At 70.6% G+C, this 57,495-nt stretch carries 46 protein-coding genes and 1 tRNA gene (1 of these 47 only partly in view); 26 read left to right on the top strand and 21 right to left on the bottom strand.

Annotated features, from left to right (window positions below; genetic code table 11):
- A protein-coding gene (locus GF068_RS34915; protein ID WP_153823864.1) for a metallophosphoesterase family protein crosses the window boundary here: on the bottom strand, window positions 1-474 show its 5' portion. Its footprint begins 360 nt before the window's first position; 474 of the gene's 834 nt are visible here — the first part of the coding sequence; it begins with the start codon at window positions 472-474; its stop codon lies beyond the left edge, outside the window.
- A gap of 105 nt (window positions 475-579) precedes the next feature.
- On the opposite strand from GF068_RS34915, the gene GF068_RS34910 reads away from it, so the two are divergent.
- Entirely contained in the window at window positions 580-2,232 is a 1,653-nt protein-coding gene (locus tag GF068_RS34910) for a DUF2961 domain-containing protein (RefSeq protein WP_153823863.1), read from the top strand.
- Between the two features lie 10 nt (window positions 2,233-2,242).
- Here GF068_RS34910 and GF068_RS34905 read toward each other — a convergent pair whose 3' ends face one another.
- Window positions 2,243-3,283 carry a Ca2+-dependent phosphoinositide-specific phospholipase C gene (locus GF068_RS34905; RefSeq protein ID WP_170319857.1) on the bottom strand — a complete coding sequence of 347 codons (1,041 nt, stop codon included), beginning with the start codon at window positions 3,281-3,283 and terminating at the stop codon, window positions 2,243-2,245.
- Window positions 3,284-3,448: 165 nt separating this feature from the next.
- The gene (gene proC, locus GF068_RS34900) at window positions 3,449-4,303 is read right to left on the bottom strand and encodes a pyrroline-5-carboxylate reductase (RefSeq protein ID WP_240807868.1); all 855 of its coding nucleotides are present in this window, start codon (window positions 4,301-4,303) and stop codon (window positions 3,449-3,451) included.
- Window positions 4,304-4,527: 224 nt separating this feature from the next.
- On the opposite strand from proC, the gene GF068_RS34895 reads away from it, so the two are divergent.
- Both GF068_RS34895 and GF068_RS34890 read left to right on the top strand, forming a co-directional pair.
- Window positions 4,528-6,036, top strand: a complete 1,509-nt coding sequence (locus GF068_RS34895; RefSeq protein ID WP_240807867.1) for a Do family serine endopeptidase — start codon at window positions 4,528-4,530, stop codon at window positions 6,034-6,036.
- 49 nt (window positions 6,037-6,085) lie between these two features.
- On the top strand, window positions 6,086-7,570 hold the full coding sequence (locus GF068_RS34890; RefSeq protein ID WP_153823861.1) for a 2OG-Fe(II) oxygenase: 1,485 nt from the start codon (window positions 6,086-6,088) through the stop codon (window positions 7,568-7,570).
- Here GF068_RS34890 and GF068_RS34885 read toward each other — a convergent pair.
- Window positions 7,567-8,040 (bottom strand): hypothetical protein, encoded by a 474-nt coding sequence (locus tag GF068_RS34885; RefSeq protein WP_153823860.1) that lies wholly within the window; start codon window positions 8,038-8,040, stop codon window positions 7,567-7,569. The genes GF068_RS34890 and GF068_RS34885 overlap by 4 nt on opposite strands.
- Window positions 8,041-8,175: 135 nt before the next feature.
- Here GF068_RS34885 and GF068_RS34880 point away from each other — a divergent pair, with 135 nt between their 5' ends.
- The 4 genes from GF068_RS34880 to GF068_RS34870 all read left to right on the top strand — a co-directional run bounded on the left by GF068_RS34880 (window position 8,176) and on the right by GF068_RS34870 (window position 13,922).
- Window positions 8,176-9,183, top strand: a complete 1,008-nt coding sequence (locus GF068_RS34880; protein ID WP_338046695.1) for a DMT family transporter — start codon at window positions 8,176-8,178, stop codon at window positions 9,181-9,183.
- Entirely contained in the window at window positions 9,180-10,349 is a 1,170-nt protein-coding gene (locus GF068_RS34875) for a 6-phosphofructokinase (RefSeq protein ID WP_206079616.1), read from the top strand. The genes GF068_RS34880 and GF068_RS34875 overlap by 4 nt, the downstream gene beginning before the upstream one ends.
- Window positions 10,346-11,272, top strand: coding sequence for a hypothetical protein (locus GF068_RS43880; protein ID WP_170319856.1), 927 nt, complete (start codon window positions 10,346-10,348; stop codon window positions 11,270-11,272). The genes GF068_RS34875 and GF068_RS43880 overlap by 4 nt, the downstream gene beginning before the upstream one ends.
- A 76-nt stretch (window positions 11,273-11,348) precedes the next feature.
- A complete protein-coding gene (locus GF068_RS34870) occupies window positions 11,349-13,922 on the top strand; it encodes a response regulator (RefSeq protein ID WP_170319855.1) in 2,574 nt (857 codons plus the stop codon).
- A gap of 14 nt (window positions 13,923-13,936) precedes the next feature.
- Here the strand turns inward: GF068_RS34870 and GF068_RS34865 are convergent, their stop codons facing one another.
- Together GF068_RS34865 and GF068_RS34860 are read right to left on the bottom strand one after the other, a co-directional pair.
- Entirely contained in the window at window positions 13,937-14,383 is a 447-nt protein-coding gene (locus GF068_RS34865) for a cytidine deaminase (RefSeq protein ID WP_206079615.1), read from the bottom strand.
- Window positions 14,380-15,243 carry a purine-nucleoside phosphorylase gene (locus GF068_RS34860; protein WP_153823858.1) on the bottom strand — a complete coding sequence of 288 codons (864 nt, stop codon included), beginning with the start codon at window positions 15,241-15,243 and terminating at the stop codon, window positions 14,380-14,382. Before GF068_RS34860 ends, GF068_RS34865 begins: the two co-directional genes overlap by 4 nt.
- A gap of 192 nt (window positions 15,244-15,435) precedes the next feature.
- Here GF068_RS34860 and GF068_RS34855 point away from each other — a divergent pair, with 192 nt between their 5' ends.
- From GF068_RS34855 to GF068_RS34845, 3 genes are all read left to right on the top strand, one after another.
- Window positions 15,436-15,816 (top strand): hypothetical protein, encoded by a 381-nt coding sequence (locus GF068_RS34855; protein WP_153823857.1) that lies wholly within the window; start codon window positions 15,436-15,438, stop codon window positions 15,814-15,816.
- Between the two features lie 341 nt (window positions 15,817-16,157).
- Window positions 16,158-16,811 carry an RNA polymerase sigma factor gene (locus GF068_RS34850; protein ID WP_338046694.1) on the top strand — a complete coding sequence of 218 codons (654 nt, stop codon included), beginning with the start codon at window positions 16,158-16,160 and terminating at the stop codon, window positions 16,809-16,811.
- Window positions 16,808-18,037 carry a FecR domain-containing protein gene (locus GF068_RS34845; protein WP_153823856.1) on the top strand — a complete coding sequence of 410 codons (1,230 nt, stop codon included), beginning with the start codon at window positions 16,808-16,810 and terminating at the stop codon, window positions 18,035-18,037. Before GF068_RS34850 ends, GF068_RS34845 begins: the two co-directional genes overlap by 4 nt.
- Window positions 18,038-18,130: 93 nt before the next feature.
- Here GF068_RS34845 and GF068_RS34840 read toward each other — a convergent pair whose 3' ends face one another.
- Window positions 18,131-18,451 (bottom strand): PilZ domain-containing protein, encoded by a 321-nt coding sequence (locus GF068_RS34840; RefSeq protein ID WP_153823855.1) that lies wholly within the window; start codon window positions 18,449-18,451, stop codon window positions 18,131-18,133.
- A 60-nt stretch (window positions 18,452-18,511) separates the two neighbouring features.
- Between GF068_RS34840 and GF068_RS34835 the strand changes: the two genes are divergently transcribed.
- From GF068_RS34835 to GF068_RS34820, 4 genes are all read left to right on the top strand, one after another.
- Window positions 18,512-19,414 carry a SirB1 family protein gene (locus GF068_RS34835; protein WP_153823854.1) on the top strand — a complete coding sequence of 301 codons (903 nt, stop codon included), beginning with the start codon at window positions 18,512-18,514 and terminating at the stop codon, window positions 19,412-19,414.
- Window positions 19,415-19,508: 94 nt separating this feature from the next.
- A complete protein-coding gene (locus GF068_RS34830) occupies window positions 19,509-20,465 on the top strand; it encodes a nucleotidyltransferase family protein (RefSeq protein ID WP_240807881.1) in 957 nt (318 codons plus the stop codon).
- Between the two features lie 180 nt (window positions 20,466-20,645).
- Window positions 20,646-22,949 carry a hypothetical protein gene (locus tag GF068_RS34825; protein WP_206079613.1) on the top strand — a complete coding sequence of 768 codons (2,304 nt, stop codon included), beginning with the start codon at window positions 20,646-20,648 and terminating at the stop codon, window positions 22,947-22,949.
- 102 nt (window positions 22,950-23,051) lie between these two features.
- Window positions 23,052-24,014, top strand: coding sequence for an alpha/beta fold hydrolase (locus tag GF068_RS34820; protein ID WP_153823853.1), 963 nt, complete (start codon window positions 23,052-23,054; stop codon window positions 24,012-24,014).
- A gap of 5 nt (window positions 24,015-24,019) precedes the next feature.
- On the opposite strand, the gene GF068_RS34815 is transcribed toward GF068_RS34820, so the two are convergent.
- The 3 genes from GF068_RS34815 to GF068_RS34805 form a co-directional block, all read right to left on the bottom strand.
- On the bottom strand, window positions 24,020-25,582 hold the full coding sequence (locus tag GF068_RS34815) for a GMC family oxidoreductase N-terminal domain-containing protein (protein WP_153823852.1): 1,563 nt from the start codon (window positions 25,580-25,582) through the stop codon (window positions 24,020-24,022).
- On the bottom strand, window positions 25,579-26,094 hold the full coding sequence (locus tag GF068_RS34810; RefSeq protein WP_153823851.1) for a hypothetical protein: 516 nt from the start codon (window positions 26,092-26,094) through the stop codon (window positions 25,579-25,581). Before GF068_RS34810 ends, GF068_RS34815 begins: the two co-directional genes overlap by 4 nt.
- 134 nt (window positions 26,095-26,228) lie before the next feature.
- Entirely contained in the window at window positions 26,229-26,696 is a 468-nt protein-coding gene (locus GF068_RS34805) for a hypothetical protein (protein WP_153823850.1), read from the bottom strand.
- Between the two features lie 395 nt (window positions 26,697-27,091).
- Between GF068_RS34805 and GF068_RS34800 the strand changes: the two genes are divergently transcribed.
- From GF068_RS34800 to GF068_RS34785, 4 genes are all read left to right on the top strand, one after another.
- Window positions 27,092-27,778, top strand: coding sequence for a response regulator transcription factor (locus GF068_RS34800; RefSeq protein WP_153823849.1), 687 nt, complete (start codon window positions 27,092-27,094; stop codon window positions 27,776-27,778).
- Entirely contained in the window at window positions 27,775-29,061 is a 1,287-nt protein-coding gene (locus tag GF068_RS34795) for a HAMP domain-containing sensor histidine kinase (RefSeq protein WP_338046693.1), read from the top strand. The genes GF068_RS34800 and GF068_RS34795 overlap by 4 nt, the downstream gene beginning before the upstream one ends.
- A 23-nt stretch (window positions 29,062-29,084) precedes the next feature.
- Complete coding sequence (locus tag GF068_RS34790) at window positions 29,085-30,227, top strand: dipeptide epimerase (RefSeq protein ID WP_153823848.1); 1,143 nt, start codon at window positions 29,085-29,087, stop codon at window positions 30,225-30,227.
- 149 nt (window positions 30,228-30,376) lie between these two features.
- Window positions 30,377-31,072 carry a hypothetical protein gene (locus GF068_RS34785; RefSeq protein WP_153823847.1) on the top strand — a complete coding sequence of 232 codons (696 nt, stop codon included), beginning with the start codon at window positions 30,377-30,379 and terminating at the stop codon, window positions 31,070-31,072.
- A gap of 46 nt (window positions 31,073-31,118) precedes the next feature.
- On the opposite strand, the gene GF068_RS34780 is transcribed toward GF068_RS34785, so the two are convergent.
- The 9 genes from GF068_RS34780 to GF068_RS43875 all read right to left on the bottom strand — a co-directional run bounded on the left by GF068_RS34780 (window position 31,119) and on the right by GF068_RS43875 (window position 41,876).
- Entirely contained in the window at window positions 31,119-31,511 is a 393-nt protein-coding gene (locus GF068_RS34780; protein ID WP_153823968.1) for a nuclear transport factor 2 family protein, read from the bottom strand.
- Window positions 31,512-31,540: 29 nt separating this feature from the next.
- Complete coding sequence (locus GF068_RS34775; protein ID WP_153823846.1) at window positions 31,541-32,497, bottom strand: aldo/keto reductase; 957 nt, start codon at window positions 32,495-32,497, stop codon at window positions 31,541-31,543.
- 56 nt (window positions 32,498-32,553) lie between these two features.
- Window positions 32,554-33,612, bottom strand: a complete 1,059-nt coding sequence (locus GF068_RS34770) for a type III polyketide synthase (protein WP_153823845.1) — start codon at window positions 33,610-33,612, stop codon at window positions 32,554-32,556.
- A gap of 722 nt (window positions 33,613-34,334) precedes the next feature.
- The gene (locus tag GF068_RS34765; protein ID WP_153823844.1) at window positions 34,335-35,039 is read right to left on the bottom strand and encodes a dienelactone hydrolase family protein; all 705 of its coding nucleotides are present in this window, start codon (window positions 35,037-35,039) and stop codon (window positions 34,335-34,337) included.
- A 30-nt stretch (window positions 35,040-35,069) separates the two neighbouring features.
- Window positions 35,070-37,445 (bottom strand): MMPL family transporter, encoded by a 2,376-nt coding sequence (locus tag GF068_RS34760; RefSeq protein WP_153823843.1) that lies wholly within the window; start codon window positions 37,443-37,445, stop codon window positions 35,070-35,072.
- Window positions 37,446-37,498: 53 nt separating this feature from the next.
- Window positions 37,499-38,185 carry a tetratricopeptide repeat protein gene (locus tag GF068_RS34755; protein WP_153823842.1) on the bottom strand — a complete coding sequence of 229 codons (687 nt, stop codon included), beginning with the start codon at window positions 38,183-38,185 and terminating at the stop codon, window positions 37,499-37,501.
- A gap of 62 nt (window positions 38,186-38,247) precedes the next feature.
- Window positions 38,248-39,075: a PhnD/SsuA/transferrin family substrate-binding protein gene (locus GF068_RS34750; RefSeq protein ID WP_153823841.1), complete on the bottom strand. Its 828-nt coding sequence runs from the start codon at window positions 39,073-39,075 to the stop codon at window positions 38,248-38,250.
- Window positions 39,076-39,213: 138 nt separating this feature from the next.
- Window positions 39,214-41,499: an amylo-alpha-1,6-glucosidase gene (locus GF068_RS34745; RefSeq protein WP_153823840.1), complete on the bottom strand. Its 2,286-nt coding sequence runs from the start codon at window positions 41,497-41,499 to the stop codon at window positions 39,214-39,216.
- The gene (locus tag GF068_RS43875; RefSeq protein WP_170319854.1) at window positions 41,499-41,876 is read right to left on the bottom strand and encodes a response regulator; all 378 of its coding nucleotides are present in this window, start codon (window positions 41,874-41,876) and stop codon (window positions 41,499-41,501) included. Before GF068_RS43875 ends, GF068_RS34745 begins: the two co-directional genes overlap by 1 nt.
- Before the next feature lie 326 nt (window positions 41,877-42,202).
- On the opposite strand from GF068_RS43875, the gene GF068_RS34735 reads away from it, so the two are divergent.
- Window positions 42,203-42,286: transfer RNA gene (locus tag GF068_RS34735), tRNA-Leu, on the top strand.
- A gap of 140 nt (window positions 42,287-42,426) precedes the next feature.
- Window positions 42,427-43,749: a hypothetical protein gene (locus GF068_RS34730; RefSeq protein WP_153823838.1), complete on the top strand. Its 1,323-nt coding sequence runs from the start codon at window positions 42,427-42,429 to the stop codon at window positions 43,747-43,749.
- 135 nt (window positions 43,750-43,884) lie between these two features.
- Here GF068_RS34730 and GF068_RS34725 read toward each other — a convergent pair whose 3' ends face one another.
- Window positions 43,885-45,063 (bottom strand): AAA family ATPase, encoded by a 1,179-nt coding sequence (locus tag GF068_RS34725; RefSeq protein WP_153823837.1) that lies wholly within the window; start codon window positions 45,061-45,063, stop codon window positions 43,885-43,887.
- A gap of 126 nt (window positions 45,064-45,189) precedes the next feature.
- Between GF068_RS34725 and GF068_RS34720 the strand changes: the two genes are divergently transcribed.
- The 4 genes from GF068_RS34720 to GF068_RS46615 all read left to right on the top strand — a co-directional run bounded on the left by GF068_RS34720 (window position 45,190) and on the right by GF068_RS46615 (window position 52,579).
- A complete protein-coding gene (locus tag GF068_RS34720) occupies window positions 45,190-46,119 on the top strand; it encodes a DUF4190 domain-containing protein (RefSeq protein WP_153823836.1) in 930 nt (309 codons plus the stop codon).
- 68 nt (window positions 46,120-46,187) lie between these two features.
- Window positions 46,188-46,463, top strand: a complete 276-nt coding sequence (locus tag GF068_RS34715; protein WP_153823835.1) for a hypothetical protein — start codon at window positions 46,188-46,190, stop codon at window positions 46,461-46,463.
- Window positions 46,463-47,515 (top strand): serine/threonine-protein kinase, encoded by a 1,053-nt coding sequence (locus GF068_RS34710; RefSeq protein ID WP_153823834.1) that lies wholly within the window; start codon window positions 46,463-46,465, stop codon window positions 47,513-47,515. The genes GF068_RS34715 and GF068_RS34710 overlap by 1 nt, the downstream gene beginning before the upstream one ends.
- An 87-nt stretch (window positions 47,516-47,602) precedes the next feature.
- A complete protein-coding gene (locus tag GF068_RS46615) occupies window positions 47,603-52,579 on the top strand; it encodes a tetratricopeptide repeat protein (RefSeq protein ID WP_153823833.1) in 4,977 nt (1,658 codons plus the stop codon).
- A gap of 30 nt (window positions 52,580-52,609) precedes the next feature.
- On the opposite strand, the gene GF068_RS34700 is transcribed toward GF068_RS46615, so the two are convergent.
- On the bottom strand, window positions 52,610-53,542 hold the full coding sequence (locus tag GF068_RS34700; RefSeq protein ID WP_153823832.1) for a lysophospholipid acyltransferase family protein: 933 nt from the start codon (window positions 53,540-53,542) through the stop codon (window positions 52,610-52,612).
- Between the two features lie 98 nt (window positions 53,543-53,640).
- Between GF068_RS34700 and GF068_RS34695 the strand changes: the two genes are divergently transcribed.
- Both GF068_RS34695 and GF068_RS34690 read left to right on the top strand, forming a co-directional pair.
- Window positions 53,641-54,693, top strand: coding sequence for an NAD-dependent epimerase/dehydratase family protein (locus tag GF068_RS34695; protein ID WP_240807864.1), 1,053 nt, complete (start codon window positions 53,641-53,643; stop codon window positions 54,691-54,693).
- An 83-nt stretch (window positions 54,694-54,776) separates the two neighbouring features.
- Window positions 54,777-57,284, top strand: a complete 2,508-nt coding sequence (locus GF068_RS34690; RefSeq protein ID WP_153823831.1) for a DUF5916 domain-containing protein — start codon at window positions 54,777-54,779, stop codon at window positions 57,282-57,284.
- The last annotated feature ends 211 nt before the right edge of the window (window positions 57,285-57,495 follow it).

Raw genomic sequence — 57,495 nt, 5'->3', positions numbered from 1 at the left:
GAAGGGCGCGGGATCGAGCAGGAACTCGTCCGCCGCGGCGATGCCGTGCTCGGCGGCCCAGGCGACGGCCTCGTGCGCGGGCACGTCGTCGGGCCGGAACGTGTAATCGTAGAGCAGGAACATGGGCACGACGAGGTGAGGCCCTCCCTCGCCCTCCCAGACCGGATAAGGATCCTCGGGCGTGAGCACGCCGCGCTCGCGGCAGAGCTCCACGTACCGCGCATATCGAGCGGCGCCGCGCGGCTCGCCGGGCGGCGCGTGGGGATCGACGTAGAGCTCGTGGTTGCCCGGCACCCACACGAGCCTCCGGAACCGCGGCGCCAGCGTGTCCAGCACGAATGTCACGTGCTCGAACGTCTCGCCGAGATCCCCGCCGAGGACGAGCCAATCGTCGGGCCTCGCGCCGAGGGACGCGACGGCCGATCGATTGTCGGGAAAACCCACGTGGAGATCGCTGATGGCGAGGAGCTTCATGCGCGTTCGTGGTCGAGGGCGAGCACTCTACACGCGCCCGCGCCGCGCGTCCGCACGAAAAATCCGCTCGCCCCCGGCGTGGACCGGGCGCACATTGCATGGACGATGGGCCGCTCGATCCACCACGTACAGCCCCTCTCTGTTGTCCTCGCCGTCGCTGCCCTCGCCGGTTGTGGCGACGATCCCCGCCCCGTCGTGACGTTGCCCCCGCCGGGGACGCGCGAGGAGCTCGCGGACGAAGCCGCGCTCGCGGCGCTCGCGGATTTCCGGGCGCTCCCCGTCTTCGGCGAGGGCCGATATCTCCAGACGGGGAGCCAGGATCGCCTGAGCGGCGCGCCGGCGCCCGTCGATTTCGTGGCGCGCGGAAATCGCGACATGAACCATTTCGTCTGCCCTGGGCAGGAGGCCTCGGTCAGCGACAACCAGCTCATTCGGCCGATCTACGACGAGCCCATGTGCCCCGAGGCGTACGTGAAGGGCGTGGTGCTCGCGCGGTTCTCCGGATCGGGTCACCTCGCGCGGCTCTGGTTGACGGCGAGCTCGCTCCGCGACGGGCTCGTGGCCAACGACGAGGTGCTCCGGATCTGGGTCGACGACGCGCCGAGCCCCGTCGTCGAGGAGCCGCTCGCGGCGGTGATCGACGGATCGGCGGGCGAGATGTTCGCGCCGCCCTTCGGGGACGGGCCGGGCAACCACCTCGCGTGGTATTATCCGGTGGTCTTCGCCAAGAAAATCGTGATCGCCCTCGATGGGCTGGGGCCGCTGGAATATTATTACCACCAGGCCAGCGCCGTGCTCTCGCCGGAGCCCGCGCCGCGGAAGGCCGCTCCGGCGCGACTCCCCGCGCGTGACCAGGCGATCGCGGCGCTCTCGTCCGCGGCGGAGGGCGTGATCCCGGGCGAGCCGCTCGTCCAGCCGGCGCCCGTGAATGTCATGCCTGGACAAACTGTCACGCTCGCCGACCTTTCGGGGCCCGCCACGATTCACGCATTCTCCGTCGAGCTCCCCGAGGCGCAGCTCGCCGCGCTCCGCGACGTCACGCTCTCCGTCACCTGGGACGACGACGTTGCGCCCGCCATCCTGCTGCCTTTCTCGGATCTCTTCGCGGCGACGCTCGATCCGCCGGAGAACACGAGCCTCGCCCTCGCCGGGGCGCGGGAGGGGGGGCACGTGCGCCTTTTGTTGCGGCTCCCGATGCCGTTCACGAAGAAGGTGGTCTTTTCGGCGACGAGCGCGGCGGCCTCGCCGGTCGATTTCACGCTCTCGATCCGCGGCGAGGAGGCCCTCCCGAGCGAGCCGTTCGGCCGCCTCCACGCCGTCCGCAGCGAGACCGTGGCGCCCGCCCCGGGCCCCGAGCATCCGCTCGCGAGCGTCACGGGCCGCGGCCGCTGGGCCGGGACGTGCCTCATGCTGGAGGGCCACGGGATCGGCGACGGCAGCCTCTTCGACGAGCCGCTCAATTTCCTCGAAGGCGACGAGCGGGCCGTGCTCGACGGCGTGACCTCCGTCGTCGGGACGGGCACCGAGGATTACCTGAACGGCGCCTTCTACTTCGAATCCGGCCCACACGCCTCGCCGTTCGCGCAATGGTGGGCCGCCGTGGTCGCGCCGCCCTCGGCCCGCGCGAGCGCGTGCCGGTGGCACCTGCTCACGGATCGTATCGATTTCCAGGAGAGCGCGGAGATCACGCTGGAGATCGGGCCGGGCCTGCCCGAGACGCTCGATCGCTATCGGAGCGTGACGTTCCTCTATCGCTGAGCCGGCCGGATCAGGGGCGCACGAACAGGGGATCCTCGAGGGCCTCGGACGTGCAATCGCGGGGCGCGGTGAACGGGTTGCAGCGCGCGGGCGTGCCGTCCTCGATGTGCAGGTGATAGGTGGATCCCTCCACCGGCGCGGGATAATCGGTCGTGATGAAATGGGCGGGGCCGGCGAGCGCGGCGTCGCGCAGGGTCGTATCGCCGGCGAGCGCCGCTGCGAGGTCGATCTCGGCGCGCGTGCGGACCAGCATGTTCGCCGCCGCGGCCTCCTCGATGAGCGCGCGTGTCACCGTGGGATCGTCGTATTGCGTCCAGGCCGCGTGTGGATCGGTGGGGACGGTCCGGGTGAAGGCGAGCCGGCCTTCGAGGCTCGTCCCGTCGCGCGAGTAGGCCCTCTCGAACCCGTCGTTCAGGTTGTACAACATGAAGATCACGCGACCTCGCAGCGCGCCGAGCGTGGGCCACCCCTCGGCCCTCACGGCCTCGCCGAGCGTCGTGTAGCCGCCTCGCACCTCGTCGGGCGTGACGACGCGCGCGGCCGGAAAGACGCCCAGGATCGCCTCGTGGAGCTCGCCGAGGTAGGCCTCGACGGCGCCGGGCCCGGGCGCGAGGTCCTTGAGATCGAGCATGATCGAGATCGGCAGGTGCGCGGGACGCGCGTCCGACCAGCGCTTGATCACGCCGAGGCACGCGCCGAGCGTCGGGCACGTGCTCCCCTCGTCGAGGAGGGGGACGTGCGCGACCTCGAATTCGCCCGTGCCCTCGTCGTGGCGCACATCGAGCTCGAATTTCCGGACACCCTGCTTCGAGAGCTGCACGTCGAGCGGCGCGTGATCGACGGCGTACGCGGGCCCCGAGAGATCGGGGTTCGCCAGGTGGAAGCTGTTGTGGGTGGCCTTCGTCTGCACGTGGTGGAGGCGCAGGACGTCGTCGAGCGGATACGAAAACGAGGGTCTTACCTCGAGGCTGCCCGCGGAGGTCTCGTCGCCGCACCCGGCCAGCGAGGCCAGCGCGAGGATCCAAACGCAGGACGAAAGGCGAGAATGCATGATTCGAGCATGAAAACGCGTCTTTCGGGGTCGGTCAAGGCCGGGAGAATCGGACGTCGTGGGGGGATCACCCGAGCACGGCGGAGACATGCCGTCCGGTCGAGCAAGAGCGTTGCCGAAGCTCGGATCGCCCGATCGGCGGGCTGGACGGAAGGGGTGGGGGTCTCAGCGCCGGAGCTTCTTCGCCATTTGCTCGCCGAGCTCGCCTGCGCGGTTCGTGGCGGCCTCGACGGCGTCGATGAGGGTGCGGCGCAGCCCGCCGGCCTCCAGCGTGTGCAGGCCCGCGATGGCCGTGCCGCCGGGGCTCGTGACCATGTCCTTGAGGCGCCCCGGGTGCTCGCCCGTCTCGAGCTGGAGTTTGGCCGCGCCATACACGGTCTGCGCCGCGAGCAGCAGCGCGGTGTCGCGGCCGAGGCCGACCTTCACGCCGCCGTCGGCGAGGGCCTCGATCATGAGCATCACGTACGCCGGGCCGCTGCCGGACAGGCCCGTGACGGCGTCGATCAGCGATTCGTCGAGCACCACGCAGCGGCCCACGGCCTCGAAGAGCGCGCGGGCGACCTCGACGTCGTCCTTCGTGGCGTGTGAGCCGGGCGCGATGGCCGTGGCGCCCGCGAGCGCGATCGCCGCGGTGTTCGGCATCGATCGAATGACCCGCGCGCGGTCGGGCAGGCGCGCCTCGATGGCCTCGATCGGCACGCCCGCGGCGACGGAGATCACGACGTCCCCCTCGGAGAGGCCGGCCGCGATGGCGCCGAGGATACGATCGACGATCTGCGGCTTCACGGCGATGACGATGACGTCGGCCCAGCGGACGAGCGCCTCGTTGTCGTCCGTGGTCTCGATTCCGTAGGTCTGGCGGAGCTCGGCGAGCCGCGCTTCCTTCAGATCGCTCGCCCGGATCTGGGCGGCCGACACCGTCTCCGAATGCAGGAGGCCCCGGATGAGCGCGGACGCCATGCTCCCGCCGCCCAGAAACCCGATTCGCCGCCCTTCCATGCGTTTGCGCAGATCGTTCATCGTGTCCCTTCCAGCCGCGCACCCTACCAGAAGAGAGGACATCCGGGGGAGCGCCGTGATCGTCCAAACCGCAAGCGTTCGACGCTTGGGGCTCCGGGTCGCCTGGCGGCGCCCTTCGCCCCAAACCCCCCTTGCGCGACCGGGGCTCGCGATTCATCCGTTAGGCTCGGAATGAAGTGGAGCCTCGGCCGGTTCGCTCGCCCGGAGGTTCGAGGGGAGAATTCATGATGTCCGTCCGTTCGTCCCAGCGCGGGTCTTCATTCGTTGCTCGTTCGGCGATCGCCCTGGTGCTCGCCACGGGAATGCTCGGCTCCCTCGGTTGTGGTCACGAGGCGCACGCGACCCCGCCGCCGCCGTCCACGCAGGCGCTCGCGCAGCAGGTGTCGACCGAAGCGGCCGCGGCCGTGACGGCGGCCGCCACGCCGCTCGCGCCCGCGCCCGTGCCGGCGACGTTCGACGTCGCCGACCTCGCCCAGCGCGTGACCCCGGTGGTCGTCAACATCACGACCACGCAGAAGGTCCAGGGCGGCCCGGGCTTCGGGGGCGTGGATCCTTTTGATTTCTTCTTTGGTCCTCGCGGCGGCGGCGATCGCTCGCCGCGTGGCCCCGATCGCCCGATGGCGCGCAGCGCGCTCGGCACGGGGTTCATCATCGACGCCGAGGGGTACATCGTGACGAACGCGCACGTGATCGACGGCGCGGACGACGTGAAGGTGCGCCTCGCGGACGAGCGTGAGTTCGCCGCCGACGTCGTCGGCAAGGACTCCAAGCTCGATCTCGCGCTGCTCAAGCTGCGCGGCGCGAGTGGCCTGCCGGTCGCGGCGCTCGGATCGAGCGAGGGCTTGCGCGTGGGCGAGCACGTGCTCGCGGTCGGCAACCCCTTCGGGCTCGGGCACACGGTGACGCTCGGGATCGTGAGCGCCAAGGCCCGCTCGATCGGCGCCGGGCCCTACGACGATTTCATCCAGACCGACGCCAGCATCAACCCGGGCAACAGCGGCGGCCCGTTGTTCAACTGGAAGGGCGAGGTGATCGGCATCAACACGGCCATCCGCGCCGGGGCGAACGGCATCGGCTTCGCGACGCCGGTCGACGCGCTGAAGGACGTGCTCTCGCAGCTCCGCGAGAAGGGCCACGTCGAGCGCGGCAAGCTCGGCCTGCTCTTCCAGCCGCTGACGGCCGACCTCGGCAAGGCGTTTGGCATGGACGCGCCGAAGGGCGCGCTCGTCTCGGATCTCGAGCCGGGCGGCGCGGCGGCGCGGGCGGGCATCAAGCCCGGCGACATCGTCGTCGCGGTGAACGGCACCCCGATCCTCCACGCCGAGGACCTGCCCCGCAAGGTCGCGCGTCACGCGCCGGGGACGACGATCAAGCTCTCGCTCCTGCGCGGCGGCAAGCCGCTCGAGGTGAGCGCGAAGCTCGACGCCTTGAACGACGTCGAGATCGACGACACGAGGTCCACGCGCGGGGATGGTTCGAAGGCGCCGGCCGCGGCGAACAAGTTCGGCTTCCGCTACTCGGATCACCCGAGCGGCGGCGTGCGGGTCGATCGGGTGACGGACGGCGAGAGCGAGCTCGTGCCGGGTGACGTGCTCGTCGAGGTGAACGGCGCGCCGGTGCGTGACGCCAAGGGCCTCGAAGCCGCGCTCGCCAAGCTGAAGCCCGGCACCGTGGCGGCGCTCAAGATCCGTCGCGGCAAGATCACGCGGTTCGCCGCGTTGCCCGTGAAGTGAAGCTCCCTCCCGCTTGACAGCGCCCGCGCCGCGCGGTGCTGTCGCCCCCATGAACCCCGCCCCGTCCCCGCTGCGGCGCCTCTCGGAGGCGCCGCGCCTCTACGTGCAGGAGGGTTTTGTCTCCGACGAGGAGGTGCGCCACGTGCTCGCGTCGTACGGCGATCGCGAGGCGCTCTCCCGGCGCGGGCTCGCGTGGACGACAAACGAGACCGGTTTGTCGAGCGAGCTGCCCGTCCGGCAGGACGCCGTGCTCGCGGCGATCGCGGCGCGTATCGAGGCGACCCTCGGTTTTTCTTGCGCGTTGTCCGAGCCGAGCTTCCGGTTTCGCCGCTACACGCGGGGCGACGCGCATCCGCCGCACCTCGACGAATACAAGATCGGCGAGGCGCGCCTCGTGGCGACGGCGCTCGTTTATCTCACCGACGCCGAGAGTGGGGGCGAGACGTCGTTCCCGCGCGCCGAGCCTCATCCGGTGGCCGTCTCCGCGCGCCTTGGCCGGCTCGCGTTCTGGTTCAACCATCGGCCCGACGGGAGCGTGGACGAGGCCGCGCTCCACCAATCGAAGACGCTTCACGAGGGGGACAAGGCGACGATCGCGTATTTCGTGTACGCCCCCGTCGAGGCTGCCCGCGTGACCGTCGCGGTCGCGGACGAGGCGCCGCTCGGGAGAGCTCACCCCTCGCGTCGATTCGTGTGCGTGACCGACGGCGCGCCCGAGGCGACGACGCGGGTCCTCGCGGAGGCGTGCGCGGCGCGTGGGGTCTCGTACGAGGAGGTCCACGCGGCGCATTTCGATTTCACCACGGTCGAGCCGCTCTCGCCGGGGACCTTGCTCTTCCGGCCGTCCGTCTCGTTATCGGCGATCCGCGTGGAGCAGGCGCTCTGGGGGCCTGGGGTCGTGACGTTCCACCGGGAGCCGGACGGCGTGTTCCGCGACATCGGGCCCGATTACGCGGTCCTCGAGCGGCGAGGGATCTCGGTGCCGCGGTGGATCTGGGGCAACACGACGAACCGGGCCCTCTTGCGGCGATACGTGGAGGACCTCGGCGGGCTGCCGATCGTGATGAAGTTCGCCGGCGGCTCGGGGGGCGTCGGGGTGCTGCGCATCGACAGCCTGGCGGGGCTGTTCTCGACGATGGATCACGCGCTCGCCTCGGGCCGGATGCCCGTGCTCTCGGCGTACGTGCCCGACGCCACGCATTTTCGTTGCGTCGTGGTGGGCGACCGCGTCGCAGGGTACTGGCGCAATCGACGGGACGAGGACGATTTCCGGACCCACGCGTCCGACGATCCGGCCGATTACACGACCCCGCCCGCGCCCGAGATCCTGGCGAGCGCCGTGGCCGCGACGGCGGCGATGGACGTCGAGCTCGGCGGCGTGGACGTGCTCGAGCATCCGAGCGGACGCCATTACGTGCTCGAGGTGAACTTCCCTTGTTATTTCGCGCGTGCCCGGCTCGTCGGCGGGCAGGACGTGGGGGGAGCGATGATCGAGTGGCTCGTGCAAAAAGCGGAGCGGATGGCGGGCGACTAACCCATGCGCTTGTCGCTCTCCTCGGCCGAGCGCTTGTCGCTCTCCTCGGCCTTCCGGGCGGTCTTCTCGTCCTTCTTCTCGTCCTTCCCGGCGGTCCGCTTGTCGCTCTCCTCGGCCTTGCGCTTCTCTTTCTCCTCTTTGCTCTTTCGCGCGGCGTCGTCGTCGGACGCCCGGAGCGGCATGCCCGGCGCGACGCCGAGGGTCGCGGCGCTCTCGGTCGTCGCGGCGCGACGAACGCGGGGACCGCCGGCGGGCGGGGCGACACGCGCCGTGAGGAGGTCGAGGTCGGCGAGCTCGTCGAGCGCGCGGAACACCGCGTCACGCGTCCACCCGTCCGTCCCGGTGGACGCGGCCAGGGCGGCGAGGTCCTGGACGGTGCGGGTGCCGTCGGCATGCGCGAGGGCGAACGCGGCGAGAGGCGAGAGCGCGGGCAGGGCGCCGGCGTCGAACGAGCGAGCTTTCGGGGTCATGCGTGTCTCCAGCGTGGGTGAGGTTCGTCCCAAACGTGACGATCCATATCATGGCGGACCACCGCGCACAGGGGCGACCTACGCTCCCGCGCGAGGCGCGAGCACCCGGGCCGCGCGCGTGGTACCGGGGCGCGGGTGCGTCACGTCGAGCCGGGGGGCGAAACGAAGAGCGTCCCCGCGGCCCCGCGCGGACCACGCGAGGCGATCGCGTGGATGGTCGCCGCGCAGGTCCTGTTCACGATCATGGGGGTCTGCACGCGGCTCGGGTCGCAGCGGTTGCCCTGGTCCGAGGTCGCCGCGGCGCGCGCGCTGCTCGGCGCGGTCGTGGCGATCGGCCTCGCGCGGATGCGCGGCGCCTCGCTCGTGGTCCACGACAAGCGGCTCGCGTGGGCCCGCTCGATCTGCGGGACGGTCGCGATGATCTGCACGTTCTACACCCTCGGCGCGCCGGCGATCGCGCTCGGCGACGCCGTGACCCTCGGCGCGACCTCGCCGATTTTCATCGCGATCCTCGCGCCCTGGCTGCTCGGGGAGCGGAGCGGGCGGATCGTTTGGGTTGCAACGAGCCTCGCGTTCGTCGGCGTGGCGCTCGTCGCTGGGCCGAGCTTCCGGCTCTCCGGCTCGCTCTCGCTGGTCGCGCTGCTCGGCGCCGCGGCGAGCGCGCTCGCGATGATCTGGCTCCGTCGCCTCGGCGCGGGCCGCTCGGGCTCGCCGCGCGAGAGCCCCGAGGCGATCGTGGCGCATTTCTCCCTCGTGGCGGGCGTGACCCTCTCGCTCGTCGCGCTCCCGACGCTACGCGCGCCGGACCTCGAAGGCGCGCTCTTCCTCCTGGGCACGGGCGCGAGCGGCGCGTTCGCGCAGATCGCCATGACGCGGGCGTATGCGCTCGATCGCGCGGCGCGCGTGGGCGTATGGAGCTACCTCGGCGTCGTGCTCTCGCACTTCGCGGCGATCGGGATCCTCGGCGAAAGGGAGGATCCGACCGGCCTCGCGGGCGCGGCGCTGGTCGTCGCGGCGGGCGTGTGGCTCACCTGGTCCGGCTTGCGTGAGGCGCGGGCGACCGCCGCGCTCGCGTCGCCCTCTTTTCAATGCTCGGACGAGCCGAGCTGCGCCCCGAAGCCCCCTTGCCAAACGGGGCGATGACCGCGATCCTCCCCTCGATGTCGCCGCGCAAGATTCGCAAGATCGCCATCAACACCGGGGGCGGCGACGCGCCCGGGCTCAACGCCGTCCTCCGCTCCGTCGCGCTCTCCGCGATCGAGCGGGGCATCGAGGTCTGGGGCATCAAGCACGGCTACCGCGGCCTGCTCGAGGACGAGCCCGGCGGCCTCGTGCGGCTCGATCGTGACGCCGTGCGAGGCATCATGCACCTCGGCGGCACGATCCTCGGCACCGCGAACCGCGGCGATCCCTTCCACTACCCGACCGAGGAGGGCGGCAAGCTCGTCCCCAAGGATCGCTCGGGTGAGCTCATCGAGCGCTTCAAGCAGAAGGGCTTCGACGCGCTCGTCGCGGTGGGCGGCGACGGCTCGATGCGGATCGCGAACGAGCTGCTCGAGCGAGGGTTGCCGCTCGTCATCGGCGTGCCGAAGACGATCGACAACGACGTCTACGGCACGGAGCTCACGTTCGGCTTCGACACGGCGGTCTCGATCGCGACCGAGGCGATCGACCGGCTGCACTCGACGACGGAGGCGCACGAGCGCGTGATGGTCGTCGAGCTGATGGGGCGGCACGCGGGCTGGATCTCGCTGCGGGCCGGGATCGCGGGCGGCGCGGACGCGATCCTGATCCCGGAGGTGCCGTTCTCGTACGAGCCCATCGTGGAGAAGATCCTGCAGCGCGAGTCGCGCGGGCGGCGCTTCTCGATCGTCGTGGCGGCCGAGGGCGCGGTGCAGAAGGACGGCGACGTGACGGTGCGCGAGGCGGGGGACGTGTTCCGGCGCGTGGCCGTGCTCGGCGGCGTGGCCGAGCGCGTGGCCAAGGAGCTCGGGGCGCGCACGGGCAAGGAGACACGCTCGATGGTGCTCGGCCACCTGCAGCGCGGCGGCGGGCCGACGACCTTCGATCGGCTGCTCGCGCTCCGCTTCGGCGCGGGGGCCGTGCGTTTCCTCGACCAGGGCTGCGAGAGCGGCATGGTCGCGTTGCGTTGTCACAAGATCGAGCTCATCCCGCTCTCCGAGACCGCGGGCCGCACGAAGACCGTGCCGCTCGACTGCGACACGGTCACGACGGCGCGCGAGATGGGCATCAGCTTCGGCGACGAGCCCGCGGGCAGGTTCGCGGCGGAAAGAACGGCGGCGTCGTGAAGGCGCCGCGGGGGATCACGCTCGGCCTCGCGCTCGCGCTCGTCGCGCCCGCGGCGCTCGCGAAGGAGCCGAGCAAGGCAGAGGTGCAGCTCGCCAGGGACATGGTGAAGGACGCCATCGTCGAGGTGAAGGCCGGGCGCTGCGACGACGCGATCTCGATGCTCGAGCAGGTCGTCGCGATCCACGAGACGGCCGAGGCGTTCCTTTATCTCGGCGAGTGTCAAGCCACGACGGGCAAGCTACGCGCGGCCGTCGCGTCGTGGAAACGCGGCGCAGAGCTCGCGGACGGGCAGAAGGACAAGGCCCGCCGCGAGGTGATGGAGAAAAAACGCAAGGAGATCGAGCCGCGGATCCCCACGATCCGGCTGAAGCTCCCGGCGGACGTCTCCGGCGTCGTGGTGACGATCGACGGCGAGGCCGTCCCGGAGGACGAGCTCGGCGAGCCCGTGCCCGTGGATCCCGGCGCGCGTGTGATCGAGGCGAAGGCGCCGGGGCGCGAGGCGTTCTCGACCAAGGTCGAGGCGGAGGACGAGGCGAAGCTCACGGTCGAGGTCACGCTGAAGGAGATCCCGAAATCGGGAGCCGCGGCGTCGAACGGGAGCGTCGTGCCCCTCGGCACGTGGATCGCGGGGGGCGCTGCGGTCGCGCTCCTCGGCGGCGGCGTGGCGGCGTACCTTCTGGCGGGCGCGCATGCCGAGGCGGGGGCGATCGAGTGCGGCATGCGTGTGCAGTGTGGCGCAGACCGCATCGACTACGTGCGCACCTACGATGGCCTGGCGCTCGGGGCGTGGATCGGCGCGGGGCTCGCGGCGGGCGCGGCCGTGGGGATCTGGGCGCTCTCGCCGAAGAAGGCGACGAAGGACGAGGTGTCGGCGCGCGTCCTCGTGGGACCGACCTCCGTCTCGATCGTCGGTCGGTTCTGAGCGGAGTTTGACAGTCCTCGAACGAGATCGATATCTTGGCCAGGCAGGCGGAGAGCCTGTCGAAACGGCCCGAAACATGACCAAAGTCCTCGTATTCGAGAGCGATCACGCGTTTGCCGGGGAGCTCCGTACGGAGCTCGGGCGTCTCGGCTGCACCGTGCAGGTCGTCGACGATGGTAACGCCGGGCTTCAGCTCGCCGCGAGCGACAGACCGGACCTGATCCTTCTGTCCATCGAGCTGCCGCGCATGAACGGCTTCTCGGTGTGCAACAAGCTGAAGAAGGATCCGCTGCTCAAGGACGTGCCGCTCGTCATCATGTCGAGCGAGTCGACCGACGAGACGTTCGAGCAGCACAGGAAGCTGCGCACGCGGGCCGAAGACTACGTGCACAAGCCGATCGCGTTTGGCGAGCTGCTCGGGCACATCCGGGCCCTCGTGCCGATCGACGCGACGATCGAGCCGGACGCGATCGTCATCGACGACGCGGAGGTCATCGACGAGGACGAGGTCGAGGACGTCTCGGAGGACGCGGAGGAGGCCGCCGCACCCCCGGAGGGCGGAGCCGAGCGCGAGATCGACGACTTCCTCGGCGGCGCCTTCGATCGCATGATGGTCGACGACGACGAGGAGAAGACACGCGCGCAAGTGTTGCCGGTCATCCCGCCTGCGCCGCCTGCGCCTGCGGTCGCGCCGCCTGCGCCGCCTCCACCTGCGCCTGTCGCCGCGCCGCCTGCGCCTCCTGCGCCTCCTGCGCCGGCCGCGGCTGCGCCGCCTCCCGCTGCGCCGCCTCGTCCCACCGGGAGCACCGCCGCGTTGCCTCCGCGTCCGACCCCGGCGGCGGGCGCGCCTGCGACCACGCGCTCCGTGCCTCCGCCCGCCGCGACGTTCCGCGTGAGCGAGCGCCCGCCGGCCCCGCAAGCAGCGGACGCGGCCGAGCTCGAGCGCCTCCGCGCCGAGCTCGCGCGGAGCAAGGACGAGCTCACGCGGAACAAGGACGAGCTCACGCAGGCGAAGGACGAGCTCACGCGGAGCAAGGACGAGCTCACGCAGGCGAAGGACGAGCTCACGCGGAACAAGGACGAGCTCACGCAGGCGAAGGGTGAGCTCACGCAGGCGAAGGGTGAGCTCACGCAGGCGAAGGATGAGCTCACGCGGAGCAAGGACGAGCTCACGCAGGCGAAGGACGAGCTCACGCAGGCGAAGGGTGAGCTCACGCAGGCGAAGGGTGAGCTCACGCAGGCGAAGGGCGAGCTCACGCAGGCGAAGGACGAGCTCACGCGAGCGCAAGCTGGCTCGGCGCGCGTCGAGGTTGATGTCACGGGGGCCCAGCACGAGCTCGCGACGCTCCGGGACGAGCTCGCGCGCAGCCGCGACGAGGGCACGCGCCTCGCAGACGAGCTCCAGGCGTCGCGGGCCGACGTCGCGCGGCTCGAAGCCGACCTCGCCAAGGCGAGCGCGGGCTCGGCCGACGTGGCCAAGCTCAAGCGCGAGGCCGAGGAGCTCAAGGCGAAGCTCTCCGCGGCGATCGCCGCGACGGCAGCCATGCAGGGCGGCGGCAACCTGACCGGCACGGCGGCGCTCACCGCCACCGCCCGCCTCGGCGGCGTGTCGAGCCGCGAGTTCCTCGACCTGCGCGAGGCCCTGAACAAGAAGGACAAGGAGATCCTGGCCCTGCGCGAGCAGCTCTCGCAGAAGGACAAGGAGCTCATCGATCTGCGGGACCAGGCGCTCGTCCTGGAGCGCGAGAAGGCCGATCAGCTCGATCGCATGATCGAGTTCGAAACCGCGCGCGAGCAGGTCGAGGCCGAGCTGAACAAGCTGCGCGGCGATCGCGAGGCCCTCGAGCAACGCGTGCTCAACTTCCAGATGCTCCTCGAGCGGGTCGAGGAGAAGCTCGCGATCCGCGAGTCGGAGCTCGCCGCCGCGCGCCTCGACCGAGAGGCCGCGATCGCCATGCGAGAGGAGCAGCTCCGGACGTCGAGCGAGACACTCGCGCAAGCCATCACCGACGCGGAGACCCGCACGCGCGCGAGCGAGGTCGAGCGGCTCGGGAAGGAGCACGCCGCCGAGATCACGAGGCTCGGCGAGGAGCACGCGGCGGCGATCGCGAAGCTGCGTGACGAGCACGCGGCCGAGATCGGCGAGCTCAGCGCGGAGCAGGGCGCGGAGCTCGGCAAGGCGCGCGAGGAGCTCGGCGCCGAGATGACGAAGCTGCGCGAGGAGCACGCGGCCGAGGTGGCGAAGCTACACGAGCAGCACGCGGCCGAGGTGGCGAAGCTGCGCGAGGAGCACGCGGCCGCGCACGCCGCGGAGCTCGAAGAGGAGCGCGAGGTCCGCAAGCGCGCGCTCGCCGATCAAGAGACGGCGTCGCGGGCGGCCGCCGCAGCGCTCGAGGCGCGGATCGCCGCGCTCGGCGCCGACGTCGCGCGGCTCGAGGAGGACCTGAAGAAGCGCGAGGAGGAGCGCGCCGCGCTCGCCGCGGAGAAGGAGACGCTCGTGGCCGACGCGGTCAACGCCGCGTCGCGCCTCTCGCGTGTCCGCTCGCGCTGGGACGAGGACAAGCTCGCGCTCGAGCGCGCGCGCGAGTCGTTGATGCAAGCCGTCGCGAAGATCCAGGAGGTCGAGTCGCGGACGATCGACGCGGACTGAGCGGCGATCGTCGCTCAGCCCGAACGCGCGCGGAACGCCTCCGGCAGGAGCGCTGCGAGCGACGTCGTGCGCGTGAGGCTCGGATCCCCCGCGACCGACATCCGGATGGGCAGGTCGTCGGCGAACTCCGCGAGCGTCTGCCGGCACATCCCGCACGGCGCGCCGATCGGCGGGCTCGTGGCGCCCGGCCCGAGCTTCGACGTCCCCGGCGTCACGACCGCGAGCGCCACCGGATCCCGCTCGCCCGCCGCGACCATCTGCACGATGGCCGATCGCTCCGCGCAGATCGAGAGACCGTACGACGCGTTCTCCACGTTGCAGCCGGCGAAGACCTTGCCCGAGGCCGTGAGCAGCGCGGCCCCGACCTGGTAGGCCGAGTACGGCGCGTGCGCGCGCGTCTGCACGTCGAGGGCCGCGCGAACGAGCGCGTCCCAGTCGATGTTCGTTCGAGGATCGGTCAAGCCGCGCCTCCTCGCCAGCTCCCGCCGCCGGTGATCGCCGCGCCGACCTTCTGCACCCAGGTCGAGAGCAACGACGTGAACCGCTCGCGCGACTGCCGCGCCGTCTCCTCGACCTCCTTGTGATCGAGCGGCCTCGGGCTGAGCCCCGCGGCGAGGTTCGTGATGCACGACATCGCCCCGCACCGCACGCCCATGTGCCGGAGCGCGATCACCTCGTGCACCGTGCTCATGCCGACCGCGTCCGCGCCGAGCGTCCGGAGCATCGTGATCTCCGCGGGCGTCTCGTACGACGGGCCGAGCAGGCCTGCGTAGATGCCCTCGTGGATCGACACGCCGCTGTCCGAAGCGGCCTCGCGCGCGAGCGCCGCGATGCGCCGATCGTAGGCGTGGGTCATGTCGGGGAAGCGCGGGCCGAGCCCGGCCTCGTTCGGCCCGACGAGCGGGTTCTGTCCCGTCAGGTTCAGGTGATCGCGGATGAGCATCAGGTCCCCGGGCTGGAAGGTGGGCCTCGTGCCGCCCGCGGCGTTCGTCAAGAGCGCCGCGCGACAGCCGAGCCGCGCGAGCAACCTCGCGCCGAACACCGCGCGCTCGGGCGCGTGGCCCTCGTAGAGGTGCACGCGGCCCTGCAGGCAAGCGACGGGCACCCCGTTCGCGAGGCCGATCCAGAGCTTGCCTGCGTGCCCGACGATGGTCGACACCGGCATGAAGGGGATTTCGCTGTAGGGGAGCACCACGGGTTCCGCGAGGCTCTCGGCCCACGCGCCGAGCCCCGAGCCGAGCACCACGCCGACCACCGGGGTGATCGGGCTCTTCGCTCGGATGACGGAGGCGGCCTCGTCGAGGTGGGAGATCAGGCTCATTTTTCGGAGGGTAGTACAGGGCGACCGGCCGGGTAAACGTTTGCCCGCCCGTCTGGACGTTCGTGCGTTCGAGAAGGGTGCAGGGTTCGAGCGACCGTGATAGGGTGCGCGCCCTCCTGCGTCGTGGGTGGCGCTTTCGCGCCCGTGCCTCGCGCGAAAACTCGCTGTCCAAAAGCTTCCAAGGTGAATCCGATGAGCACGTTCGAAGAGTTCCTCAAGGCCAAGTCGATCGACCCGCGCAGGCTCGTCGCGGCGTCCCAGCAGATCGAGAAGCTCCGCCCCGAGGATCGGTCGATCCGTCTGCAGAAGCGTCAGGCCCGCAAGAGCGAGGACGGCGCGAAGAAGAAGGAAGGGCTGAAGAAGCCCCGCAGCGGCCGTCCGGTGACGGACCGCGCGGTCGCCTCGGCGATCGCGGGCAAGCCGATCAGCGGCCCGCAGAAGACGCGTATGCTGCGCGCGGTCAACCACATCCTCGAGCAGAAGAAGCAGGAGAAGGTCGACCTCAAGGCGATCTTCCCCGGCGGCAAGAAGGTCGTGGCCTCGCAGGCCGAGAGCCTGCCGCTTCAGCGCTGACGTGTCCCGCGCACGCGCCGCCGGCAGGCCGATCAGGGCTCTCCGAGCTGGCGGCGCGTGACGCGTCGCCGAGACAGGTCGAGCAGGTCGGCGGCGACGAGAGCGACGGTCAATCCCACGGCGATGTAGATCATGTCGCGACGTTGGGGGAGGCCGCGGGAAATGGACAAATTTCGTGCAAAAGGGCGGGCGGGTGAATACGCCCCCGCCGCCGCGCAACGGACCCCCTCGTGTTCCCCGTGGCGTTGCCGCGCGCGATCGTCCCGCCCTTCCCGGCGCCTGCCGTCCTTCGTGCGTCGTTCCTCGCATGGCCGAGCGCGAGCCTTTCCACTCGAGCCCCCGTGGATCCCGCCGACGTAGACGAGCTCGTCCGGCGCGCCCGGACCGGCGACCGAGGCGCCTTCGCGGAGCTCTACCGGATGCACCGCGAGGCCGTGGCGCGGCTCGTCTTCCGCATGCTCGGCCGCGCGAGCGACATCGAGGACGTGGTGCAGGAGGTCTTCCTCCAGGTGCACCGGAGCCTCGGCGACTTCCGCGGGCAGTCGAAGTTCTCCACCTGGATCCACCGCATCACGGTGAACGTGGTGCTCATGATCCGCCGCGCCGAGCGCAGCAGGCCGGTCTTCGCGGACGAGCCCCTCGCGCCCGAGCACGAGCGCGACCGTGGCCTCTTGCCCGACGAGGAGGCGACGCTGCGGCGGAGGCTCGTGGCGTTCAAGCGTCTGCTCGATCGGATCTCCGAGAAGAAGCGCACCGTGTACGTGCTGCACGACATCGAAGGGATGGCGCCCGCCGAGATCGCCACGATCGTGGACGCGCCCGTGCTGACCGTGCGGACGAGGTTGTTCTACGCGCGGCGCGAGCTCGCCGAGCTGATGCGGGAAGAGCCTGCGCTCGCGCAGCTCGTGGATGAAATCGCGGGCCTCGGGGCGCAGCTCGGTGCGCCCGAGCGGAGCCCGCGATCGTCGGCGCGTCTGGAGGGGAAGACCACGTGAGCGACCACGACTCCCGCGCGCGCTCGCTCGAGCAGATGCGCGACGCGCTCGCCGCCGAGGAGACGCCCGAGCTGCCCTGGGACGTGATGGAGCAAGAGCTCCTTCAGCGTATCGCAGAGGACGAGCAAGCGCGCGCGTCACGAGCGCTCCCCCGCATCGGGCGCGGCGCGCGTGTGGGCCTCGCCCTCTGCGCGGCGGCCGCGGCGGCGATCGCCGTGGCGAGCTTCGGCGCGAGGACGACGAAGGACGAGGCGCCCGCGGGTGTCGCGATCCGGTGGCGCGCGCCCGAGACGATCACGTTCCTGCCGGGCAGCGAGTCCGAGCGGGATCTCTCGCTCCTCCGGCCCGGGGACGGCGTCGCGGCCGGCGAGGCGCCGCTCGTGCTCGTGCTTCGTGGCGCGGTCCGCGTCACGCTCGCGCCCGGCGCGCGCGCCGCTGTCGTCGTCGCGCCCTCGCAGGCCGGCGAGGCGCTCGTGCTCGGCCTCGAGCAGGGCTCCCTGCGCGCCGACGTGACCCCGCGGAAGACCGAAGGCCTCGTCGAGACCTTCGCCGTCGACGTCGGCCGCACGCGTGTCGCCGCGCATGGTACGGCGTTCACCGTCACCCGCGGCCCCGACGATGTCCTCGTGGATCTCGAGCACGGCGCGGTCGCCGTCGGCCCCGCGGGTCGCTCCGGCGTCACGACCGGCCGCCTCCTCGTCGGCCGCGCCCGCGCCTCCTTCTCGCTCGACGGCGGCGAGACCGCCCGCATGCTCCCCGTCGACGAGGACAAGGCCCCGCCGGCGCCGCCCGCGACCACGGAACCACAACCCTCGCCGAAGCCTGCGATCGCCCTGCCTCCGGCGACCGTCGCCGAGCGCCCGCTCGCGCCTGCGCCCGATCGTCCGGACGCGCCCGCTGCGCCGCCTCCGCCTGCGCCCGCGCCGTCGGTCGTGCCGGAGGTCCCGCCTTCGCCGAAGCCCGCGCCGGTCCTCACGCGCGCCTCCGTGCATGCGGGCCTCTCGGGTTGCTTCGACACGTTGTACGGCGGTCGTGACCCTTCCGTTCGCCTCTCGGTCACGGCCACGGTGACGGTCTCGCTCGACGAGGAAGGCGCCGTCTCCTCCGTGCGCTTCGACCCGCCGCTCGAGCCGCCGTTCATGCAGTGCGTGTTCGACGCGCTCCGCCCGGGCAAGTTCGTCGGGGCGAGCGGGAATCTCTCCGTGCCGTTTCAGCTCGGCCGGTAAAACCAATTCGTTTGAAGTCGAACGAATTGGGCGACTCCCTCACCCCCAGCCCCTCTCCCTCGCGGGAGAGGGGAGGGGAGGCGCGGACGAACCTCAGCGAATCGACAGCGGCGCGCCCGTGAGGAGCTGCGTCAGCGCGTGCGTCTCGCGCGCGCCCATCAGGCCGAACTGCACGCCCATCCCGTCGGGCTCCATCCAGCGTACGGTCGCCTTCACGGTGACCTCGTGCTTCACGCCGGGCAGTTGCATGTAGAGGTTCACCGTCGCGTTGAAGGGCGCGGGTTTGTCGGTGACGATGAACATGCCGCCGATGCTGAGGTCGCGCGAGAACGCATCGATGCGCGGCCCATCCCCCACCTGGAACGCGACCGCCAGCCGAACGACCCTGCGCGGGTGTCTTCGCTTCTCCGACAACACTTTCTCTCCTCGTGCCCCGACGGCGTCCTACAATAAACGGTCGGAGGTCGGAGCGCGGTGGCAAAAAACGAGGCGCGCGTCGCCAGAGGGTTCGGCCGGCACCTCGAGGGTTGGCAACCAGGGCTCGTCGCGGTCTTCCTCGCCGCCAGCGGAGCCCTCCTCGCCGTCCCTCGCTCCGTCCCGCCCGCCGAGCTGCCCGTCCCCCTCGTCGAGCCCCGGAGGCTCGCCGAGGTCGCGGCCGAGGACGACGCCCGCGCCCGCGCCGCCGAGGCGAGCCCGCTCGACGCCGACGTCCGCGCCCTCGGCTCGCTCCTCCGCGCCTTCGGCCGCGCCGACGCGGGCGGCGACGACGCCATGCTCGCCGAGCTCCGCCGCCGGATCGGCCCGGCCGCCGCCCGCGCCCTCGCCCAGGGCGACGCCGCCGTCCTCGCGCTCCGCGCCTACCAGCTCCGCTCCTTCCTGCGCGAGGTGCGTCGCTTCGCCTCGACCGGCGAGGCCACGGACGAGCTCGTCGAGCTCGGCGGGCCCTTCGCCGACGTGCTCACCCGCAACGGCTGGTGCGAGGGCCGGCCGCCGTGCGTCATGCACATGGACGAGCGCGCGCAACGCGCCTCCTTCAAGCTCCGGTGGAACGAGATCAGCGGCCTCTCGGGCAGCGCGCTCGCCCTCACGCTCGACGAGCGACGCGCGCTCTACGGCTTCCTCCTCGTGCACCCGCCGCGCGGCGCGGAGGACCAGGCGGCCTTCCTGCTTCGAAAGATCGACGAGCTCGCGGCCCTCGATCCCTCGTACCCGCGCGAGCTCGCGCGCGGCGTCGTGTGGTATCGGAAGGGCGAGTTCGGCCGCGCGGCCGAGCACCTCGCGACGTACCTCGAGACCTCGCCCGACGGCCCGTACGCGCTCCGCGCGCAGAACCACCTGCGCGCCGCGCTCGAGCGCTCGCTCGCCGAGATGCCCTAGGCATCCCGCAGGCGTCCACGCGCCTGCCGCGGGCTCCGATTTCTGTCCCCGCGCCCCTTGCGGTGCGAACTGCCTGGCAACACGTCCCGCCGTGATGTTCCGCCGCACGGTTGACGCCATTTCGTCCTCCGGGACGCCACGCTCGCTCGACACGACGCGGCTCCCGTTCCCTCAAACCATGGTCGCTTGTGAACCTCCGCCGAGCTCGACCACGAGGCTCGCCTTGCCGGACGAGGCCGATCCGAACGCGATCCTCGAGCTCGACATGACCCCCGAGGCGCGTGACTTCTTCGCGGCTTCGCTGCGCGCCCTCGCGGCCTCCGACGTGCCCTTCCTCGTCGGCGGCGCCTACGCGCTCGCCCATCACGCCGGCATGCGCAGGCGCACCCGGGATCTCGACGTCTTTGTCCGGCGCCGGGACGTCGACGCGGCGCTCGCGGTCCTCGAGGCCGCGGGGTACGCGACGTGCGTCGCGTTCCCGCACTGGCTCGCCAAGGCGTGGTGCGGCGACGAGCACGTCGACGTGATCTGGAGCTCGGGCAACGGCCTCGCGGAGGTCGACGATCTCTGGTTCGAGCACGCGAGCCGCGGGGAGGTCTTCGGCGTCGAGGTCGGGCTCTGCCCTGCGGAGGAGACCATCTTCGCCAAGGCCTTCATCCAGGAGCGCGAGCGTTACGACGGGGCCGACGTGGCCCACGTGCTGCGCGCGTGCTGCGAGGACCTCAACTGGCCGCGGCTCGTCGCGCGGTTCGGCGAGCACTGGCGGGTGCTCTTGAGCCAGCTCGTGCTCTTCGGCTTCATCTATCCGACGGAGCAGCACCGCATCCCGCCTTGGGTCATGCGCGAGCTCGTCGCGCGCCTCGAAGCCGAAGCCGCGGCGCCGCCCGAGGGCGGTCGTATCTGCCGGGGCACGCTCCTCTCGCGCGCGCAGTACCTCGCCGACGTGGACGAGGGCTGGGACGACGCGCGCCTCTGGCCCGCGGGCAGCATGACGTCCGAGGAGATCGCCCGCTGGACCGCCGCCATCCACGAGCCCCCCCCGCACCCCTGACCCCTGCCAACCAGGTGAGCACGACTTCGGTTGGCTCGTTACTGGACGATCCGCCAACCTCGTTGTCAAATTTCCTCCCTGACGAGAATAAAGCGGCAAAACTGGACGGCATTCCTTTTGCGAAAGGGGTGGACGGCGCCGTTGCTCCGGCAACCGCGCAACCCAGAAAGGGAGCCCTCCATGAACCGCCGTCCTCTTCGTCCAGGTCTTCCGGGCGTCTTCGCTGCCACCTCCGCCGTCCTCTTTCCCGGGCTCGTGGCCATCGGGTGTCTCGACCGACCCATCGACCTCGTCGAGCCGCGCAGCACCTCGACCATCGTCGAGGTCGTCCCGCACAGCGGCGTCGACAAGATCGACCTCGTCCTCGGCATCGACAACTCGGCCTCCATGGCCGACAAGCAGCAGATCCTCGCCCAGGCCGTCCCCGACCTCGTCGAGAGCCTCGTCAACCCGCCCTGCATCGACGACAAGGGTGTCCCCGTCGCGAGCGCCCTGCAGCCGAAGGGCCCCGCGGAGGACTGTCCGAAAGGCTCGCGCCGCGAGTTCGAGCCCGTGCTCGACATCCACATCGGCATCGTCTCCTCGAGCCTCGGCGGCCACGGCGGCGGCCATTGCCCCGATCTCCAGTCCGATCTGAGCTGCGCCGACACGAAGGTCTCGAAGAACGATCGCGGCCGCCTCGTCTCCCGCGCCGACGTCTGCGCAGAGGACGAGGTCGTCCCGACCTACGCCGACAAGGGCTTCCTCGCCTGGGATCCGGAGCAACGCCTGAGCCCCCCGGGCGAGAAGGAACTCGGCACCCTCGACGGCGCCGAGCCCGGCCTCGTGCCCGCGCTCGCCGACATGGTCCGCGGCACCGGACAAACCGGCTGCGGCTACGAGTCGCAGCTCGAGAGCATCTACCGCTTCCTCGTCGACCCCGAGCCCTACGAGACGATCGACGCCTCCGCGGGTTACGTGAAGGTCAGCGGCACGGACGAGGTGCTCTTGAAGCAACGCAAGGACTTCCTGCGCCCCGACTCGCTCGTCGCGATCCTCATGCTGAGCGACGAGAACGACTGCTCGATCAAGGAGACCGGCTTCTTCTACCGCGCCTCGCACACCTCCGCGATGCCGCGCCCGAGGGCCGAATGCGCCGTCGATCCGAACGACAAATGCTGCAGCTCCTGCGGCCTGCCCGCCCCCGAGGGTTGCCCCGCGGATCCGAGCTGCTTCAACGCCGACGGCAGCGTCGCGACGCTCAAGTCCGCCGAGGACCCCGTCGACCTGCGTTGCTTCAACCAGAAGCAGCGGTTCGGCGTGGACTTCCTTTACCCCACGGATCGCTACGTGAAGGCATTCTCGAGCCCCACGATCACCACCCGCAGCGGCGAGGTCGTGGACAACCCGCTCTTCCCCAAGGTGGACTTCGAAGCGGGCGTGCCCGTCGTGCGCACGCCGGACCTCGTCTTCCTCGCCGGCATCGTCGGCGTGCCGTGGCAGGACATCGCCCGCGATCCGGCGGATCTCACGAAGGGCTACAAGACCGCGCGCGTGATGGCCGAGGACGGGACCTGGGACGTGATCCTCGGTGACCCCGCCGAGGGCGTGCCGCCCGCGGATCCGCTCATGCACGAGTCGACCGGCCCCCGCGCAGGCCACCACCCGATCACCGGCGAGCACACCGACATGTCCGCGGACTCGCCGCTCGGCAACTCCATCAACGGCCACGAGTACGACACGGGCGGCAGCGACCTGCAGTACGCGTGTATCTTCAAGCTGCCCGACGCGACCGATTGTCCGAACGATCCGACCTGCGCCGAGTGCCGCGACGGCTCCGCGGACAACCCGCTCTGCGATCCGAGCGCGCCCACGAAACGCGTCCGCGCCAAGGCCTACCCCGGCCTGCGCCAGCTCGGCGTGCTGCGTGGCCTCGGCGATCAGGGCATCGTCGCCTCGGTTTGTCCGAAGCAGGTCGAGGATCGCACCACGTCCGACTACGGCTACCGCCCCGCGATCGGCGCTTTGGTGGACCGTTTGAAGAGCAAGATCGGCGGCCCCTGCCTGCCGCGCACGCTCGACCGCGACGACGAGGGCGCGGTGAACTGCCTCCTGCTCGAGGCGCGCGCGACCGGCGGCGCCTGCTCGTGTGATCCCGCGCATGCCCGGATCCCCGTCGATCCCAAGCACGCCGCCGCGATCGACGAGGCCCGCGCCCGTTCGCCCGAGTCGAACTGGGACTGCTTCTGCCAGATCCCGCAGCTCGAAGGCGAGGAGCTCTCGGTGTGCCAGAACGACGTCTCGGAGAGCCCGGTCACGCCCGCCGGCGAACCCGTGAGTGGCTTCTGCTACGTCGACGCATCGACCGACCCGGCCGTCGGAAATCCGGCGCTGGTCGCCCGCTGCGCGGAGTCCGAGCGCCGCATGATCCGCCTCGTTGGTGAGGGCGAGCCCTCCCAGGGCGCCACCCTGTTCGTCACCTGCTCGGGTGATTCCAGCCCCTGATCGGGACCGGGACGCACCTTCCCGTCACTGCCCAGCGTTGACGCGCGCTCCGTCCCGGGGGAGACGGGGAGGGGAGCAGCGCGAGACCGGAGTCTTCACCGCATGGGCACGATCATCCGCCACACCTTCCTCGACTCGAACGGCATCCGCATGCACGTGACCGACGCGGGCCGCGGATATCCGATCCTCCTCTGCCACGGCTTTCCGGAGCTCTGGTACTCCTGGCGCCGCCAGATCAACGCCCTCGCCGAGGCGGGCTTCCGCGTCCTCACCCCGGATCTGCGCGGGTACGGCGGCACGGACGCGCCCGAGGAGATCGAGGCGTACGTGATGCGCGAGCTCGTCGAGGACATCCACGAGCTCTTCGACGCGCTCGGCATCGACAAGGCGGGCGTCGTCGGGCACGACTGGGGCGGCGCGCTGGCGTGGCAGTTCGCGCTCCGGCACCCCGAGCGCACCGAGCGCGTCTGTAGCCTCAACGCCCCGCACCTCGCGCCGGCCCCCGTGCCGCCGAGCATCGCGCTCCGCGACGCCTACGGCTTGACGGACAAGACGTACTACATGCGTCACTTCCTCGAGCCGGGCGTCGCCGAGCGCGAGCTCGAGGCCGACGTGCGCGATACGTTCCAGAAGCTCATGCGCCCGGGGAAGTACGCAGACGCCGTCGAGGCGTTCATGACCGTGGGTGATGGGACCTCGTTGCTCGGCAAGATCGGCCCTGGCGAGACGTTCCTGTCGAAGATCGATCTCGACACGTACGTCCGCATCTACAAGCGCACCGGCTTCCGCGGCGGCCTGAGCTGGTACCGCGCGCTGGACCTCTCGTGGGAGCAGGACAAGGACCTGCCCTCCTCGGAGATCGAGCTGCCGGCGATGCTCATTGTGGCGGAGAAGGACCCGCTCCTGCGCGCCGATCTCGTCGAGCAACTGACGAGGCCCCACGTGAAGAACCTGCGCGTCGAGCGCCTCGATTGTGGCCACTGGACGCAGCAGGAGAAGCCGACCGAGGTCTCGAACCTCCTGATCGACTTCTTCGGCGATCTGCGTGATCCGTCGATGGAGTGACGGGCTCAGGTCGAGCGCGTGATCTTCCGGAACCTCTCCGCGAGGCGCCACGCGATCCGCGTCGCCATCGCCATGATCGGGACCTGCGAGTTCACGCCGATGCTCGTCGGCAAGATCGATCCATCCGCCACGAAGAGCCCCGGCAGCTCATACGCCTCGCCGTTCGGATCGACGACCCCGCGCCGCGGATCGTTCGCGGCCCGCGCGCTCCCGAGCGGATGGAAAGCCATGCACTCGATGCGACGCGCGTCGTAGCTCGCCTGCTCGAGTCGGATCGCGTCCTCCCTCGATCGCACCGGCGCCGCGCCCGCCACCGACGTGTAGACCTCGCGCGCGCCCGCCGCGAGCGCCATCTCCGCGAGGATCGTGATCCCGCGGCGCAAACGCGCGAGATCGCGCGGGGCCATCTCGTACGCCAGGATCGGCTCGCGCCCCGGCCCCCTCCGCACCGTGCCTCCGCCTTCGTCGTGCACCATCGCGCCGAACACCGCGAGCCTCCGGACCTCGCGCGCCATCCGCCGCAGCCGCGGGCCCACGCCCGGCATGCTCGCCGCGAGCACGTTCACCGTGCTGTACACCCCGACGAGCTTGATCCCTTCGTGCGCGAAATCGTCCGAGTACACGCTCTGCATCGCGCCGTCCCAGCCGCCGAGCTCCTCGTCGAACATCGCCGCGACGCGCACGCCCGGGTGCAGCGTCACGCGTCGCCCGAGCTTCTCGCTCGCCCGTCCGATCCCGCTCGCTCCGAGCAAGAGCGGCGTGTGCAGCGTCCCGCACGCGGCCACGACCACCGGCGCGCGCACCACGAACGGGAACGAGCGCGCCCCGCCCTCGCCGCCGAGCAGCCAGCCCTCGACGCCCGCCGCGCGCCCGTCCTGCGTGAGCACGCGCGTCGCGAGCGCGTCCGAGACGACCCGCGCACCGCGCGTGATCGCCCGAGGTAGATACGCCACGTCCACCGATCGCTTCGCGCCCGCCGGACAGGTGAAGTTGCACCGCGCGTTGCCCTCGCACGCCTCGGCGTTGCGCCGCAGCGGCTTCATGCCGATCCCGAGCTTCGCCGCGCCCTCGACGAATTTTTGCGTCGATCGTGATCGCATCGCGGCCGGCACTTCGTGCACGGAGATCCTCCGCTCGACGTCCTCGTACGCCGGCTCGAGCGCGCGCTCGGAGAGCTCGTCGAGCCCGAGGTCGTGGACCCATCGATGGTGCACCTCGCCCGGGATCCGGAAGCAGACGCCGCCCGTCAGGAGCGACGAACCTCCCACCGCGCGCCCCATGGTGATGGCGATGATCGGCGTCTGTCCGAGGCCAAACGCGGTCGCCATCCCCGACTCGCGGAAGAGCTTGCGCAGCGCTTCGCTCGGCCGGAACTGCTGGTACTCGTCGGGCCGGTAGTACGGCCCCTCTTCGAGCACGATCACCCGCAGGCCCGCCTCGGCGAGCAACGTCGCCGCCACCGAGCCGCCCGCCCCGGACCCGACCACGACCACGTCACACGAGGCCTCGAACGGCCCCTGCAAGTCTCGCCCGTGGACGATCGGTTCGCCCGATGGGAGGTCGTTCATCGCGCTCGCTCCGGCGCGACGGGTAGCCTGCGACGCGCGCTCGTGCTCGGTCGATCGAAGCCCGTCGAGGCGAGCTCCTCGCCCTCCTCGAAGACGGCCACGCTCGTCGGCACCTTGAAGGCCACGAGCAACATGGCGAGCAGGCCGATCTGGCTCTGCTCGAGCGCCTCCAGGTAGTGGACCCGCCGCGCGATGGGCAGGCGGCTCATGCGGGAGAACGCGCCGATCACGAAGAGCGGCAGCATCTCCAAAAGCAGCGTGAGGACCACGAAGCCGCGGCGCAGGTCGCTGCTCGCGCGGCCCACCGAATGGTCGAGCCACGCGGTCGCGCGCTCGCAGATGGCCGGGCTCGCCGGCACGATCATGCCTCGTTCGTCCTCGTCCGCGTACATGGCCTCCGCGTAGGCGAAGACCACGCGGCGCGACCGCGCCGACAGGCCCCGCACCGGCCAATCGAGCCGATCCACTGCGACTTCGGCTCCCGACTGCGTCCCCGAAGCGACGTCCGACATCGGCCGAAGCCTAGCACTTGTTCGGATGGATACCGGTTTTAGACGTGACGGATCACGAGGGCGGGGGACAAACGCAAAACGCCCCGGGTGGTCCCGAGGCGTTCGGCGGGGTGTTTCTCGCCGAGGTCAGTCGATCAGTAGGGGAGGACGCACTGCGTGGAGCAGGCTCCACTTCCGCCCCAGATGCTCGCCGCGCCCTTCGGCGCGAGGATACCGCCGCAGGTCGTGACCTCGACGGCGTGCGGCGGGCAGGGGGCCTCGACCGGAACGCACTCGCACTCCGGCTCCGGCTCGTCCGGCGGAGCGATCAGCGACGAGGTGCCGCTGCTCGGGGCCTTCACCTGGCAGACGAGCTCGTGATCCGGCGGGCACTCATCGGCCGGCGGCTCCTCGACCGGCGGCTCTTCCTCCGGAGGACAGTCGCACTCGGGCGGCGCGATGAGGTTCGAGGTCCCTCCGACGACCGGGCACTCGCAGGCATCGATGAGCTGCTGCTCACCCTGCCCGACGAACTCCTCCTTCTCGCCGACGCTACACCCGGCGGCGAACGCGAAGAGGGAAGCCATCGCAAAGAGCCCGGAGATCGAACGAAGCGTATTCATGGGGAGACTCCTACGCGCATCGTCGCGCGTCGTGAGAAGCAGCGTCGAATACACGTTCCCCGTGCAACGGCACGGCGAGCCGTGAATTCGAATACCTGCGGAACCCAAAGTGGTGTTCCGCGATGACTCTTCTACTTACCAGTTTACCTGCCGGAAGAGCAAGGACTTTCGTTTTCCGGCCCCCGGATCCCGGGAATGTGTACAGGAATTCAGCCCTCATCCGTCCATAGCGTTTGCTCTTTCAGAATGGGCGTCGGGTGGGCATGATGGAAAGTTTCGTCGTCCGCGCGCGGGCGTCTTTGCAATTCTTCACGCGCGGCGCCGTGTGGTCTTCACGGAGCGGGCGCATGCTCGGATTCGGCCCGCTTCCGTGGCCCTGATACGCTCGGCTCGCCATGGCGCTCCGCGTGCTCCTCATCGACGACGACGTCCGGCTCTTCGAGCTGCTCTCGAGTTACCTCGAGCAGAACGGCTTCCACGTGATCGGAGCCCCGGACGGACCCCGCGGGCTCGCCGCGCTCGAGGCGGGCACGTTCGACGTCGTGCTGCTCGACGTGATGATGCCCGGGATGGACGGGATCGAGGTTTGTCGTCGGATCCGGCAGAAAAATTCGATCCCGATCCTCATGCTCACGGCGCGCGGAGACGAGACGGATCGCGTGGTGGGGCTCGAGATCGGCGCCGACGACTACGTGCCGAAGCCCTTCAGCCCGCGCGAGCTCGTCGCCCGCATCAAGGCCGTGCTGCGCAGGGCCCGCCCCGAGGCCGCCGGCGAGCGGATCGTCGCGGGCGACATCGTCATCGACGTGCCCGGGCGCGTGGTGACGCGCGACGGCGCGCTCGTGGAGCTCACGGGCCTCGAGTTCGATCTGCTCTGCGCGCTGGCCCGCCGCCCCGGGCGCGTGGTCGCGAGGGACGCGTTGCTCTCGGAGGCGGGGCGCGGCGACGTGATCGTCGGAGAACGGACGGTCGACGTGCACATCTCGCACCTCAGGCAGAAGCTCGGCGATGATCCACGCGCGCCCCGGCTCATCAAGACGGTGCGCGGCGTGGGGTACGTGCTGGCGAAAGAGAAGTCGTGAACCGGCTGTCGTGTTACGTGCGCGCCCGGCTGCAGCGCCGCCTCTTCGTGTGGTTCGGCGTGGCGATCCTGGTCTCGGGCGTGGCCTTCTCGCTGGTGATGTTGCTCGTCTCGGCGCCGGGCGGCCCGGCCTGGGCGCGCGAGCTGAGCCGCGCCCGGACCTTCGTGGGCGGGCGCTTCGGCGAGGTGTGGGACGACGGTCGCGCCCGCGAGGCGCTCGCCCGCTCGATGGCGCAGGATCTCGAGGTCAGCGTGATCCTGCGCGACACGAGCGGCGCGGAGCTCGAGGCGTTCGGCGGCGCCTGCGGGCGGAAGGCGTGGACGCTCGAGGCGCCCGTCACGCGTGGGAGCGAGCGTCTCGGCGCCGTGACGATCTGCGCCGAGCGGCCGCGCGCGCACGGCGCGCTGCGATGGCTCCTGCCGCTCGGGGCGGCGAGCATGATCTTGTGGGCGCTCTCGGGCGCGGTGTCGCGCGGGCTCTCGCGCCCGCTCGAGGAGCTCGCGCGCGTGGCGGGCGAGATCGGCCGCGGCAACTACGGCGCGCGGGCGCGGATGGGGCGGCACGTGCACGGCGAGGCCGTGGTGCTGTCTGCCGCGATGAACGAGATGGCCGCGCGGATCGAGCGGCAGATCGGCGATCAGCGGGAGCTGCTCGCGGCGGTCTCACACGAGCTGCGCACGCCGCTCTCGCGCATCCGCCTGCTCACGGAGCTCACGCGGGACGGCGTCTCCGTGCAGAAGAACCTCGACGCGCTCGATCGCGAGGTCGTGGAGATCGACGCCCTCGTCGGGGACTTGCTCGCGCAGAGCCGGCTCGATTTCACGGCGCTGGCGAAGGAGCGGCTCGATCCGGTGGAGGTGGGCCTGCGCGCGCTCGACCGCGCGGGGATCGGCGAGGACGCGCTCGTCGTCGACGGAGCGCCGGAGCCCTTCGAGGCCGATCCCACGCTCTGCGCGCGGGCGCTAGCGAACCTGCTCGACAATGCGAAGAAGCACGGCGGCGGCGTGGTCGCGCTCCGGATCACGGCGGCCGAGGGTGGGGTCGTCTTCGAGGTCGAGGACGCGGGCCGGGGCCTCTCGCCCGGCGAGGAGAAGCGGATCTTCGAGCCGTTTTACCGCCGGCCGGACGAGAAGGCGCGGGAGCAGGGGTCGCTCGGGCTCGGGCTCTCGCTGGTCTCGCGGATCGCCGAGGCGCACGGGGGCCGCGCGCGGGCGGCGAACCGGGAGGGAGGGGGCGCGCGGATCGGGATGGAGCTGCCGGCGGTCGCGCGTCGAAACGTGTAACGACTGTGCTAAGCGTGGCGCCGATGTTTTCCCGCGAGGTCCACGTCGAGGCGATCGTCGTCCGTCCTCTCTCGGTGCCGCTCTGCGATCCGTTCGTCATCGCCACGGGCCGCGTGACCGTGACGCGCTCCGCGGAGGTGCGGGTGACGCTGGCCGAGGGCGGCGCGCGGGCCGAGGGGCTCGGCGAGGGCGCGGCGCTCTGGCCGGTGACGGTCGAGGATCAGCCGGAGGTGCTCGCGGCGCTCGCGGCGGCCGCGGGTCGTTTGTCGGGGCAGACCCTCGTGTTGCCGCGCGTGGACGGCGAGGAGGGCGTGTCGCTCGTGGCGCTCGCCGACCTCGGGGCGAAGCTCGACGACGCGCTCGGGGGCAAGCCGGTGGCGCGGGCGGCGCTGGAGACGGCGCTGCTCGACGCGTGGGCGCGGCTCGTCGGGGTGCCGCTGCGGCGCCTGCTCGGCGGGGCGCGGGGCGCGGCGACGCGTAGCCTCAGCACGGACATCACGATCCCGATCGCCGAGCCCGCGCGGATGGCCGAGCTCGCGCAGGGCTGGGCGGCGCGGGGGTTTCGCCATTTCAAGGTGAAGGTCGGCAAGGACCTCGAAAAGGACCTCGCGGCGCTCTTCGCGATCCAGAGCGCCGTGCCGGACGCGCGGCTCCGTATCGACGCGAACGCGGGTTTCTCCGCGGCGGAGGCGATTTCGATGGGGCGCGCCGCCGAGGCCCGCGGGCTCGCGGTCGAGTGCTGGGAGCAGCCGTGCGCCGCGGACGATCTCGAAGGAATGGCGGCCGTGGCCGCGGCGCTCGCGCCGCCCGTGATCGCGGACGAGTCCGTGAAGACGCTGGCCGATCTCGCGAGGGTGCGGGCGGCGAACGCCGCGGACGGGGTGAACCTCAAGCTCGTGAAATCGGGCGGGCCGCTCGGGGCGCTCGCGGTGGGGAGGGCGGCGAAGGAGGCGGGGATGCCGATCATGATCGGCGGAATGGTGGAGACGCGGCTCGGCATGACGGCCGGCGCGCACGTGGCGGCGGCGCTCGGGGGGGTCGATTTCGTCGATCTGGATACGGCCTGGTTGCTCGCGGAGGATCCTTATCGGGGCGGATACGAGGCGCAGGGGCCGCTCTACGAATTGCCGGAGGCGCCGGGGCTCGGCGTGACGGCCATCGCGTGACGAGGACGGGCAAACCGTCCCTGCCCTGAACAGGTGAAGCGCGTCTGATCATTTTATGCGCTGCGTCGGGCAGCTTTCCGCCCTCCGCGGCGTCTTGTCCGGGCCGAGGGCCCGTGTACGCTCGGATCGTCTCGTTCCTGGAGGCATGGATGTCCGAAGGTCCGCTCGTCTCGCCGCAGCTCGTCATTCACAGCCGCATGCTCTACACGAGCTGGATCCCCGCCGATCCAAAGGCCTGCGCGCGCCTCTTGCCCGCCGTGCTCCGCCCCGCGAAGAACGACGCGGTGTACATGAACCAATACGTTGTCGATACGCCCGAGCAGACGACGGGCTTCGGCGCCTATTCGCTCACGTACCTCGGCCTCGACCTCGACGGCCACACGGCGCCGGACGGCGTGACCCCGGGCCGCTTCTTCACGCATTACCTGAACTCGTCCGAGCGCGTCCGCGCCTACGCGCTCGAGCGCGGCGTCCCGGCCTCGGCCGGCGAGACCACGCTCGAGGTGGAGAACGACGTCGTGACGGCGACGACCTCCGTGGACAGCGTCCCCGTGATCCGCTCCCGCGCCCGCATCGGCAAGGAGATCGGCATGGTCGCCCGCGGCCACCTCTTTTATCTCACGCGCCTCGGCAATCGAATCCTCGGCGGGAGATACCCGTACATCGGTGACCTCGTGACCCCGTTCGAGGTGCTCTCGATCGAGATGCTCGCGCCCGATCACCCCGTCTACGCGCTCCGCCCCGCCTCGCCGCTGAACGTCGTGTCGGGCTCGTGTTTCTACTCGCCGAGCGATTCGTTCGTGTATCCAGGCGGCGAGGTGGACCTGGGCCCCGCCGGCCATTAAACGGCGGGGCCCGAGGTCCGGAGATCGGCTTCGATGCTCGTCCCCGCTACGCGCGGACGGCGCTCGCCTCGCCGCTGAGGAAGGCCTGGACGGCAGCCAGGTCGTAGGCGTTCTCCCAGTGCTCCAGGATCAGGCCTTCACGGAAGCGCCATAGACCGCAGAACGGCACCGCGAGGGTCGCCCCGTCTTCGCGCCGCGCCCGCAGGACGCCGAAGACGGCCCCGAAATGGTCGTTCGCGACGATCTGCTCCACGTCCATCACCAGCGTGCCGCCGGTCGAGCGGATGAGATCACGCTCGTGGCGGACGGCGGCCTCCCGGCCGACGACGCGGCCCGCCGCGGCCTCGCGATAAAACGCCCGATCCGCCCTGTGGAGGACCATATCGTCAGCGGCGAACTCCCCGATGCGCGTCAGATCGGCGTACACGGCGCGCAACATGCGGACGTTGGGGTGAAGGGCGGCGGTCGTCACGACGCCTCCTCGGTGGTGGAGTCGGCGTGCGCCGCCGAGGGACGCCACGTCGGCACGCTCGCGGCGATGTCGGCGATCTCGGCCATGTCCTTCTCGCTCAGCTCGATCTCGGCGGCGCGGCAGTTCTCTTCCAGGTGCTTGATGGAGGAGGTGCCGGGGATCGCGAGAATGGCCGGCGACTTGTGCAAGAGCCACGCGAGGGCGACCTGGGCGGGCTTGAGATCGCGCTTTCTGGCCCACCCGGCGAGGATGCTGTCGGGGCCGGCGAGGGCGCCGTGTCCCATGGGGAACCACGGGATGAAGGCGATGCCATTCTGTTCGCAATGGCGCAGGACCGGCTCGCCGGCGCGGTCCGCGACGTTGTAGAGGTTCTCCACGGCGACGATCTCGGTGATCGCGCGCGCCGCGGTGAGCTGCTCGATCGTGACCTCGGGTTGCCCGGAGAGCGCGATATGACGGATCTTGCCCTGCTCCCGGAGCCGGACGAGCTCGCCGAGCTGATCGGCCAGCGGCACGGCCGGGTCGATGCGGTGGAGCTGATACAGATCGATCCGCTCGAGCCCGAGGTTCCGCAGGCTCATCTCCACCTGCTGGCGGAGGTACGCCGGGCGCCCGCAGGGGACGATGTAGGGTTTTTCGCGGTTCGTCCAGTCCTCGGGTCCGGAGCGGAGGAGCCCGCCCTTCGTGGTGATCACGAGCCCCTTGGGGTAAGGGTGGAGGGCGCGGCGGATGATTTGCTCGTTGGCATCCGGGCCGTACGAGTCGGCGGTGTCGATGAAATTGACGCCGAGGTCGACCGCGCGGCGCAGGAGCCGGATGGCCGCCTCGGGGTCGGCCGGAGGTCCCCACATGCCGGGGCCGGTCAGGTACATCGCGCCATAGCCGAGTCGCCGCACGTTGAGGTCGCCGCCGAGGGTGAACGTCGACGACGGATATGCGAGCGCTTGATTCATTGCAATTCCCCCTTGTCCTTCTCGATCCACGGGTAGCGGCGGAATGCCGGCCGTCCCTACTGGTTTTCCTTCGTCCTCCAGGAGCCGACGGACATCTCCGCCGTGATTCCGGGGCCGAACCCTGCGATCACTCCCTCGCCGTTCTCGCGGACTTTGTTGTCCGCGAACAGGCGCCCGAGGGAGTCGAGCACCACCACGCTGGCGATGTTGCCGTATTCGGTCAACGTGGCCCTGCTGTACCGGAACGACTCCTGGGGGACGTCCAGGTACATGCACAGGTCATTGAGGATGCGCGGCCCGCCGGCGTGGATGATGTAGAAATCGAGGCTGCGCACGTTCCAGCCGTGGCGCTCGACGAGCTGCCGCACCACGGGCGCGAGCGGCTTCATCGTCCCGGGGACCCGCTTGTCGAGCCGGAAATGGAAGCCCGTCTCCTTCACGTGGTACGAGATCCATTCCTCGGTGTCCGGGATGAGGTACGACGCATTGCGCTCGAGCCGGATGCCCGAGCCTCCGCGGCCCCGGACGACGACCGCGCCCACCGCGTCCCCGAAGAGCCCGTCCGACAGGAGCGAGCCGACGTCATCGTCGGGCGGCTGATAACATAACGAGCAGAACTCGCAGGCGACGATGAGGACGTTCGCGCCGGGGTGCGCCACGCAGAAGTCGTGCGCGCGGTTGATGGCCGCCGCGCCGGCCGCGCAGCCGAGCTGCGCGATCGGGATCTGCCGCGTGTCGTGGCGGAACCCCATCTTGTTCACGAGCCAGGCCGTCATGGCCGGCATCGTGAATCCGGTGCACGAGACATAGATGATGGCGTCGATGTCCTCCGCCGAGAGCTCCGCATTCGCCAGCGCCCGCTTTATCACCGGCGGGACCCGGCGCTTCGCCTCGGCCTCGTAGATCTTGTTTCGCGCCTCGAAGCCCGGGTGCTCGAGGGTCTGCTCCAGGGGCTGCACGATGTGCCGCTTCTGCACCCCGGTGCTGCTGATGAGGCGCAATGCGAGCTTCAATTGCGGTTTGCCCGCGTGGAGCCGCTCTGCGAGCCTCAGCGTATCGGCCATCGTGACGATGTTCTCCGGAACCGCGACTTCGGGCCTGCACAAGGTGGCCATGATCCCTCCTCCGTGAGTGGTCTCGTGTCGACGCAGGTCAAGGATGAGAGCCAGGACGCCGTGAAAGGCCGCCCTCGACGACGTCACTTCCCTACGTCATCTGGACCTTTTCGCCGCTCTCGAAGGGCGGCTGCGTCCGATGTCGTGGGGCGTAGGCTCGAGATAACCAGGTCCAATAACTCGGTCGCGAATGTAATGACGTCCCGAGCGTGATACCCCGCGTTCATGAAATCACGGAACATGGTCTTCGCGAGGACGCGGATCTCGGCGCCCGGCATCGACCCACGTGTCGTGCCCGAATCGTGACCGTCTGCCGCCGGCATACCATCGCTCCTCGATTCTCCACCCTGGAGACCGTGTCGATTGCAAAGGAGCGAGCAAGCTCTGGACCAGACGAGCGCGCGCCGGCCGTTTCGGAGAATCCGGCCACGCGAATCCGGTGTTGTCGCGCCTTCGCCGATCGGAGCGGGCTACATCACGCCTTGTGCGACATCGTGGGAGATCGAGCGCGCCGGCCGGGTACATGCTGCGCGGTTTCATTCACGGCATACTGGGTGTGCCGTGCCCGTCGTCGCCGCGGCGGAAATTCGAGGGCGAATGTCGAGAACGCGCGGCGCCTTCAGCATCGGGCGCACGCCCGTGGTCGGGAGCGGCCCCTCCGCACTAGGCCCACGCCCGCGGGGCTCCGGCGCCGTGGTGATCCGGCCTCGGGCGAGCGCCCGTCAGAGGTGCGATTTCAGGAAGGCGAGCGTCAGGGCCCAGGCCTGAGCCGCGGCGACGGCGTCGTAATTGCTGCGCGCGTCGCAGAAGAAGCCGTGGTCGTACTGCGAGAACTCGATGCTGACGTAGGGCTTTTCGTGCTTGCGGAGCGCGTCGACCGTGCTGCGCGTGGATTCCAGCGAGATATACGGATCCTTGCCGGCCCAGATGAGCAGGACGGGCCCGCTTTGCGTCTCGGCGTACGCGAGTTTGTCAGGGGCGATGTTGCCGTAAAACGAGACCGCGCAGCGCAGCTTCGCCACGCCGTTCGCCACGAACGAGAGCCGCCCGCCCATGCAGAACCCGAGCGCGGCGACGCGGCCGTCCGCGACGGCCGGGTGCTTGTCGAGATAATCGGCGGCGGCGCGCACGTCCGCCTCGCTCTGCTCTCCCTTGTATTGCCCCGCGAGCTGCAGGCTGGGGGAGAAGTCCTCGTAGCCGCCCTCGTAGCCGGGCGAGATGCGGTGGAAGAGGTCGGGCGCGAGCGTCACGTACCCCTCGCGGGCGAAGCGCTCGGCGACGTCGCGGATGTGCGCATTGACGCCGAAGATCTCCTGCAGGACGAGGATCGCGGGGCGGGGCTCGTCACCCTCGGGCCGGCAGAGGTAACCGCTCATCGTCGTTCCGTCGCCGACGGGGATCTGGACGCGCTCGGTGCGAATGTTCATCGATGTCTCCTTCGTGCAGGGTTTGGCAGGTCAACCCGCTGCGGGGGTCTCGCCCGGCTGCTCGGCCGGGGGAAGCTCGGCGTCGGGCTTCGTCCGGAAGACGAGCCAGAGCGCCGCGGGCAGGGCGGTGAAATCGGCGATCATCGAGAGGACGAAGGCCACGGCGGAGAGGATGCCGAATTGCCGGATCGGCGGCAGATCCGCCATCCCGAAGGCCAGAAAGCCGCCCGCGTTGATGAGCGTCGCGAAGAAGATCGCCCGGCCCGATACGAAGAGCGTGTGCTGGAGCGCCTTCTCCACCGAGGCGCCGTCCTTGCGACCTTCCTGGAAGTGGTAAAAGAAGTGGATCTGATCGTTCTCGCTCGTCCCGAGCACGGTCGACGCGATGAGGATCGTCGCGACGTTCAGCGTCATGCCCGAGAGGCGCATCACGCCGAACATGACGAGGATCGCGAAGAGCGAGGGGATCATGGCCATGAGCCGCGCCGCCCCGCTGCGGAAGACCAGCAGGAACGTGACGAAGATGATCCCGACCGTGAGCTCGAAGCTCTCGACCAGCGTGGGCACGAGGCTCTGCGAGACCCGCGCCTGCAAGGGCGCCATGCCCACGGTGCGGAGCTCGAACTCCTTCAAGGCAGGGTTCTTCTCGACCGCGTTTTTCCAGTGCCCGTCGATGCTCGCCTGGAGCCGCTCGAACGCCTCGTGTTCGGTCGCCTTCGAGATGATCGTGAAATGGGTCTGTCCGAGGCCGGTTTTCTGGACGAACCGGCCGAGCAGCGGGTCGACGGGCGCGAGGGATTCGAGCGTCCCGGCGAGCTCGTCGAGCGCCTCGGCGTCCGTGGGGAACACGTCGCCGGCGCCGCCGAGGTACTGCATCATGCGCAGGATCGTGGTCGGCCCGATCGCGGCGCCGACCTCGGGATCGGCGACGAGGCCCTCGTGAAACGCCTGGAATCCCTTCAGCGCGTCGGGCTCCGAGACGCTGCCGACGCTGCCTTTCAGCCAGACCTCGGTGATGGAGAGCCCGGGGAGCTTCGATTCGATGGCCTTCGTGTCCGCGTAGAGCCGTGATCCCGAGTTGATGTATTCGACGGGATCGGTGAGCAGCCGCATCGGCTTGACCACGCCGGGCAGGCCGAAGAGCGCGACGCCGCCCGCGACGGAGAGCGCGATCGAGCCGAGGACGAGCGGCCAGCGATACCGATAACTCCACCGGGGCAGCGCCGCGGTGAGCCGGACGAACCAGGCCGCCGCGACCTTCTGCTCGAGCGCGGTCGGCGTCTTCAGGATCTTCTGCAGCGCAGGGAAGAGCGTGAAAATGACGACGTACGTGAGCCCGAGGCCGACCGCGACCCAGATGCCCATTTGCTTGATGGGCTGGATGCTCGACACGACGAGCGCCGCGAAGCCCACGGCGGTCGCGAAGATCGAGGCGGTGCACGCGAGCCACTTGTTGGCGAACGAGAAGACCTGGTGCTCGTCGACGCCGCGATCCGCGGGGCGCTCGACGAAGCGCGATTGCAGGTAGACGAGCGTCGCCGTGGCCGTGACGAGGATCGTCATCGGCACCATCGGCGAGACGATCGTGAGCGTGCCGCCCGTGAGGCCGATGTAACCCATGGAGAGGGCGATGCAGACGCCGAGCGTGATGAGGAACGCCGCGAGCGTGCGCGCCGAGCGATAGAGGAAGAGGCAGAGGCCGATGATGAACACCGCGAAGAGGCCGAAATACGTCGGCCCGGTCTTCTGCATGTCCTCGTCGAGGTAGATGTTCACGTACGGCTGGCCGACCTGGCGCAGCGTCTTCAGCGGGGGGCCGTCGCCGCCGGTCGCCTCGATCGCGCGGCGCACCGCGGTGAGGGTCTCGCGCCGCTGCTCGCTCGAGTGCACGTCGAGCACGAGGGCGATGGCGAGGTAGCCGTCGCCGGCGAGGCCCTGATCCTGGAAGAGCTTGGTGCCGGTGACGAACTTGCGGAGCGCCTCGGATTGCTCCGGCGTCGGGTCGAAGCCGGCCTTGGCGCGGCGGAAAATGGAGAGCGCCGAGTTCGGCTCGACGCGCGGGATATCCTTCAGCGCGCGCTCGAGTTTGTCGAAGCGCTCGAGCACCGCGGGCGCGAAGGGATCGTCGGCCTCGGCGAGCAGGACCGCGAACTCGCCCGCGCCGAAGACCTTCTCGAACTCGCGCGTCTCGACGTAGTCCGTGTCGCTCGTCGCGATGAGCCGCTCGATCGCGTTGTCCTGCTGGACGCGCGCCGCGAACCAGGCCGCGGGCGGGAGGACGAGCGCATAAAGGGCGATGATGATCCAGCGTGCCGCGACGATGCGGGAGAAGAGGCGCACGAGCCAACCGGGCGCGTCGTGGCTCGGGTTCGCAGGGCCTTTCGGGGTGCTCGGAGAGATCGACACGGCACGCTGCTATCACGATCCCGCGCAGGCCGCCCGTCGATCCGCGCGGCGTTTCAGGGCGTAGGCGCTTGCGCGGCGGGCTTCGGGCATGTGGGGTTGCCCGCGTCCTTGAGGAGCTGCGCGAGGAGGGCTTGATCGTCGCGGCGCAGCTTTCCGCGCTCCGCCGAGCAGCGGCAGAGATGCGGCTTGGCGGGCTCGGCGTCGCCGAGCGCGATGTACGCCTCGGCGACGCGCAGGTGGTTCTCGATGACGTCGGGGTCCTTCTCGACGAGGCCTTCGAGCAGCTCGAGCCCCGTCTCTGAATCTCCCTTTCGCAGGAGCGCCGCGGGCGCGACCACGTAGAGCGTGCCGAGCATGCGCGTCGCGGCGCCGCGGCGGAAGTCGGGATCGAGCTCGCGGCTGCGGCTCGCGTAGTGCTCGACCTCGCCGACCATGTCCGCCCCGAGCAGGCCCTTGAGCTGCACGAGCCGCCCGGTGACGACGGCGCGCGCGTACGTGTACGCGGGCGTGTCGATGGGGATCGCGCGGACCTCGGCGTAGGCGAGCTGGCGATCCTCCGGGGTGTCCTTGCCCGCGGCGATGAGCTCTTCGAGCGCGTCGGCGATGGCGAGCGCGTCTTTCGTGGCGATGGCGGTCTTGAGGGAAGCGCTGACGGCGGGGCCCTGCGCGCCGGTCACGCTGCTCCAGCACGCGGGGAGCGCGCCCAGGGCAGCGACGAGGAGGAGAGAGGACCAGCGCACGGGCGGGAGAAATAACACCGTCCGCGGGGAGAAGCGCCCCCGCGGAAACGAGCGAGCGAGCGCTACTTGTCGTACGCGGAGACGACGCCCGCGTAGTCGGACGAGCTCGCGGACTTGAGAGCGAGGATGCCCACCTCGCCGCACGTCGCTTTGCCCTCGCCCTCGCAGATCTTGCCGAGGTTTGCCTGGAACGCCTTGCGCTCGGCGGCGGGCGCCGAGGGGAACGCGACGACGACCATGGGCGGGAGCTTGTCGCTCGACCAGACGGACTTGAGCCCCGCGTCGATCTTGCCGGCCTCGGCGAGCTGGGCGTCGTCGACGAGCGCGCAGACGGCGTCGCCCTTCACGACCTTCTTGATCGTCTGGATCGGGCGGGTCGTCGTGACCATCGTGAAATCGTCGAGCTTGAAGGCGCCCTTCGAGACGACCTTGTTGATGAACTTGGCGTCGTCGGCGTGGTCACTCGCGAGCGTCTTGCCCTTGCAACCGGCGAGGTCCGAGGCGCTCTTGCTGATGAGGTGGTACTGCTGGCCGCCCGCGCGGTTCACCGCGACCTGGCCGATGATCTCGAGGTTGTGTTTGCCCTTGAGGCCGAGGAAGGCGCCGAGCGAGAGGATGCCGTAGTGAGGTTTCTGGGCGGAGATGAAGGCCTCGGCGTTGCCGCGGCTCGTGTGATACTCGCCCTTCGCGCCGCTCCAGCCGTTCTGCCTGGCCGCGACGGACACGAACTTGTCGACATAAGGCTGAGCTTGCGCCGCGCTCCCCACCCCGTGCTCGCGGAGCACGAGGACCCCGATCGGCGCCTCCGCGGCCGCGTCCGCGCACAAGAAACCAGAGGCGGAAGCGATCACGGCGGTGGCGAGCAGGGAGCGAAAGACAGTCGTTCGCACGGGTAGACCTCCTGGCTGACTTGGACGAGCGAGCCGGGACTCTATGCACCGAGAGCCGTACCGACATCGGAAAAAATGAAGAGCACGATCAGCCCGGGTGCGTGAAGGTGGGACGGGCGGGTTTCGGGCAAGAAATCGTCATGGATTCGATGGGTTGCTCGGGTACGTCCCGTCCTCTTCCCAGGTGTCCACGAAGGTCACCTTCACATCACCCCGCATCGCCGCGACGTCCACGGCAGTATGCTCTTCCACACGTTGGTAGCGAAGGTCGACCTCCCCACGGCCGACCGAGAGGCGCTTGACCTCGACCCAGTGCAGCCATCGCGGGAGGGTGGGACGGACGATCCGCAGCTCGCTCCCAGGCGCGTTGGGCGAGAGGCCGAGGAGGGAGGCGAGGAGCGTGGCCCACGAGGCCGCCGCCCAGGCCTGAGGGCTACACGCGACAGGGTAACGGACGGGGACGCCGAAGGCGCTGCGCGCAAAGCCGCAGAAGAGCTCGGGCATGCGATAGCCGGGGAAATGCTGCGCCGCCTCGAAGAGCGCCGTGATGAGCTCGAGGGCGAGCGGCTCCTGGCGGTAACGCTTGAAGCCGAGGGCGATGAGGGCGTTGTCGTGAGGCCAGACGGTGCCGAGGTGGTAACCCGTGGGGTTGTACCGAGCCGCGCGGGTGGAGAGGGTGCGGATGCCGAAGCCAGAGAAGAGGTCTTCCTCCATGAGACGGCGCGCCATGAGCTCGCCGTGCGCGTGCGGGACGGCGCCCGCCCAGAGCGCATGGCCCGCGTTGGAGGCGACAGTCGCGACCTGTCGCTTGTGTCCGTCGAGCGCGATCGCGTAGGCGTTCTCGGAGGGCATCCAGAAGGCCGCGTCGATGGCGTCGCGTAACCTCGCGGCGCGGAGCTCCTCGGCCTCGGCCCGCGCGGCGTCGCCGAGCGCGCGGTAGACGCGGGCCGCGGCGCGGCGGCTCGCGTAGGCGTAGGCCTGCACCTCGACGAGCGCGATCGGCGCTTCGGCGAGGGTGCCGTCAGGATGCGTGATCGCGTCGGTGGAGTCCTTCCAGCCCTGGTTGACGAGGCCCGCGTCCGAGCGGCACGCGTACTCGAGGAAGCCGTCGCCGTCGCGATCGCCATATCGATCCATCCAGAGGAGCGCGGCGTCGAGGTTCGGGCGGAGCTCGCGGACGAGCTCGAGGTCGCCGGTCGTGCGGTAGTACTCGGCGAGGAGGATGATCCAGAGGGGCGTGGCGTCGACGGTGCCGTAGTAGGGCGAGAAGGGGACGACGCCGAGGCGCGCGAGCTCGCCGCGGCGGTATTCGTGCATGACCTTGCCAGGCTCCTCGTCGCGCGTGGGATCGTCGCGCTTGCCCTGGTGGTGGTTGAGCAAGCGGAGCGCCTGGCGCGCAGGCTCGGCGGAGAGCCACAGGTAGAGCAGCGCCGTGATGATGGTGTCGCGCCCGAAGAGGCACGCATACCAGGGGATGCCGGCGGCGATGAAGGGCGCGTCGGGCTCACCCGAGAGCAGCACGCGGAGGTCGCTCCGGGCCTTCGCGAAGATCGCGTTGAAGAGGCTGTTCGAAGTCTCGACGCCGACCTGGCCGGCGAGCCACTGCTTGTACCCGGTGAGCGTACGTCGTTGCGGCGGGGGGCCGTTCGTCGTGGTCGCGAGGGGCGAGGCGTCGACGCTGACGCCGATGGTGATGCAGATGGAGCCGCCCGGGCGGAGCTCGATGCGATAACTCGCGGTGCACGCTTCGAGGCGATCGGGGCTGGGATCGAAGCGGACTTCGGTGCGCCTCGCGAGGCCGTCGGCGCCGTCGTAGCGGAAGCGGAGGACGCTCGCGCCGTGCTCGGGCGCGCGCGCGTCGCCTTTGCGCGCGCCCTTCACGATGCCGCGGACCTCGAACATGTCGGAGAAGTCGGCCTCGAAGTGGAGCGCGACGTCGAGCGTGACGGGGAAGCGGTTGTAGTTCTGGAACGTGAGCGACTCGCTGACCTCGGCGGGACGAACCAGGCGGTAGCGGCGGATCTGGATGGTCTGCTCGTGGACGACCTGGCCCTCGGGCGTGACGAGGTTCGGGTTCGTGAGCACCTGCGCGCCGAGGAAATGCGCGTGGTCGCTGGAGAGCAGGATCGTCGGGCGCAGCCCCTGGATGGCGAGCTCGTAGCTGCTCAAGAACCGCGTGTCGCCGAGGTAGAGGCCGTAGCCCTCGCGGTTCTTGCGCGGGACGTTGCCCTCGGCGTCGGTGAGGAGGAAGAGGTCGCCTTCCTTGAGGAGGGTCGCGTCGCGGATGTCGCGCGCAGAGGGCGGCGCGTCGAGCGAGACGATGCCGGAAGGCGCGGGTTCGGGCAGTGGCGCGGGAAGCGCGAGGCCCTCGGGGAACGCGCGGAAGCCGCCGCGCGCAGGGTCGTCGTCGTGAGGTCCGTTCATCAGGCGACCTCCTCGCGGGCGCGGTCGACCTCACGCGCGACGGACTCGAGGAGATCACTCACGTCGAAGGGCTTCGAGAGCACACGGCGGACCTGCGGCGTGAGGCGGAGCTGCGCGAGGAACGCCGAGACGACGATCACCGGCGTATGGCGCGTCTCCGGCTTCTGGCCGAGCTCTTCGAGGACCGCGTTGCCGTCCTTGCCCGGCAGCATCAGGTCGAGCAGCACGAGGTCCGCGCGCTCGCGCAGGGCGATCGCGGCGGCGTCGATGCCATCGGCGACGCCGACGACGTCGTAGCCCTCGGCGCCGAGCAGGAAGGTCTCGAGATCCCGGAGCTCGGGGTCGTCCTCCACGACGACGATCTTCTTCCTCGGCACGAGTAGGGCTCCTCCGATCGGTAGGGGAGGCGGGCTGCGCCGGGCTCGGCCGATCGCAGCCCCCAGAGATCCATCGACTCCCGGAGCACGTACGGTGCCGCGGCCGTGTGGCGGACGCGCACGTGCAAGCGAGCTCGGGCCGAGGCGAGCGGTCGGGGCGCGAGGCCACGCTCGAAGCGGCTCTCCGCGGCGCTTCGAGGGACCGGCCCCCGAGGTGTCGAAAAGCGAAATTCGTCCTTGCGCGCGGCCCTTCAGCCGATCTATCTATACGCCCCCGTTGGCCGAGGGGCCGATGGATACGATGCCCTTCACGGGAAGTGCATCACGCGAAGATGGCGGAATTGGCAGACGCGCTGGATTCAGGTTCCAGTGCCCGCAAGGGCGTGGAGGTTCAAGTCCTCTTCTTCGCACTGCTCGGGTTGGACAATCACGTCGAGGGGAATCGCGACTTCGCTTGATGAGGTAGGCAGCCGTGATCCCCTGCGGATCAGGTGCCAGCCTTGACGAGGACGATCCAATGTCGCATGGCGCGCCGGGGGGCTCGGGGGGGATGAAGCAGGTTCGCTCCCCGGAAGTCGCGACCGGCGCGCGACGCACGCGATTCGTCGGCGTCGCCGCGAGCCTCCTGCTCGTCGCCGTCGGGTGCAAGTCGTCGAAGGAAGCCGGAGCCGGCCCAGCGCCGAGCGCCTCCGCCGCGACGAGCGCCGAAGCACCCGCGACCTCGGCGCTCGTGGCGCCACCCCCGCCGCCGAGCGAGCCCACGGGCACAGGCGTGGGCTCGTTCGTCCCCGCCGCGCAAACCGAAGCCTGCAAGGCGCAGAGCGGCGACATCGCGACGTACCTGCAGCGCGGCGAAGTCACGGCCGCAGGGCACGAAGGATCCATCGCGGCAGCCTGGCTCATCAAGCTCGCCGCAAACAAGCCAGGCGCGCAGCTCGCATTCGCAGGATTCGCGCTCGACGCGAAGCAAGTGGCACGCGCGCGCGGCATCGGGACCGCGAACGAGGTGACCCCGCGAATCTTCCCGAACGGCGCAGGCTTCACGCTCGTCTGGTTCGACGCCGCCGGCCTGGCCTACACGAAGCCACGCTGGGAGACCGCGCCGGCGCCGGTGATCGAGCACCTCGGCGCAGTGAGCGGCGCAAACGCGGACGACGTGGCCCTCGCAGCGACGCCCGCAGGCGCGATCGTCGCCGTGGCGCCGTTCAACATGGACAAGGCACAGCTCGGCCTCTTCCAGTTCGCCCCGACCGACGCCGCAGCGCCCGCCGTGCAGGCACTCGGCGCGACCCACCACGCCAAAGAGCCACATCGGCCCGCAGTCGCCGCAGACGCGAGCGGCTACACGGTCGCCTGGCACGAAGGAGACGGGCGGATCGTCGTGTCGCGCTTCGATCTCACAGGCAAGGAGATCGACGAGGCCTACACCCTCGCAGCAGCCCCAGCCGAAGGCGTGACGCGTGATCGCGTGAACCTCGTGGCCACGACGAAAGGCGCGATGGCCGTGTGGATCGAAGGCGACAAGATCCTCGCGCGCGCCGTCGACGCAGCCGCACGCCCCGGCGAAAAGACATGGCTCGTCGGCCGCGGAAAAGCAGCCGCCCTCGCCCCCATCGACGACGGCGCGCTCGTCGTGTTCCTCGGCCCAGAAGGCGGCAAGGACGATCAGGTGCTCGCCGTGAAGCTCGCCGCGAGCGGCGAGCCATCAGCCACGGGTATGCGCATCAGCGACGGTACAGGTCCCGTGAAGGACCCAGCCGCAGTCACGCCCGCCAGCCCGCGCATGGGCTTCCTGTGGACCGAGCCCATGAGCAACGGCGTGAGCACGAAGCGCGCGATCCTGCGGACGATCGAGTCGAGCTGCATTCCCTGAGAGGGCGTTTCACAGGCGCAGCGCTGGGGCTTCGCCCCAGACCCGACCAGGGGTTGTCCACCCCTGGACCCGGACCAGGCACGGCCTGGACCGAAGGTGGATGAACTGCGCGATGCGCAGCTCATCCAGGGGAGATCAGGAGGCGAGGAACGTGGAGAGCTTGCCGCCCGAAGCGACGTGGGCCTGAGCCGCGCTGAGCTCGCTGAAGTCGAGTCCGCGCACGGAGAGCTCGTGGTACCGGCTCTTCTCGACGAAGCGAAGCTCCTCAGGGCGCGCCCAGTCGACCACGTGTGGCGATTTCGTCGAGATGATGATCTGTCGATGTTCGGCGCAAGCCTCGATCACCTCGAGCAACGCGCCAATCTTGCCCGGCACCGCAGCGACCTCAGGCTCCTCGATGAGCAACGCCGTCGCATCCGGATCCACGAGCGCGACGAGCAACTCCAGCCGGCGGAGCACGTTGTCCTGCAAGCGGCCGAAGTCGACTCCCTCGAAGGTGATGCCAGCCCGGTCCTGCGGCGCGACGTCGGCGCGCGCAGTCGTGTCACGCATGATCTGCACGGCGAGCACGCCCGGCGCGCCGATGCGCTGGCAGAGCTCGACGACCTTGTCGTACCGATCGCGGTAAAGCTCGAACCAGATGACGAGCGTCGACGCGAGCGAGAGCAGGCGCGCGTCGAGGCCACGCGAGGTCCAGAGCACGCCCGATCGCCCCGTGAGCGTGACACTCGCGCGATCCTCGAGCGGAGGGCGCGCGAGCGCGAGGCCGAGCCAGCGAATGCCCTCGAGGTAGGCCCGGATGCGGCGCGCGTCCTCGGGCACACGATCGGACGACTCCCCCGCGAGCGCGAGCGCCCCGACGCCCGAAGGCAACGAGATGCGGCTCCCATCCCCGAAGACGGCGCGCCGATCCCGCACCGTCCAGAGATCCACGTTCGCCTCGTCCGTGCGCGCCGCGTGTTCCTCCCAGCGCATCGAGGGCGGGAAGGGCTCGTCGTCGTCGTCGAGATCCTGGAAGCGCCGATCGTACGCATAGACCAGGTGTTCGCCGCCCTCGCCCTCGAACTCGCAGCGGAAATGGCGCGGCTTTTCCGGATCACTCAGCGCGTGGACGGCGATGTGCGCGCCCTCGGCGATGCCCTGGACGAGCAGGGAGGCGAGGCTACCGCCCTTCGCGAAGAGCACGGTGCGGCGCGGAGAGATGGTGAGCTCGATCGTGCCGCTGCCGAGCGCCTGGTACTCGCCGATCGTCACGGACACGAGCCGGGCGGCCGGGGCTCGGGGAAGAACGGAGGAGCGAGCCGGTTCGATCATGAGAGGGCATCTTCCTCCTACCACGCGGCGCGGGGAGTTGGCGTATCCCTTCTGCACGGTCGGGACGCTTCGTTCCGTCCCCCTTGGTTTGCGAGCGTAAGCGAGATTAGGCGCTAGAATTCGTGGGTGAGCGAGGCCATTTCCCCGAGGTCCGCGCTTTCGCGCGTCGCCCGCGCCGAGGGCCCCACGGAGCTCCTTCCTCTCTCGGATCCCTTCCTGCGGGGGCCGAGGTCGACGAAGAAGAAGCCCCTCTCGCCGCTGGCCCTGACGTCGATCCTGGCGCCATTCTTGGCCGGACCGCTGGGCTCGGTCGCCGCGATCGTCTTCGGCTGGGCAGCGCGGAGGGAGCTCGACGGCGTACGCCCGGAGCGCCGCGGGTACGTCCTGGCGACGCTGGGAATGGGGTTCGGGATCTGCCTGACCGTGGCCTGGGGCGCGGCCATCGCATTCGGCGTGTGGACGATGGAGCAGCGCCACGAGGCGGAGCTCGCGTCCATCACGAACGTCGTGGCGTCGGAGAGCGTGGAGGCGTCGCCCGAAGAGACGGCCGAGGCCGCGGAGCCGACCGCGAAGGCCGTGCCGATCCTCCAGAAAGAGACGTCGGTCCGCAAGGAGGGGAGCGTCACGCTCGTGGACGTCGGCGTGTCGGTGTCGTCGTTCTCGCAGGAGCTCGCGAAGCAACGCGCGGCCGCGGCCGCGGCGGGCGAGACGATCGTCGTGATGACGACGAAGGGCGAGTGTCCGTCGTGCCGCAGCGTCTCGTCGTCGCTCGTGGATCCGCTGATGCAGACGGCGCTCGCGAAGGTGCGCCTCGTCCGCGTGGACATCGACGCGTTCGAGGAGGACCTCACGGGGCTGAAGATGCCGCACGATCGGGTGCCGGGCTTCTTCCTGCTCGCGCCGGACCTGTATCCGCGCGACGGGATCGACGGTGGAGAGTGGGACGAGGACGTGCCGGCGAACATGGCGCCGGTGCTCGGCGCGTTCGTGCGAGGGAAGTACGACATGCGGCGGCAGAACTTCGAGCCGAGCCTGAACGGCGGCATCAAGCTCTGAGGTAAGCGAAAAGCCCGCTCCGATCTCGGGCGCGGCGCGTCCGTCCCCTGCTGCTACGATGCGGCCTCATGAAGCGCGCCGGGCAGATCGTGATCATCGTCCTCTGCGTCCTGTTCAGCGTCTCCGCCGCGGTGAACGTGATGTCGGACAACACCGAGGTCGAGCGCGCGGCGGCGGCGGTGGCGTGCGGGGAGCAAGGGCCGAACTGCCGCGCGCAGGTGACGCGGCTCGAGCGGACGCCGTTCGGCCAGACGTTCGAGATGGTGACGCCGAAGCGGACGGTGGACGTGGTCTGCCGGCGCGCGTTCGTGATGGTCGGCGAGTACGCCTGCAAGCTGCGCTGATGGGAAAGGCCGCGCTCCGGTCACTCCCCGGGCTCGTCTGCCCGCGCTGCCGAGACCACCACCAAGCACCCGCCGAACGAACGACACCGCTCGCGTTTTGCCCGCGCGACGGGTTTGCCCTCGTCGCCCCGCTCGTCCTCGCCGACGCGGACGGGGATCCCTTCCTCGGGAGGACGATCGCGCAGCGGTACGTGGTCGTGGGTCGGATCGGCGCAGGCTCGATGGGGGCGGTGTATCGGGCGCGGGACATCACGCGGGGGCAGGACGTCGCGGTGAAGGTGTTTCGTGGCGATCGAGGGCGCGGCGCGCGGGCGCTCTCGCGGCTCGATCGGGAGGCGCGGGTCCTGTCGATGCTCCGGTCGCCGCACACGGTGCAGGTGCTCGACGTGGGCGAGGTCGTGCACGGAGGCGAGGACGCGCTGCTCGCGCCGACGGTGTCGCGGTACCTCGTGATGGAGATGCTCGAAGGGGAGCCGCTCAGCGTCCGGCTGCGGCGAGAGGGGCGGCTCTCGATCGCGGAGGCGACGCGGCTCGCGACGGACGCGCTCACGTCGCTGTCGGAGGCCCACGAGAAGGGGATCGTCCACCGGGACCTGAAGCCGGACAACGTGTTCATCGCGCGCCTGCCGGGAGGGGCCGAGGCTGGGAAGCTGCTCGATTTCGGGCTCGCGGACCTGGAGCCCGCGGGAAGCGAGCGAGCGGAGTCGGCTCCCGCGGCGACGAAGGGGCCGGTCGGTACGCCGCGGTACATGTCTCCCGAGCAGGCGTTGGGGGAGGTGGTTGACGCGCGCAGCGATCTTTATGCGGTGGGCGCGCTCCTCTACCAGATGCTCGTGGGCAGGCCGCCGTTCGTGGAGCGGGGCGCGGCGCAGGTGATGGCGAAGCACGTGCACGAGCCGCCGGTTCCGCCTTGCGAGGCCGCGCCCGAGGCGGGCATCCCACGCGCGCTCTCGGACCTCGTGGTGCGTGCGCTCGGCAAGCGTCCGGAGGATCGGCCGGCGAGCGCGCGGGCGTTCATCGCGGCGATCGAGGAGTCGTTCGCCCGCGCTTAGGGCCCGGCGCGGCGCGGCAAGCAGCGGACGGGCGCGAGGCGGCTGTACGGCGCGAGGAGAGCCGTGTACCTTCGCGCACGGCCAACGATGGATCCTCGTGAAATCGAAATGCTCGTCCAGCGCCTCGTCGCGAACCCCCACGACCAGGAGGCGCTCGCATACGCGCATCGCGCAGGCGCGCAGGACCCTCGCTCCTACGCCATGCTGCTCGAGCGCGTCGGGACGCAGACGCCGGATCCCGCCTTCGGCGCACACTGGCTGAGCGAGGCCGCGAACGTCTGGCAAGCAGCGTTCGGCGACATGAACAATACCGTGCGCACGCTGATGCTCGCGGTCGACAGGGATCCGACGCATCGCTCGGCCGAGCGGCTCGCGCAGATGTTCCGCGAGAAGGGCGACGTGATGTCGCTCGTCCAGCTCTACGAGCGTCAAGCGAAGGGGCTCGCGCCGGCGGCGGCGAAGCCGGAGGTCCGCGCGCAGCTCATCAAGCTGCACGAGGAGCTCGGGCGGATGTGGAGCGAGCCGCAGCTCGCGCGGCCCGATCGCGCCGTCGAGAGCTGGCGCAAGGTCGCCGAGCTCGATCCGCGCAACGTGTACGCGATCTACGCGGCGCGAGAGATCCTCAAGGCGCAGCAGCAGTACGCGGAGGCGATCCCGTACTTCGCGATGGAGCAGGCCATCGCCGAGGATCCCGAGCGCAAGCTCGCGCTCTACCGGGACGAGGCCGACATCCGCAAGCGCGTGGGCGACATGCCGGGGGCGACGCAGGCGCTGCGCTCGGCGCGCGCGGTGCGGCCGACGGACGTCGCGCTGACGCAAGAGCTCGGCGTGAGCGTGCTCGAGCGCATCAACGCAGGCGAGAACGTGCCGCAGCCGGAGCGCGACGAGGCCGCGGCGATCTTCGTGCAGCTCGCGGAGACGTACGACGGGGAGTACGGGCTCTCGTACTCGCTCTCGGCGCTCGGCGCCTCGCCGGGGCACGATCGCGCGATGCAGCTCGCGGATCACTTCGCGACGTTGCTCGGACGCACGGGCGAGCTCGGTCCGCAGTACGCGGCGTACCTGAAGGCGAACCCGAACGGGTTCATGGCGAACGTGGCGCGGATGAAGGTCGGCAGCGCGCAGCCGCCGCCTCCTCCGATGCCCGCCGCGCCCCAGGCGGCGCAGCCGGTGCAGCCGGCGCAGCCGGTGCAAGCCGCGCAGCCCGCGCCGGCCGCGCAGCCCGCCGCGCAGCCCTCGCAGCCTCCGATGGCGGCGCCTGCGGCGGCGCCTTCGTTTGGTCCTCCGCCCGAGACGCGCGCGGCTTCGCCTTCGGTCGCCGCGATGCAGGCGCCGGCCGCGCCCGTGGGTGACGTGAGCGCGCTGCTCGAGGAGGCCTCGGCCGAAGCGCAGAAGGGTCGCAAGCCGCAGGCGTACCAGAAGTACCGCGACGCGCTGAAGATCGATCCGGGGAACTCCGAGGCGCTCTCGTGGGTCGAGGAGTACCTGCGGCAGAAGCGCATGTTCGCGGATCTGCGCGACGTGCTGCTCGCGGCGTCGCGCGTGTCCACGGTCTCGCCCGAGACGCGCAAGGCCCAGCTCCGGGACGTCGCGGGCATGTGCGAGTCGCAGCTCCGCGACATCGAGACGGCGATCGCGGCGTGGAAGCAGCTCTGCCAGATCGATCGCGGCGACGAGCAGGCGCGGGATCAGCTCCGCAGGTTGCTCGAGCGCGCGGCGAAGTGGGACGACCTCGCGACCGTGCTCGAGCAGGACGCGATGGGCACGCCCGACACGGAGCAGAAGCTCGCGATCGAGAAGAAGCTCGCGACCCTGCACGAGGGGAAGCGCAAGGATCCGGTGGCCGCGGCCGAGGTGTGGACGCGGATCGCGTCGCTCGTGCCCGAGGACGAGCAGGCCGTGAACACGGCCGTCAAGCTCTACGAGAAGGGCGAGCGGCTCGACCTCGCGGCGCAGGCCATCGCGGACAACATGAGCGGGTTCACGGACCCGAACACACGCGCCGGGCTGCTCCAGAAGCTCGGGGAGCTCCGGCTGAAGCTGAACGATCCGGGCGCCGCGGGCGACGCGTTCGCCGAGGCCGCCGAGCTCGCCAAGCAGGCGAAGGTCTGGGAGCAGGCCGAGAAGGCGTACACGGCCGCGGGCCGGATGTCGGACGCGGCGAACGCGATCGAGCAACGCGCCGAGCTCGCGGACGGCAAGCAACAAGCCACGCTGCTCGCGCAGGCGGCGGAGCTCTTGCTCAAGGCGGGCGACGCGCCGGGCGCGGTGATCCGCCTCGAGCGCGCGTCCGAGATCGATCCGACGAACGACGGGTACGTGCAGTCGCTCGAGGAGCAGTACCGCGCGGCGGGCAGGCTGCCGGATCTCGTGCAGCTCCTCCTCGCGCGTGGCGAAAAACTCAACGATCGCGGCAAGCGCGTGGCGTCGCGGCGCGCGGCCGCCGAGGTGCAGCGCTCGCTCGGCGACCACGAGGGCGCGCGCGAGAGCCTCTTGCTCGTGCTCTCCGACGGCGACGACGAGGGCGCGCTCGCGCTGCTCGTCGAGGACGCGGCGCAGCGGGGTGATCATCAGGAGTGCGTGGAGCTCCTGCGCAGGCTCGGCGCGATCACCAAGGCGCCCGCGGACAAACTCAACCACGCGCTGCGCGAGGCGAGCATCCTCGCCGAGGGCCTCGACGACGCCGACGGCGCGATCGAGCGGTACGAGTCGATCCTGAAGACGCTCGATCCGAAGAGCCGCGTGGCGCTCGCGGCGATCGCGAACCTCGAGGAGCGGCGGAACAACCCGCAAGGCGCGGCGGCGGCGCTCGAGCGCGAGGTCGCGCTGGCCGAGGGCGAGCAGAAGGTCGAGCTCGCGCAGCGCCTCGCGCAGCTCTACGAGGGCAGCCTCGGCGATCCGCGCGGCGCGATCCGGGCGCTCGAGATCGTGCACGCCGCGGACGCGGAGGACTTCGACGCGATCGGCAGGCTCGAGCGGCTCTGCGCCGAGGTCGAGGACTGGCCGCGCGTCGCGCACTTCCTGCACATGCTCATCGAGGTCGAGGGCGACGATGAGGAGCTGTCGCGCATGACCCGGCGGGTCGCCGACATTCTCTTCGAGAAGCTCGGCCGCGGCGACGAGGCGCTGGCGGCGCTCGACAAGGTCGCCGAGACGGGCGACGAGCCCTGCCGGCGCGCGTACGTCGAGCTCGGCGACAAGCTCGGGTGGAAGGGCCTCGTCGCGACGAAGCTCGTCACCTGGAACGAGTCGGGCACGGGCGCTGCGCGGAACGAGGCGCTGCGCGGCGCGTTCGATCGTTTCATCGAGGTCGGCCGCGACGCGGACGCGGCGCGCGTGGCCATGGAGCTCGCGCGCTCGCGCGGCGCCGATCGCGCGCTCGCCGAGCAGCTCGAGCAGCTCGCGATCAAGCTGAAGGACCTCGACGCCCTCGGCGTCGCGCACGACCTGCTCGCGAAGGACTTCTCCGGCGCGGCGCGCGCGGCCGAGATGGTGCGGCAAGCCGAGGTGCAGATCGCGGCGTCCGTGCCCGCGAACGAGGCGATCCAGCACGGCGAGGGCGCGCTGACGAGCGTCCCGCCGAACGAGGTCGAGCCCTTGCTCGCGCGGCTCGCGGCGCTAGCGCCCGACGTCACGCAGGTGATCGACGTGTACGAGCGTCAGGTGGCGCGTTGCCGCCTGCCGGCCGACAGGCTCGCGGCGCTCGCGCGCGCGGCGCAGGTCGCGGCCGAGCGCGGCGCGAACGATCGCGCGCGTAGCTTCTTCGAGCTCGCGCTCAGCGCGGGCGTCCAGGAGGAGACGCTCGTCGCGCTCGAGGCTGCGGCCACCGCGGGCGACGAGCGCTCGGGCGGCACGGGCCTGCGCCGCATCCTGGCCGAGGCGCTTGCCGGCGGCGGCCAGGGTTCGCGTGACGGCGGGCGGACGAAGAGCGCGCTCCTCCGGCGCGCCGCGACGATCGCGCACCGCGCGCTCGGCGACGTCGAGCGCGCTTTCAAGTGGCTCGGCGACGCGCTCGTCACGCACGTCGACGACGCCTCGCTCGACGCGCTCGAGGCGCTCGGCCGCGAGCTCGGCGATCTGCCGCGTGTCGAGGCAACGCTCACGCGCGCGCTCGAAGAGGTCTTCGACGGCCCGCTCGTCCGCAAGCTCCTGCAGCGCCGCGCGCGCCTGCGGCGCGACGCCTTGAACGACAAGAAGGGCGCCGGCGTCGACTTCAAGAAGCTCCACGACCTGTCGCCCGCCGATCAGGACGTGATGAACGAGCTCTCGAACCTGCTCACCGAGCTCGGTGATCACCGCGGCATGATCCAGCTCTACGAGGATCAGATCCTCCGCGGCCGTGATCCCGCGGTCCGCGCCGAGCTCGCGCGCAAGGTCGCGCGGCTGTGGGAGGAGGAGCTCGGCGACGCGCGCGAGGCGGCCGACGCCTGGCGCCGCGTGCTCCGCATGAAGGCCGGCGACCAGGAGGCGACGCAGGGGCTCGAGCGCGCCAAGACCGGCAAGCTCAAGCGTCCGCCGCCGCGCCCGGCGATGGCGTCGGTGCCGCCTGCGGCCATGGCGACGCCTTCCGCGCCGCCGCCTGCGGCCGTGGCGACGCCTTCCGCGCCGCCGCCTGCGGCCGTGGCGACGCCCGCGCCTCCGGCGTGGCAGCCGCCGGCGACGGACAACGAGCCGACGCCGATGGCGCCCGCGGCCGAGTTGTCCGCGCCTCCGCCGATGGTCGCGGCGCCTCCGGCGTACGTGCAAGCCGAGCAGCCGCAGGCGTACGCGCAGCAGCCCGCGGCGCAGACGCCGGAGGAGGCGTACGCGCAGCAGCAGGCGTACGCGGCGTACTACGCGCAACAGCAGGCGTACGCGCAGCAGCAGCCCGCGGCGCAGACGCCGGAGGAGGCGTACGCGCAGCAGCAGGCGTACGCGGCGTACTACGCGCAGCAGCAGGCGTACGCGCAGCAGCAGCAGGCGTATGCGCAGCAGCAGGCGTACGCGCAGGCGCCGGCTCCCGCCGCGCAGCCCGCGCAAGGCGAGGAGCTCGAAGAGGCCGAGCTGCTCGACGACGAGTCCTGACGACGAGGGGGCGCCCGCGCTGCCCCCGCCTCACCAGAAGATCGATCTCCTCGCCTTCAGCCCCCGATGCAGCATCGACTGGATGGTCGCCTTCACGCGGAGGACCTTCTCTTCGATGATCGCGTCGTCGTCGTCGGGATCGCCGTCGAAGCGCATGGGCTCGCCGAACGAGATCCTGTAACGCGTGGGCAACGGTAAAACCCCGCCGGGCACGAGGAGCTGCGGCAGGATCGGGAAGCTCGGCAGATGCAGCGCCTTCGCCACGCGGCGGAGGTTGCCGAGCGAGACGTACTGCTCCTCGGCGCCGATGACGGCCACGGGCACGATCGGCGTGTTCGTCTCGAGCGCGAGGCGCATGAAGCCGAGCCCGAAGTCCGTGAGCTTGTAGCGCTCGGCGAAGGGCTTCGTGACGCCGCGGATGCCCTCCGGGAAGACGAGGATCGCCTCGCCGAGCTCGAGCAGCCGGCGCGCGTTCTCGGGCACGCCGACGACCTGCCCCACACGGGAGAAGAACGTCGAGACGAACGGCAACGTCTGCGACCATTTTTCCACCATGCTCCGCACGATGCGCGGCGGCTCCGCGTCGAGGAACATCGAGGCCGCGATGATCACGCCGTCCATCGGGATCTGCCCGGAGTGGTTCGCGACGAGCAGCACACGCGAAGGGGGCACGCGCTCGATCCCGCTGACGATCGTGCGGAAGTAGAACCGGTGGAAGAACGCCGCCACGCCGATCGTGTACTTCGCCCACTGGGGATCGAGCCCGAAGGGATCCACGCCGCCGCCGCCCAAGGGGATGGGCACACGACGAAGGCGCTCCTCGAAGTCTCTGCCGAGCAGCTTGATCCCGAGCTCGCCGATTCCGTCGTGGGCGACATCGAAGAGCGAGCGCGCGATCGGGAGGGCGCTTTGGGTCGCGACGGTCGAGAGCTTGCCGAGGGTGCGCGTTGCTCCATCCAGCATGCACTCGAACGTAGCAAGTCGATGAGCCGTCAGCACGACGCGAAGTGCTTGACGACGAGTGCTCCCGAGCTTCACGGTGACGATCGGGGAGCGGGGGGATGAGCGAGACGAACGGGGGAGGCGAGGCGACGCGCGTCGCGCCGCGGCTCACGATGCGGCCGCCGTGCAGGGCGAGCGTGAGCGTGGACGGTGACTCGTCGCGCGAGCCGAGCGTGGAGAGTGATCGTTCGCATTTGCCCGTGCTCATCACGGGCATCTGCGGGCGGCTCGGGCGGAGGCTCGCTCGGCACCTGCACCGAGAGAGGCCGGTGATCGGCATCGATCGACGATCGTTCGAGGGCAAACCCAAGGACATCGTCCATCACCAGCTCGACCTCCGGCGCAAGAAGACGCAGGACGTCTTCCGCCACGAGCGCCTCGCCGCCGTGGTGCACCTCGGCGTCATGCACGATCCCCGCGTGGATCAGGCCGAGCACCACAGCTGGAACGTCGTCGGCTTGCAGCGCCTCCTCGAGTACGTCGCGCACTACGACGTCCCCAAGCTCGTCGTGCTCTCGAGCGCCAACGTCTACGGCCCTCGCCCCGACAACCCCCAGTTCCTCACCGAGGACGCGCCGCTGCTCGGCGGCGCATCGTTCAGCGAGATCCGCGATCTCATCGAGGTCGACATGCTCGCGCAGTCGTTCTTCTGGAAGCGGCCGCGCACCGAGACGGTGATCCTGCGGCCGGTCCACATCCTCGGCGCCGTGCGCAACGCACCCTCGAACTACCTGCGTTTGCCCGTCATCCCCACGCTGCTCGGCTTCGATCCGATGGTGCAGGTCATCCATCAAGACGACGTCGTCAGCGCCATCGCCCGCGCGCTCGCGCCTGGCGCGCGTGGCATCTACAACGTCGCGGGCCCGCCGCCGCTGCCCTTGTCGCGCCTCGTCGGCATGACGGGGCGGTCCCGCGTCGCCATCCCGCATGCGATCGCGCAAGGCGTCGTCCGTAAGCTCTGGCAGTACCGGGCGACCTCGTTCCCCGCGCCCGAGATCGATCACATCCGCTACGTGTGCATGGTCGACGACACGCGCGCCCGGACCGACCTCGGCCACGCGCCCGCCCACGATCTCGCGCAGACCGTCTCTGCGATCGACGACGTCTTCTGATCGCGTTCACGCGGCGCTCGCGGCAGTGTTCCGTCGTCGGTCGGTGCTTCACGTGGTGCTACGCTCGGCGTCCATCCCCCGCCATGTCCCTCCTCCCCGCGATCCTCGCGGTGACCGCCCAGGCCACCACGCCGCACCTCACCGCGGCGCGCGTCTCGACGCCGCCGGTCCTCGACGGCCGCCTCGACGAGCTCACCTGGAAGCGCGCCAAGGGCAGCGACGCCTTCACGCAGAAGCTCCCCACGCCCGGCAAACAGCCCCGGTATCGCACGCTCGTGCGGGTCGTGTACGACGACGAGGCCGTCTACGTCGGCGTCGACTGCGAGCAGACCGACGACGCGATCATTGCGCGCCTCACGCGGCGTGATCGCCAGGTCGAGGCCGACGCCGTCACGGTCACGCTCGACACGCGCGGCGACGGCAGGAGCGCGCTCGAGTTCGAGATCAACGCGGCCGGCGTCCTCGCCGACGCGCTCCGCTTCAACGACACCGAGATCTCGCGCGAGTGGGACGAGGTCTGGGACGCGCGCGCCGCGCGCACGGCGAAGGGGTGGTCGGCCGAGTTCAAGATCCCGCTCAGGATCTTGCGCTTCCGTGATCTGCCCTCGCAGAGCTTCGGCATGCAGGTCCGGCGCCGCGTCTCCATGCTCCAGGAGGTCGACGAGTGGACGTTCATCCCGCGTGACGCCGGCGGCGAGGTGTCGCGGTACGGCAAGCTCGACGGCTTCGTCGGCCTGAGGCCCAAGGCCGCGCTCGAGCTCCGCCCTTTCGTCGTCGGCGCCCTTCGTTACAGCGAGAGCGAGGCCGAGACGCGCGGCAAGGGCGTCTTCCCCATGGGCTCGGCGGGCCTCGATCTGAAGTGGCATCCTTCGCAGAGCCTCACCCTCGACGCCACGATCTTCCCGGACTTCGGCCAGGTCGAGGCCGATCAGGTCATCCTCAACCTGAGCAACTTCGAGCAGTTTTTTCCGGAACGCAGGCCGTTTTTCCTGGAGGGCGCCGACAACCTCGCGACGCCCCTCCAGCTCGTCTACACGCGCAGGCTCGGCCGCGCGCCCGGGGCGCCCTCGTTGCCCGATGGTGAGTCCGTCGTGGGGCGCGTCGCGCCGGCCACCGTGTACGGCGCGGCGAAGCTCTCGGGCGAGCTCGCCGAGGGGCTCTCGGCCTTCGAGCTGCTCGGCGTCACCGCGCCCGTCCTCGCCGACGTGAAGCGCGCGGATGGCAGCTTCGCGTCACGCGTCGCCGAGCCGCTCGCCGCGTTCAAGGTGCTCCGCCTCCGCAAGGACTTCGGCCCTCGCGCCTCGATCGGCTTCATGGCCACCGCGAAGAGCCGCTTCGAGACGCCGGCCGTGTATCCCACCGTCGATCCCGCGCCCGGCAGCCGCGGGAGGCGCGTGCTCTGTCCGCAGGGTCAGGTCGTCGCACAGGGCGCGCGTTGCTTCCACGACGCCTACGTCGCCGGCGTCGACGGTCGCTGGCGTTCGCCGGGGGGCGAGTACGTGATCAGCGGGCAGGCCGTCGCCTCGCTCGTGCACGACGGTCCGCCGCGCACCATGCCCGACGGCACCGTCGTCTCCTCCGGCGACATCGGCCCTGCGGTGCAGGCGAGCGTCGCGAAGGAGGGCGGCAAGAACTGGATCTTCAAGGCCAGCTACGCCGGGCACGGCCGCCGGGTCGACTACAACGACGTCGGCTACATGCAGCGGCAGAACCTCCACGCGTTCACGGGATCGGTCGGCTTCCGGACGCTCGATCCGTGGTGGGCCACGCTCGAGACCGAGACGTTCATCGACGTGGTCGAGCGCGACTCGCTCGACTGGCTCACGCAGGATCGGATGCTCCTGCTCGGCAACTACGTGCGCTGGGCGAACTTCTGGGAGACCTTCGTGAGTGTCCACGCCAAACCCTCGCGGTACGACGATCGCGAGGTCGGCGACGGCACGGCGCTCGAGCGCGCGCCGCTCTTCGGCGGGGAGCTCTGGATCGCCACGGACAAGCGCAAGCTCGTCGACGGCGAGGCGTGGGTGATGGTGCAGGGCATCGAGACGGGCCTCAACGTGCAGGGCGAGGGCCGCGTCTCCGTGCGTATCTTGCCGCAGCTCGATCTCGAGCTGCTCCCGACCTTCCTCTTCACGCGCGGCGAGCCGCGGTACGTCACGACGATGGGGCCGGGGCACGTCTTCGGCCGGCTGCGCGCGCAGAGCCTGGGGCTCACGATGCGCGCGACGTACACCTTCACCCCGCGGCTGTCGTTGCAGGCGTACGCGCAGGCCTTCCTCGAGGCGCAGGCGTACAGCGAGCTCACGCTCGCGAAGGCGCGCGGGGCAGGCCAGGTCGCTCGGCTCGCGGAGCTCTCGCCCTTCAGCGAGGCGCTCGATCTCGATCCGGACTGGGAGGGCGGATCGTTCAACGCGAACATCGTCTTGCGCTGGGAGTACCGGCTCGGCTCGACGTTGTTCCTCGTCTACACGCACGCGCAGGGCGACGGACGCGCGCCCTTCGGCCGGCGCGCGCGCTTCGACTTCAGTTGGCTCGGGCCACGCCCCTCCGAGGAGACGCTGCTCGCGAAGCTCTCGTACTGGTGGGGTTGACCCTCAGGGGTGGTTTGCGGCTCCGCGCGGAGCTCGAAAGTGGCCTCGGGGGGTGGGGTCGCGTTCCGCGCGGAGCTCGAAAGTGGCCTCGGGGGGTGGTTTGCGGCTCCGCGCGGAGCTCGAAAGTGACCTCGGGGAGTGGTTTGCGGCTCCGCGCGGGGCTCGAAGGTGGCCTCGGGGGGTGGTTTGCGGCTCCGCGCGGGGCTCGAAG

The sequence above is a fragment of the Polyangium spumosum genome (assembly GCF_009649845.1).
GTDB lineage: Bacteria > Myxococcota_A > Polyangia > Polyangiales > Polyangiaceae > Polyangium > Polyangium spumosum.
The sequence above is the reverse complement of the archived record's forward strand: the minus strand, read 5'-3'. Positions and strand labels throughout refer to the sequence as shown.

What these genes read in the sequence shown, in the direction of transcription:
- GF068_RS34910 (WP_153823863.1), top strand. Translation starts at nt 580, where the DNA reads ATGGGCCGCTCGATCCACCACGTACAGCCCCTCTCTGTTGTCCTCGCC.
- GF068_RS34905 (WP_170319857.1), bottom strand. Translation starts at nt 3,283, where the DNA reads ATGCATTCTCGCCTTTCGTCCTGCGTTTGGATCCTCGCGCTGGCCTCG.
- proC (WP_240807868.1), bottom strand. Translation starts at nt 4,303, where the DNA reads ATGAACGATCTGCGCAAACGCATGGAAGGGCGGCGAATCGGGTTTCTG.
- GF068_RS34895 (WP_240807867.1), top strand. Translation starts at nt 4,528, where the DNA reads ATGATGTCCGTCCGTTCGTCCCAGCGCGGGTCTTCATTCGTTGCTCGT.
- GF068_RS34890 (WP_153823861.1), top strand. Translation starts at nt 6,086, where the DNA reads ATGAACCCCGCCCCGTCCCCGCTGCGGCGCCTCTCGGAGGCGCCGCGC.
- GF068_RS34885 (WP_153823860.1), bottom strand. Translation starts at nt 8,040, where the DNA reads ATGACCCCGAAAGCTCGCTCGTTCGACGCCGGCGCCCTGCCCGCGCTC.
- GF068_RS34875 (WP_206079616.1), top strand. Translation starts at nt 9,180, where the DNA reads ATGACCGCGATCCTCCCCTCGATGTCGCCGCGCAAGATTCGCAAGATC.
- GF068_RS34870 (WP_170319855.1), top strand. Translation starts at nt 11,349, where the DNA reads ATGACCAAAGTCCTCGTATTCGAGAGCGATCACGCGTTTGCCGGGGAG.
- GF068_RS34860 (WP_153823858.1), bottom strand. Translation starts at nt 15,243, where the DNA reads ATGAGCCTGATCTCCCACCTCGACGAGGCCGCCTCCGTCATCCGAGCG.
- GF068_RS34855 (WP_153823857.1), top strand. Translation starts at nt 15,436, where the DNA reads ATGAGCACGTTCGAAGAGTTCCTCAAGGCCAAGTCGATCGACCCGCGC.
- GF068_RS34830 (WP_240807881.1), top strand. Translation starts at nt 19,509, where the DNA reads ATGTTCCGCCGCACGGTTGACGCCATTTCGTCCTCCGGGACGCCACGC.
- GF068_RS34825 (WP_206079613.1), top strand. Translation starts at nt 20,646, where the DNA reads ATGAACCGCCGTCCTCTTCGTCCAGGTCTTCCGGGCGTCTTCGCTGCC.
- GF068_RS34820 (WP_153823853.1), top strand. Translation starts at nt 23,052, where the DNA reads ATGGGCACGATCATCCGCCACACCTTCCTCGACTCGAACGGCATCCGC.
- GF068_RS34815 (WP_153823852.1), bottom strand. Translation starts at nt 25,582, where the DNA reads ATGAACGACCTCCCATCGGGCGAACCGATCGTCCACGGGCGAGACTTG.
- GF068_RS34810 (WP_153823851.1), bottom strand. Translation starts at nt 26,094, where the DNA reads ATGTCGGACGTCGCTTCGGGGACGCAGTCGGGAGCCGAAGTCGCAGTG.
- GF068_RS34805 (WP_153823850.1), bottom strand. Translation starts at nt 26,696, where the DNA reads ATGAATACGCTTCGTTCGATCTCCGGGCTCTTTGCGATGGCTTCCCTC.
- GF068_RS34800 (WP_153823849.1), top strand. Translation starts at nt 27,092, where the DNA reads ATGGCGCTCCGCGTGCTCCTCATCGACGACGACGTCCGGCTCTTCGAG.
- GF068_RS34790 (WP_153823848.1), top strand. Translation starts at nt 29,085, where the DNA reads ATGTTTTCCCGCGAGGTCCACGTCGAGGCGATCGTCGTCCGTCCTCTC.
- GF068_RS34785 (WP_153823847.1), top strand. Translation starts at nt 30,377, where the DNA reads ATGTCCGAAGGTCCGCTCGTCTCGCCGCAGCTCGTCATTCACAGCCGC.
- GF068_RS34780 (WP_153823968.1), bottom strand. Translation starts at nt 31,511, where the DNA reads ATGTTGCGCGCCGTGTACGCCGATCTGACGCGCATCGGGGAGTTCGCC.
- GF068_RS34775 (WP_153823846.1), bottom strand. Translation starts at nt 32,497, where the DNA reads ATGAATCAAGCGCTCGCATATCCGTCGTCGACGTTCACCCTCGGCGGC.
- GF068_RS34770 (WP_153823845.1), bottom strand. Translation starts at nt 33,612, where the DNA reads ATGGCCACCTTGTGCAGGCCCGAAGTCGCGGTTCCGGAGAACATCGTC.
- GF068_RS34765 (WP_153823844.1), bottom strand. Translation starts at nt 35,039, where the DNA reads ATGAACATTCGCACCGAGCGCGTCCAGATCCCCGTCGGCGACGGAACG.
- GF068_RS34745 (WP_153823840.1), bottom strand. Translation starts at nt 41,499, where the DNA reads ATGAACGGACCTCACGACGACGACCCTGCGCGCGGCGGCTTCCGCGCG.
- GF068_RS34730 (WP_153823838.1), top strand. Translation starts at nt 42,427, where the DNA reads ATGAAGCAGGTTCGCTCCCCGGAAGTCGCGACCGGCGCGCGACGCACG.
- GF068_RS34725 (WP_153823837.1), bottom strand. Translation starts at nt 45,063, where the DNA reads ATGATCGAACCGGCTCGCTCCTCCGTTCTTCCCCGAGCCCCGGCCGCC.
- GF068_RS34715 (WP_153823835.1), top strand. Translation starts at nt 46,188, where the DNA reads ATGAAGCGCGCCGGGCAGATCGTGATCATCGTCCTCTGCGTCCTGTTC.
- GF068_RS34710 (WP_153823834.1), top strand. Translation starts at nt 46,463, where the DNA reads ATGGGAAAGGCCGCGCTCCGGTCACTCCCCGGGCTCGTCTGCCCGCGC.
- GF068_RS46615 (WP_153823833.1), top strand. Translation starts at nt 47,603, where the DNA reads ATGGATCCTCGTGAAATCGAAATGCTCGTCCAGCGCCTCGTCGCGAAC.
- GF068_RS34700 (WP_153823832.1), bottom strand. Translation starts at nt 53,542, where the DNA reads ATGCTGGATGGAGCAACGCGCACCCTCGGCAAGCTCTCGACCGTCGCG.
- GF068_RS34695 (WP_240807864.1), top strand. Translation starts at nt 53,641, where the DNA reads ATGAGCGAGACGAACGGGGGAGGCGAGGCGACGCGCGTCGCGCCGCGG.
- GF068_RS34690 (WP_153823831.1), top strand. Translation starts at nt 54,777, where the DNA reads ATGTCCCTCCTCCCCGCGATCCTCGCGGTGACCGCCCAGGCCACCACG.